Raw genomic sequence first — 57,671 nt, 5'->3', positions numbered from 1 at the left:
CTATTTACGACCTGCAAAATATCATCAATTATAATTCAGACCCTGCAACAGCAGCAATAGCGGCAGCGAACGGTTCCAACAAGAATCAGATTGCTATTGCGCGCATCCTGAAAGCTTACTATTTCTGGACCATTACCGATACCTGGGGTGATATTCCTTACAGCAAGGCATTGAAAGGAGTAGGCGCAATCCCTTATGATGGGCAAGATGCAATCTATAAGGACCTGTTGAAGGAGTTGAAGGAAGCAGTAGCCCAGTTTGAAAATTCTACTATACCTTTTAAAGGTGATATCCTTTATGGTGGTAATACTGCCGGCTGGAAAAAATTTGCCAACTCACTTCGTTTATTCATTGCGTTGCGTATGTCAAAAGCCGATCCGACAACAGGTAAAACGGAGTTTGCAGCTGCCCTGGCAGATCCTGCTGGTGTAATAGATGCAGCATCTGATAACGCCAAGCTGACTGCCCCCGGTGGTACTTACACGAACCCATTTTATGACTATTATGTAGTGGTACAGCGGAAAGACTATGCCGTGAGCAAAACCATAATGGATATTCTTTCATCTAACAACGATGAGCGCATTAATGCTTTCGCTTCATCCACTGTTGGGTTCCCTTATGGGCTGACAAGAGCCGATGCGGTTACTTTTGCCAACGCCAATGTGAACTATGCAAGGATTCTTGAACCTACACGCAGGAAAGAAACTACCCCCACTGTACTGGTTGCATCTGAACAGGTGAAACTGGCGAGGGCAGAAGCTGCTGCTCTGGGATGGACTGTCGAGGACATGATTACATTATACAATGGCGGTATTCAGGATAGCTGGACAAGATGGGGTGTGTATGATGCTACTAAATTTGCGGCATACATAGCGCAACCCAATATTTTACTGGGTGTAAACAACATACAGAAAATTGCTCTGCAAAAATGGCTGGCCTATTATCCTGATGGAACACAAGGCTTTGCAGAATGGCGCAGGAATGGTGTGCCGGCTTTAGTACCTGCACCCGGACTGACAAGCATTCCCAGAAGGACACCTTATGGTCCGAATGAACCACAACTAAACCCTGTGAATTATGCAGCAGCAGCTGCTAAGTATACTGATGCATCGGGCCCCGATTCTCAGTACGGTAAGGTTTGGTGGGATAAATAAGCATGTTCTATGGGGATAACTACATCCCCATCCATCAATAAAAGAGGCTACTCGAAAGAGTAGCCTCTTTTATTGATACGACAACATCAGCGAATTGAGGTATTGGATATTTGAAATACTTTTGTGGCTTCAATCATCAAGCATGGACCAACAACCACCCAACCAATTGAATATCGAGATCAGTGAAGAAACGGCAGAAGGTTCTTATGCCAACCTGGCCATCATCACCCACAGCAATGCAGAATTTGTGATCGATTTTGTGAACGTAATGCCGGGTACTCCCAAAAGCCGGGTGAAATCCAGGATCATTTTTACGCCCATGCATGCCAAACGCTTTATGAAAGCGCTGGAGGAAAATATCGAAAGGTTCGAAGCGGCCAATGGCCCCATTAAAGACCTGGAACATATTGAAATTCCCATGAACTTCGGTGGTCCCAACGCGCAGGCTTAACGCAGCAACCCCTCATCGGCAAAACTGAAATACCCCTCATTGCTTACAATGATGTGATCCAGCAATCGTATGTCGAGGCAAGCGGCCGCAGCTTTTATTTTCTGTGTGAGCATTTCGTCGGCCGTACTGGGACGAAGGTTGCCACTGGGATGATTGTGGCAAAGAATGATACTGGTAGCGTCGTATTCCAGGGCTTTTTTTAAAACAACCCGTGGATCGGCAACGGTTCCGGTGACGCCCCCCTCACTAACAATCTCAAAACGCAATATTTTATTGCTGTTGTTGAGGCACACTACAGCAAAGGCTTCTTTTTTACGGTGTTCCAGCCTGGCCCGCAGGTAATGGGCTATATCGGCGCTCTGTTTCACCCGGGGCCTGAAGCTGGCGGCCATATTGCGCCGGATACCCAATTCCAAAGCCGCTGCCAGTGCAATGGCTTTGGCTTCACCCAAGCCCTTAATGTGTAGTTTTTGGAGATCCTTTACAGACAGGCTGGCCAGTAAAGAAAGATCATGGTGCACATGGGACAATAATTCCCGGCAAAGCTCCATCACATTTTTTCCGGGTGCACCATTGTTGATCAGGATGGCCAGTAATTCCGTATCTGTAAGGGCTTCGGCACCCTTCAGGAGCAGCTTCTGCCGCGGTTGTTCGGCAGGCGCCCAATCCTTAATTTTTAATTTCGCCATAATAAAAATTACTAAAAAATCAAATCATAATTTCTTAACCTAATCTATATCTTCGCCGCATATTCCCGCTATATATGAACCCTTCCGTTAAGATTTTTTCCGGCACCGGGTCGCAGCAACTGGCAGAAAAAATTGCCCAGCGCTTTGGCGCCCCCATTGGCAAAATCAATATCCAGAAATTCAGCGACGGTGAGTTTCAACCCATTTTCCTCGAAAGCATCCGAGGCGATTATGTGTTCCTTGTGCAGAGTACTTTTGCGCCCACCGATAACCTCATGGAACTGCTGCTGATGATCGATGCGGCTAAAAGAGCCAGCGCTTATAAGATCATTGCAGTCATTCCTTATTACGGTTTCGCGCGGCAGGACCGGAAAGATAAGCCACGTGTGGCAATCGGATCGAAATTAATCGCAACACTTTTACAGGCAGCCGGGGCCGACAGGATCATTACCATGGACCTGCACGCACCCCAGATACAGGCTTTCTTTGATGTGCCGGTTGACCACCTCGACAGTTCTGCCATCTTCATCCCGTATATCGAACAATTGAAACTTACCAACCTCACGTTCGCAGCGCCGGACGTAGGCAGTACCAACCGGGTACGTGAAGTGGCCAGCTATTTCAACGCGGAAATGGTCATCTGCGATAAACACCGCAAAAGGGCCAACGAGATCGCCAGCATGGTGGTTATCGGTGATGTATCGGATAGAGATATTGTACTCATTGACGATATCTGCGACACAGGTGGTACACTGGCCAAAGCCGCCGGATTGCTGAAAGAAAAAGGAGCCCGCAGCGTAAGGGCCCTGATCACCCACCCGGTACTCAGCGGAAAAGCCTACGAGAACATCGAAAACAGTGTACTCGAAGAACTGGTGGTTTGCGACACCATTCCGCTGAAACAGGAATCCAGGAAGATCAAGGTGGTTTCGGTAGCGGATTTATTTGCGATCGCTATACGTAATGCCTATGAAAATAAGAGTATTACGAGCCTTTTTATACATTCCCAACTCAGGGGGAGGGACAAATAGAAAATTTCCTTACCTTCGCCGTCCAAAATTTTATTTTAATGAAAACGATTACAATCGAAGGACAACTGAGGACCGATTATGGCAAAAAAGCCGCCCGCCAGATTCGCTCTCAGGAAAACGTGCCAGGTGTAATTTACGGGGGTGCGCAGGAGATCAATTTTTATGCTTCTGCTAAGGCTTTCAAGCCTTTGGTATACACCGGTGAATTCCAATTGGCCGAAGTAAAAGTAGACGGCAAAGCGTACAAATGTATCCTGAAAGACCTGCAGTTCGACAAAGTAGATGATTCCCTGACACATGTTGACCTGCTGGAACTGGTAGATAACAAGAAAGTGGTTGCCACACTGCCGCTGAAATTTGTAGGTACTTCTGCAGGCGTGAAAGCCGGTGGTAAACTGGTAACCAAAATGAAGTCTTTGAAAGTAAAAGCTTTACCCAAAGACCTGAAAGAAACCATCAATGTAGACATTACCAACCTCGAACTGAATGGTAACATCCGCGTTGAAGACGTAAAAGCAGCGAATATGGAAATACTGAACTCACCCCGTATTCCCATCGCTTCTGTAGTAATGACCCGTCAACTGAAACAGGAAGAAGCTACAGCAGTAAAAGAAGAAAAGAAGAAATAATCTAATTTTTTTAAGTAGCGGTTATACTTGAAAAAGCCCGGCAATACTGATTTGCCGGGCTTTTGTATTGAGTGATATATTGTATTTTTACCCGTAGTATGAATCAATTTCTGATTGTTGGACTGGGAAATATTGGTGCTGAGTATCATCATACCCGGCATAATATAGGATTCGATGTGGTCTCGGCCTTCGTGCTGAAACACGGTGGCCTTTTTCAGACCGGCCGGTTGGCAGAAGTGGCTGAAGTCAAATGGAAGGGACGGCAGTTCACCTGCATCAAACCCACCACCTACATGAACCTGAGTGGCAAGGCATTTAAATATTGGCTTGATAAAGAAAAGATAACATTGGACGCCACCCTGACCATTGTAGACGACCTGGCCCTGCCATTGAGCAGGCTGCGACTGAGGGGCAGCGGCTCTGATGCAGGGCATAACGGGCTCAGGGATATCCAGCTCACACTTGGCACCGACCAATACCCTAAACTGCGGTTTGGAATAGGGAATGACTTTCCCAGGGGCAGGCAGGTAGATTTCGTTTTGGGTAGGTGGGATCCCGTGGAAATACCTATCGTAGAGCAGAAAATTGCCAAGTGTGTAGAGGCCATCGAACTGTTCGCAACAGTGGGTTTGGAAAAGACCATGAATCTGTTAAATAATTTGGCATTCAAGTAAAAAAGCACGTATTTCACAATTATATTGGAAGGAAGTATAATACAACCGATGGGAACTCGATCGAGGATGCTTTACCCTGTATCACTTGATAGTATTCTAAACGAAACGACTTATGAAGATTTTTTGCGTAGGCAGGAATTATGCCGAGCATGCAAAAGAACTGAACAATTCCATTCCGGATGAACCAGTTCTTTTTATGAAACCCAAAACAGCACTGCTACAACCTAATATCCCTTTTTATTACCCTGAGTTTTCAAATGAGCTTCATTACGAAGCAGAGCTGGTATTGCGTATCTCGAAGAATGGCAGGTATGTACCTGAGAAACATGCCGCGCGTTATTATGATGCCATAACGGTTGGTATTGATTTTACTGCCCGCGATATACAAAATGAACTGAAGAAAAAAGGCCTGCCCTGGGAAAAAGCCAAGTCCTGGGACCATTCTGCCGTGATTGGAACCTGGCTACCGCTGCAACCCGAAATACTCAAAAAACCCTTGCTCTTCTCACTGAAAAAGAACAAAGAAATTGTACAGTCCGGCTCCTCGGCCGATATGTTGTTTTCATTTGAACAGATCGTAGCCAATATCTCTCATTACTTCTCACTCAACATAGGCGATCTGGTTTTTACAGGCACCCCCGCAGGAGTAGGTGAATGCGTGGTAGGAGACCTGCTGGAAGGATACCTGGGCGAACAGCAAATGTTCACGCTCGAGGTAAAATAACTTAATATTGCCAGCCAAGATACGCACTTCAACATGTTAAAACCCGCGATACTATTGCAGGCTTATGAGCTCATGGCTACCGCAAGGGCTATGAGTGATCTATACGATACCAACCGCGCTGTTTGCCGCTATGTTCACTCCACTTCGCGCGGGCATGAAGCCATCCAACTGGCAACAGGCATGCAATTGCAGGCTTGTGACTGGATGAGTCCGTATTACCGCGATGACAGCCTCTTACTGGCAACAGGTTTCACGTCTTATGAATTGATGCTGCAACTATTGGCTAAAAAGGACGACCCTTTCTCTGGCGGCCGGTCCTATTATTGCCATCCCAGCAGCAAAGCCCCGGATAAACCATCGATCATACACCAGAGCAGCGCTACGGGCATGCAAACCATTCCTACTACCGGACTGGCGCAAGGCATACAGTTCCTGGAAAAAACCTTTCCTGAAAAATTGGGCAGAACCACCGAAGGATATTTACCTATTGCACTTTGTTCTTTTGGTGATGGCAGCGCAACAGAAGGAGAGGTGAGTGAAGCCCTTCAATTCGCCACTTTGAAACAGTTGCCCATTGTATACCTGGTGCAAGACAATCAATGGAGCATCAGCGCTTCGGTGGATGAAGTAAGGGCCATGAATGTATTTGATTACGCAGCGGGCTTCAAAGGACTGAAGCGCCTGCAATGTGATGGCAGCGACTTTGAACAGGCTTATGTAACCATGCAGGAAGCGATTGATTATGCCCGTACAGAACGGAAGCCGGTATTGGTTCACGCAACCGTTCCTTTGCTGGGACATCATACCAGCGGCGTAAGAAAAGAATTTTATCGCAGCAAGGATGACCTTGCTGTACACGCATTGGATGATCCCTTTCCCAAACTCAGGCATATATTACTTGCCAACGGTTTCACGGAACAGGAACTGGAGCTGATAGAAACAGAAGCCATTTCCAAAGCGGCACAGGATTTTGACAAGGCGATGCAGGCAGCAGAGCCTTTGCCTGGTACCGTTACAGATCATGTATTCGCGCCAACGATGGTAACTAAAGAGAGTGGTGAGAGAACACCTGCATGCGGAGAAAAAGTGATGATGGTTGATGCGGCGCTGCATGCGGTAGAAGAGATCATGGAAAAATACCCCGAAGCGATTTTGTATGGGCAGGATGTGGGCGCCCGCCTCGGAGGCGTTTTCAGAGAAGCAGCTACACTGGGAGAAAAGTTCGGCGCGCACCGGGTATTCAATACAGCTATACAGGAAGCTTATATCGCAGGCTCTACTGCCGGGCTATCGGCTCTTGGCCTGAAACCCATAGTAGAAGTACAGTTTGCCGATTATATCTATCCTGCTTTGAACCAACTGGTGACTGAATTGTCGAAATCCTGTTACCTCACCAATGGCAAGTTCCCAGTACAAATGGTTTTGCGTGTACCCATAGGTGCTTATGGAGGCGGCGGACCGTATCATAGCGGCAGCATTGAGAGTACCCTGCTTAGCATCAAGGGAATCAAAGTAGCTTATCCGTCGAACGCTGCCGATATGAAAGGATTGATGAAAGCAGCCTTTCTTGATCCCAATCCCGTTGTTATGCTTGAGCACAAAGGTTTGTATTGGAGTAAAGTACCCGGCACAGAAGAGGCCCGTACCATTGAACCGGATAAGGATTATATTTTACCATTGGGCCAGGCGAGCCTGGTGGTACAAGCCAATGCAGATAAGATACAGAAAGGAGAAACGGTTTGTATCATCACTTATGGCATGGGTGTTTACTGGGCAAAGGCAGCCGCAGAAAAATACCCCGGACAGGTAGAAGTGATGGACCTGCGTACACTGTATCCACTGGATGAAAAAGCAGTGTATGAACTGGTACAAAAACATGGTAAAGTATTGGTATTAACCGAAGAACAACAGTCTCATTCATTTGCCGAATCACTGGCTCTGCGGATTTATAATCATTGCTACCATTTCCTGGATACCAGGATTGAAGTACTGGGGGCGCTGGATTTGCCGGCAGTACCCATCAACCTTGCATTGGAAGCGGAAATGTTGCCCAGCCCGGCCAAAGTGGCGGAAAGAATTGCCAAACTTTTGCAGTCTTAGGCTTTTTTTAGCCCCCAAACACCCCTATATTTGCACCCCGTTAACGAGCGCGGAATAAGGCGGGGTAGCTCAGGTGGTTAGAGCGTTGGATTCATAACCCAAAGGTCTCGGGTTCAACTCCCGATCCCGCTACTACTCGGGAATTTTCAATAAAAAATTGAGAATTCCCGTTTTTGTTTTGAGGTATTGCGGCGGTTGGTACGAAGCACTAATTCAGCATTGATTTCCATGATATATTTACAGTCTATGAGTTATTCAAGACATGTTGCATTTATTATTATGGGTGTTTCAGGCGTAGGCAAAACAACCATTGGTAAGTTGTTATCTCAAAAAACGCATATCCCTTTTTTTGATGCAGATGATTTTCACAGCGAGGAAAATATCGCAAAAATGAGATCAGGGGAAGCGCTTACCGATGAGGATCGCAGCGACTGGTTGCATAAGTTGAATACTATGTTGGTGAAACAATTGCAACAAGACTCCTGCATATTGGCTTGCTCTGCGTTGAAACAATCATACAGGGATACTTTATCTGCTAATTGTACAAGCCAAATAAAATTCATTCATTTGTTTGGTTCATTTGAAAAAATTTCGGCACAAATGAAGTCAAGGAAAGATCATTTTATTTCCCCTTCTTTACTTCAGTCGCAGTTTGATGCGTTAGAGAACCCGGTTAACGCAATTCATATTTCAATCGATCAAAATACAGCGGTTATGGTAGAAGCCATTCATCATCAATTATTCAACAAATCTGAAATAGGTATCATTGGTTTGGGAGTGATGGGTAAAAGTTTGTGCCGGAATTTTGCCGGGCATGGATTCAATATTTCCATGTACAACCGCCACCTGCAAGGTGTTGAAGAAAATGTGGCGGTTCATTTTCAACAGCAATATCCTGAATTAAATAAGGCTTTGCCTTTCGATAACATCGAATCATTCATCAACTCGCTTCAAACACCAAGGAAAATCATCATCATGGTGAATGCAGGCGCTGCAACAGATGATGTGATCCAAAAAATCACACCTTATCTTTCCGCAGGCGATGTGGTAGTGGATGGGGGAAATACATATTTTGAAGATACAGAAAGGCGACAGGCCGCTTTCAGCTTGCAAGATGTTTTCTTCATCGGCTGTGGCATATCGGGTGGAGAAGAAGGCGCTTTAATGGGGCCATCCCTGATGCCCGGCGGTAATAAAGCCGGATATGAAATGGTGCAGCCTTATTTGGAAGCCATTGCTGCAAAGGATCACCAGCAAAATCCCTGCTGCACCTATATTAGCGAAGGAGGCAGCGGTCATTTTGTAAAAATGATCCATAATGGGATCGAGTACGTGGAAATGCAATTGCTGTCTGAAGTGTACCAGGTATTGAGACAGAATGGAAAGAACCCCGATGCCATCGCTGCTGTTTTTGAAGCATGGAAAAAAGAAGGGGTGGACAGTTATTTATTGGACATCACCATTGATATTTTAAAAGAAAAAGAAGGGGATAAATGGCTGCTCGATCAAATCGTCGACGAAGCCCAAAGTAAGGGAACCGGTAATTGGGCTGCCATTGAAATAACCAAACAACATGTTCCTGCTACATTAATTGCAACATCGCTTTATGCGAGGTATGAATCGGCATACAAAGACCTCAGGGTAGCATTGAATGCATTGTACCCGGTTCTTCACAATGCTGAAAGTCCCATTGCTGTTGAGCTGTTGAGAGAAGCATACGAACTGGCAAGGATCATTAATCATTTCCAGGGTTTCTGGGTCATTACCGAAGCCTTCAAAAACCACGGCTGGCAAACCAATATGAGTGAGATCGCCCGGATATGGACAAATGGGTGCATTATCCGGTCGGATTTGATGCAGGAATTGATAACAGTCTTCAACACTACAGATAATATGCTGTTATCAGACCTGTTGCATCAAAGGATCGGGCAGTTAAAACCTTCCTTAAGTAAAGCGGTGAGCTATGCAATAGAAAATGAAATAGCTGTTCCCTGTCTCAGTGAAGCCATCAATGCGTTCAACGCAATTACAACGGCCCAATCACCGGCCAATTTATTGCAGGCACAGCGGGATTATTTCGGGGCGCATACATTTCAGCGTTACGATACTCCCGGCGGAAAGTTTTTTCATCACCAATGGAAAAAATCATAAGAAAGCATTCAATAACATCACGCCTACTAACCCCACTACCGATACAATGGTTTCCATTAAAGACCAGGAGCGGAAGGTATCTTTCAGAGAGAGATTGAAGTATTCTTTGAACATCCAGAATCCAGGGTCGTTGACATGAGAAAACATCAGGCTCCCCGAGCCGATGGATAATACCATGAGACTGGGGTTGATAGTCGAGTGGCTCATCAACGGCAAAATGATGCCCGCAGCAGTGAGTCCGGCTGCAGTAGCCGAACCGATACAAACCCTCAATGTGGCGGCAATGATCCAGCCAAGTAAAAGCGGATTCACCTGTGATTGTTTAAAGAACTCAGCGATCTGGTTGCCGGCTCCGCTATCGGTGATCACCTGTTTCAAAGCACCGGAACAAGCAATGATTAAAATAAGTACAGCTATTTCTTTAATGGCTTCTTCAAATAAACCCATTACCTGCTTCATGGTTTTACCCAAAAAAACGCCTAAAGAGAGACTGCAAAACAAAACCGACAATATCATCAAAACAGAAGGCTCACTGATAAAGGAAGCGGCCTGTCCGGCTAGTGACTGATCTGGCACCAGGTATTTGATAAAAGAAGTGAATATCAATAAAAAAACAGGCAGTAAGGCCGAAAAAAAACTGTTGAATACAGAAGGAAGCTGATCAGGTTTTTTTAAATGAGTTATCAGCGGTGGTTCACCAACCGGTTGAATGTTTTTGATCATAGAAGAAAAAACAGGCCCGGCCAGAACCAGGGTAGGAAAAGCAACAATCAGTCCCCATAGCAAGGTTTTTCCCAAATCAGCGTGAAATATAGAAACCAGCGCAGAAGGCGAGGGGTGAGGCGGTAAAAAACCATGTGCTACCGATAAGGAGGCAAGCATTGGTAAGCCAACAAAAACAATGGGTAATTTATATTGATGTGCCAATGTAAATATGATGGGCACCACTAAAACAAATCCTACATTATAAAAGATAGGAATGCCAATGATGAAACCGGTAAACAGCATGCCCCACTGGATATAACGTTCTCCAAAAATACGCATCATCCTGCTTGCGATGACTTCCGCAGCACCGCTGACAGCCACCAGTTTGCCGATCATGGCGCCCGAACACAATACGATCAATGTAGAACCGGCCATGTCGCCAATCCCTTTCTGAACAGAGGAAGCGAGTTGCTGAAAAGGTATTCCCAACAAACGGCCGGCTATAAAAGCAACGATCAAAAATGAAATGAAAGGGTTGATCTTACAAAAACTAATAAGCAATACCAATAGTAAAATCGTGGCAAGGAGGATGGCAAGAAAAGACATAATGAATGTTATTCAGACTTTTGGTGAAATTGAATTTTATAAATATTGTGTTGCAGTATTGAATGAAATGCCTGCTGACAGTGTTTTCAATACATCCGATTCACTGCCTGTAAAAGGCCCCGATGTTTCAATGTTCAAAGTAGCTATTGCAGCGGCAAACTTACCTGCATTTTCCAGGGTTGCTCCTTTTGTACGCATGTACAGATAGCCTGCCATGTAAGTGTCTCCGCATCCGGTGGCGTCTACAACAGCGCTTGGCTTGTATGCCGGAATAGCAATGAATGCTCCATCTTTACAAATAACCGATCCGTTGCTCCCCAGTGTGATCACTATTTCATTAGCACCCCAATTCCATAATGCCTGTGCCGCAGATGCTATATGGGTGTGACCGGTAATGGCTTCCATTTCGGTTTCATTCAGTTTCAGAATGCTTATATAAGGGAGGACAGTTTTTTTATCACTCCAATCTACAGGATACACTTTTTCATCTTTTACATTTCGCAGGTAACCTTGTGCGTCAAGAGAAACGATTCCTTTTTCGGACAAAGTTTTGATCACCGAAGCGGGTATATCGCCGGATAATAATGGGCCAAGATGGTATATGCGGGCGTTGAGACCTGTTATTTGTTCAACAGAGAAAGCATCGGCCTGCTGGGCTACTTTTTGTTCCCGATGGTCCTGGTTACTTGTATAAATATTCTCGAAATAAACGGTATTCCTGCTGGAGCAAGCCGTAATGGAGATTCCCCTTTCATGCAGTGAAGAAAGAAGTGCTGCTTCTTTTTCCGCCAGCGCGGTAACCAGGTGATAACGGACAGGCAGGTTTCCAATGGCGTGGGAGAAATAAAAAGCAGTGCCGCCAGGCAAATGGGCTACATGGTGTGGTGTTACAATTTTATCGAGTGTAATATGTCCAATGCAGCAGATATCGTACATGATGAATAAACAAGTGTTTTTACTTTGAACTGGTAAGTTAACGAGTTATATCGTTTTAGGCATCAATTCGACAGGATTTGTGTGTGATGGAACCACTCATTATAATGTATCTGTACGAATGCTCCAAGAGCGGCAGAATGAACGGTTATTGGGGGCAGTCAAGCCGGGAAACCACTTTCTTTTTGCTGAAAGGGTGGATGCTGAGCATCAGGTATCCGCCTCCATTCAGGGAAGGGTCTTTTTTCAATAACCCAAAGTTGTGAATACCCAATAGAAGCGGACCCAGTTTGACTGCCGCTCCTATCCAAAGTTGCCCCTGTGTATTGTATTGTATGGGCAGGTATGCGCCCCAGGCCAATGTTTCCCATCGTGGTGTGATCGTAAGCAGGTTCAATTCCCTTGTGCGCAGTTTGTTGTAGCTGGAAGTAGAATAGAAATTCAGGCTAAGGTCGGCATTGACATAAAAATTGTTACCCAGCTTCCGGTCAACATTGATCACCAGCCTGGTTGGATTACTGATGATGAAGTTTTCGCCAATGGATGATGCAGTACTGAAAATGGTAGCCAGTGTATCGTGTAATCCGTTGATGGATTGAACACCGCGCATCTTAACGGCGATCACAGTATCGGTGATATTGGGATTGACATTGCTGAACTCACCGGAATAAGTACTGGCCTTATATGCATTGGATCCGAGATCCATGATGGAAGCGCCGATCTTCCAGGTATAATTCAGGTTTTTATTGATGTCGGGATCATCGTTTTCTGTATCGTAAACCAAGTATTCCACACCAAAGCTGAGTCCTAAATGGGTAGATGTATTCCGCAGAAAATCTTTTATTGTAGGATTATTGGAAGTCGTATTATCGTAATTGGCCGAATAGCCGTAAATGGCATAAGCATTGGTAAGCTTGTAGGCGGTATCTGTACCCTTGGTCAGCTCCTGGTAAGTAAAACGCCTTACTTTTCCGAATCCCCCCGATAACCCGCGCATGATCTGTAATGTAATGCCCCCGCTTAATTTTCCACTGGGTGTTTCGCTCAACACCTGCGAGTAATTAAGATTGCCTTCCAGCCAGCCGGTATGGATAGCGAAACCTTCCAGGTAAGGGGTGGTGCGGTTCATTTTAAAAAACTCATTGAAACTATACACATTGTCGGACGACCAAAGTGGTTGTGTTTTGATGTGGTTGTAGGTTCGGGCACGCAGTCCAACCGCCAGGGCTTTTGTGTCGGACAACTTATAATGGAATTGAAGCAGGTCAACATCTGCATTGGTATGGATAAACCTGCTGGAATATTTATTCCCGAATTGCAGAAAAGTACTGTCTTGCGAAGAGAGCGAAAAATTACCCAATGCCAGGGTGTTGGTACTTTGGGTAACCTGTAAAGAGAACAGGTTAAGATCCCACCGGTAAACCGAATTGACCGGCGACGCAGGATTATTGCGGATGCCGGCGCTGCCTGCAAAAGGCGATCCATTGATGGCATGGTAGCTCTGTGCCTTTGCGCTATAGGAAAACAGGATGAACAGGAGCCATAAAATAATACCGCGTACTGGTTTCATTGAAGCAAAGAGTCGGTTGGTTTGGTATTAGTTGCCTGGAGATACAGTTTTGATTATCCGATGGAAAGATAGGGGGAAAACTCAAAAGACTATATAAAAAAAGCCCCCTGTAGAAACAGGGGGCGTCTTCGATTGCTTGCCATATGAAAAAAGATAAAAATCACTTAACAGCCACTTCAAATCTGGCATAAAGTATGCGCTTATGTTTGAAGCCAAAACGAAGATAAGGGAAAAATTGAAACAAAGTATTTTTTTGTGTAATTAATTTAATATTTCCAAAAAATTAATAAAAAGATAAAATTTTTGATAAAAAATAAAACATGTAAAAATATATAATTTGATTATTTTGCCTAATTTTTCCTCTTCTAATACATGCTTAAGACCGCAGTTTAACAATTAAATTATTTATAATCAATTATTTAGGTTGATTATATACCTTTAACGCCTGCTCCAGGCAGTCCATCGCCAAATTAATATTATTTATATTTAATACGTATGCCAAACGCACTTCGCGCTTGCCTAAGCCGGGTGTTCCATAAAATCCACTGGCGGGCGCCAGCATCACAGTCTGGTTATTATAGCTGAATTTTTCCAGCAACCACTGGCAAAATACATCGGCATCATCTACTGGTAATTGAGCCATGGCATAGAATGCACCTCCCGGGGTGGGACAAACAACGCCTTCCATAGCATTGAGGCGCCGTACCAGCAAGTTGCGCCTTTCCCTGTACTCCTCACGGGTGTGATTAAAGTAATCAGCCGGGAGGTCGAGCGCAGCTTCGGCGGCGATCTGCGCAAAACTAGGGGGGCTGAGCCTGGCTTGTGCAAATTTCATCACAGTTTCCAGTACGGCCACATTTTTTGTTACCAGTGCACCGAGCCGCGCGCCGCAGGCGCTGTACCTTTTACTGATGGTATCCATCAGCACCACATGATTTTCCACACCTTTTAAATGCATGGCACTTACCTGGTGTCCTTCATAACAGAATTCCCGGTAGGCTTCATCGGAGAACAGGTAAAGATTGTATTGCAGGATGATCTCTTTCAACTGCTGCATTTCCGCTTCGCTGTACAAATAACCGGTAGGGTTATTCGGACTACAGATAACGATGGCCCTGGTACGAGGGGTGATCTTTTCGACAAAGGCCGAAATCGGCGGAAGCGCAAAACCGGTGTCGATGCTGGATGTTACGGGAACCACTTTCACGCCCGCTGCTACCGCAAAACCGTTATAGTTGGCATAGAAGGGCTCGGGAATGATCACTTCATCGCCCGCATCCAGGCAGGCCATAAAGCCGAAGAGGATGGCTTCGCTGCCGCCGGTGGTTACAATGATCTGGTTGTAGTTCACATCAATACCCACACTTTTATAATAACCCGTGAGCTTGCGCCGGTAACTTTCATTGCCCGCACTGTGGCTGTACTCGAGTACTTTCAAATGACTTTCCCTTACCGCTTCCAGCATCAAAGCAGGGGTTTCAATATCGGGCTGACCTATGTTGAGGTGGTAAACAGTAGTGCCTTTTTTCTTGGCAGCTTCTGCGAAGGGCACCAATTTTCGTATGGGAGAGGCCGGCATGACCTGTCCGCGTTGACTGACTTTAAGCATGGCACAAAGATAACATGCCCGAAGCTACACCAACAAAAAAGCAGCCCGGAGGCTGCTTTTCAGCGAAAATGAATAATGTAATTATTTAGATGATTTGGTAGTAACGGCGTCTACTACTTCTCCTTCAATACTCAATACCACCGGCTGTTGCGCGCTGGCAAACTTAACGGTTACATCTTTTTTGAAAGCTCCCATGTTGGCAGCATTGTAAGTTACTTTGATGGTCGCAGTTTTGCCCTTAAGGATCGGATCTTTTGAATACTCAGGCGTGGTGCATCCGCAGGAAGCACTCGCGAATTCAATGATCAGGGGTTTGTCGCCCGTATTGGTAACAGTGAAAATATGTGTGGCCGGAACATTGTGCTTGATCTTACCGAACTTGTAAACAGATTCGCTGAACTTAGCGTCTTTCACTTCATTCTGCGCAAAGACAGCAATAGTAGTCAGCATAAGAACAAATGTGAGCACTTTTTTCATAGTATGATTTTATTTGTGTTGAAGAATGAATCTTCCGTAAAACTAACCCCTTTCACCCAACTAGCGGAAAAATAATGTTGGAAGGCTGAAGAGGCCATTATTTATGGCATACAATTAGTGCTATTTCCAAGTCATTTTGTATTTTAAAGCCATTTTAATGCCGGGCGGGACAGGCCAAAACTAATTTCTGTTAGCCTTTCATCTTGTAGTATTATTTTTGTTTTATGGAATCGACGACCACAGTTGAACAAAGAACAGATATGCTTTCTTTCGATGGCTTCAGAAATGCAGTAATGCAAGATTACCGCATTGCTGTGGTAAGCAGGGAAGTAAGTCTTTTAGGAAGAAGGGAAGTGCTTACCGGCAAAGCCAAGTTCGGCATTTTTGGCGATGGCAAAGAAGTGGCGCAGGTAGCCATGGCCAAGTTTTTTCAGAAGGGCGATTTCAGAAGCGGGTATTACCGCGACCAGACTTTCATGTTCGCAACAGGACTGGCAACGGTTGAACAATATTTTGCACAATTGTATGCCGATCCGGATATTGAACACGATCCGTTCAGTGCAGGCAGGCAGATGAATGCGCATTTTGCAACACCTTTTGTGGATGAAGCGGGCAATTGGTTAGACCTGGCCAATCGAAAAAATATTTCATCAGATATTGCACCAACAGCCGGACAAATGCCGCGCTCATTGGGATTGGCATTCGCTTCCAAATGTTTCCGCAGTTCTACGCATAAAAAAGAACTGGAGCACCTGAGTAACAATGGTAATGAAATTTGTTTCTGTACCATTGGCGATGCCAGTACTACTGAAGGTCATTTCTGGGAAACCATGAATGCTGCAGGCGTACTGCAAGTGCCGCTCGCTGTTTTTGTGTGGGATGATGGTTATGGTATTTCCGTTCCCAAGAATATACAAACCACCAAAGGTTCCATTTCCACTGCGTTGAGAGGATTTCAGAAAGGAGAAGATACCAATGGTATCAACATATACAAAGTGAAGGCCTGGGATTATGCCGGCATGTGTGAAGTGTTTGAAGAAGCATTGCATCAATTGAGAGATACTCATGTACCCGTTTTATTTCACGTAGAAGAAGTAACACAACCGCAAGGGCATTCAACCAGCGGAAGTCACGAAAGATACAAATCGCCCGAGCGGTTGGAATGGGAAAAGGAATGGGATTGTTTAAAGAAGATGAAAGAGTGGATGATTGAAAACGAACTGGCAACGGCAGATGAATTGGCCGAACTGGAAGCCGAAGCCAAAACACATGTGCGCGAAAGCAGGAACCTGGCCTGGGAAAAATACTTAGCGCCCATCAAAGCACAGGCAGCCCAAGCTGCTGAGCTCATCAGGGGCACCATGGTCAATGATATCGATCTCTATGGCAAGCTGCAACAACAAGCAAAAGATTTGCAGAACAATAAAGAGCCGTTGCGCAGGGATGTGCTTCGCACACTCGCACTGGCCATGGAGTTGGCGCCGCAATCGCCTTCTGTTGCTGAGTTGAAAGCGCATAGCCAGTCGTTATGGGAAGAAAGCAAAGCGTTATACAACAGCCACCTGTACAACGAAGGGCCCAAGAGCGCCATGAACGTGCAGGAAGTAAAACCACTTATTCCATCAGACGCTCCGTTGGTGAACGGTTACGAAGTGCTCAATAAATATTTCGATGCTTTGTTTACATCCAATCCCAAAGTCTATGCTTTTGGTGAAGACGTTGGACATATCGGTGATGTGAACCAGGGTTTTGCTGGATTGCAGGATAAACACGGGAAAGACAGGATACTGGATACCGGTATCCGCGAACTAACTATTGTTGGACAGGGTATTGGTATGGCGTTGCGCGGTTTGAGGCCGATTGCAGAAATACAGTACCTCGACTATCTCCTGTACGGATTGCAGCCATTGAGTGATGATGTAGCAACTACGCATTTCCGAACGAAAGGACAGCATAGTTGTCCGCTCATCATACGTACCCGCGGTCACAGGCTCGAAGGCATCTGGCACAGCGGTTCGCCGTTGGGCATGATGATCAATGCACTGCGTGGTCTCTATATCTGTGTTCCCCGGAACATGGTGCAGGCCGCCGGTTTCTATAATACTTTATTGCAATCGAACGATCCGGCCATTGTGGTGGAATGCCTGAACGGGTATCGTTTAAAAGAAAAATTACCTTCCAATCTGCTTGAGTTTACTGTTCCGCTGGGAATACCCGAAGTGATCAGGGAAGGAACAGACATCACAATAGTATCTTATGGTTCCACACTGCGCATCATACAGGATGCGACAGACAGGCTTGCAAAAGAAGGCATCAGCTGTGAAGTGATCGACGTGCAAACCTTGCTGCCTTTCGATATCCATCACCAGATCGTTGAATCTTTGAAAAAAACAAGTCGCATTGTTTTCATTGACGAAGACGTACCTGGCGGCGCTTCAGCCTATATGTACAACAAAGTGATGGAGGAACAGAAAGGATACCAGTGGCTCGATGCGGCGCCGCGTACCATCACCGCCAAAGCACACAGGACGGGTTATGGAAGCGATGGTGATTATTTTGGTAAACCCAATGCCGAAGAGATCATCAATGTTATCCGTGAAGTGATGGCGGAATAGCCTCAATCAAAAAAAAGATCATTTAATTCTGGTGTGGGAACCCAACAGGCGTTTCTTTTTCCAAACCAACGGTAGCGGTTACGTGCAACAAGATTATATATCCCATTACGTAAAAAGCGGGGAATGACGATCAATGCATATAAGACCGGCCATCCCCCGTTTAGTTTTTTTATTACGCGCAGCGCTGCGGTGGAACGGGTAAATACGCTGCCGTTTTCAAATAAAATAAAACTGTTGTAATCGTTTTCAGGCAAATGATGTGTTGACAGGAACCTTTTGCCGAATTCACTTTGCAGAGAGGCAAAACGAAACCGCCTCCCGGGGTCCCTGCGGATCACGAACTGCACACTGTTATTACATAGGTTGCATAGTCCGTCAAAGAGAATCACATCATTCATGGCTTATGCCATATTATGGAACACTTTGTTCACGTCTTCATCCTGTTCCAGGCGTTCAATCAGTTTACTCACATCTTCTGCCTGCGCATCACTTACGGGTACGGTAGTAGTAGGGATCCATTCCAGCTCAGCACTGATAGGCGTAATGCCTTTATCTTCCAGCGCTTTCTGCAATTTGCCGAAGTCAACAAAAGCACAACGGAGTACCAATATTGCATTGCCATTATCGTCGGTACTTTCACCAAGCTCTTCCAGGCCATGATCAATCAGTTCCAGTTCGAGCTCGTCGGAATCCAATCCTTCGGGCTTCAATTTGAATACGCCCATCTTTTTAAACTGAAAACTTACGCTGCCGGTATTACCCATGGCTCCGTTTCCTTTGTTAAAATGACTCTTCACGTTGGCTACGGTACGTACATGGTTATCGGTAGCGGTCTCCACCAATAAAGCCACTCCGTGAGGGGCATAACCCTCATATAAAATTTCTTCGTAGTTGCTGGTATCTTTTCCCTGCGCTCTTTTGATGGCTGCTTCCACGCGGTCTTTAGGCATGCCCACGCTTCTGGCGTTCTGGAAACAACGGCGAAGGGCGGGGTTGGTGGCAGGGTCGGGGCCACCGGCTTTAACAGCTATCACGATCTCTTTGCCAACACGGGTAAACTGCTTGGCCATCCGGTCCCAACGGGCAAACATGGTGGCTTTACGAACTTCAAAAATCCTTCCCATAATTAAATGATGATCTTGTTATCTGGTGATAATGTCTGGAAACGTGCAAAATTAACGCTTACAAGCCCATCCAACAAAAAACAGCCCGCCGTAGCTTTAGCGAAGGCGGGCAGGCTGTTTTTTGTTGAATAAGATTGACAGGAGAGAATGGTTATTGTCCCAGCAGTTTACTGTTTTTCTTACTGTATCCGAAATAAACCACCAGGCCAATGATCATCCACAGGAATGCACTGAGCAAAGTCTGGTTGGGCAAAGAAATGATCATCGCTGTGCACACGAGCATACCCAAGATGGGTACCAGCGGCACCAACGGGGTTGTGAAAGGTCGTACCCTGTCAGGATCATTTTTACGCATGATCCATACACCTGCACACACCAACACAAACGCAAAGAGTGTACCAATGCTGGTCAGGTCGCCCGCCACACTACCCGGAACAAATGCAGAGAAAGCGCCAACAAAAACAAAAAGAATGAGATTGGATTTATAAGGCGTTCTGAATTTCGGATGCAGGTCTGAGAATACTTTGGGGAGCAATCCATCGGTAGACATGGTATAGAATACGCGGCTTTGTCCCATCAGCATCACCAATATCACCGAAGAAAAACCGGCCAGGATTGCAATGGTTACTGCCTTGGCCAGCCAGCCGTAATTGTGCATATAGGTCTCGATAGCATAAGCAACAGATGCTTCCTTACCAGATTTTACGAAATCGGTATAAGGAGCCACGCCGGTGAGCACCCAGGAGAACAGTACATATAATAAGGTACAGATCACCAGCGAACCCAATATACCAATAGGCATGTCTTTCTTGGGGTTCTTGGCTTCCTGGGCAGCAGTAGATACCGCGTCGAATCCAATGAATGCAAAGAATACGATTGCGGCACCGGTGAGTACACCACCCCATCCGTGTTTGAAGAAGCCGGAATAGGAATACATGGTCCCGTCAGGTTTCATAGCAGGTGGTGCATCGGCAGGGATCAGGTAAGGCGTATGGTTGGCGCCTTTTACAAAATGCCATCCTACAAAAATGAATACCAGTACGATCGTAACCTTGATGAATACAATGATGCCGTTAACGATAGCCGATTCCTGGGTGCCCTTAATAAGCAGGAGAGACAACAACAAGAGAATGAACAGAGCAGGTATGTTCATAATGCCCTGGTGCATGACGTTAGCGGCATCCAGCGCCTTTTCAAAAGGAGAATGACACCACTCGTATGGTATCGAGCCAATGTTGAACTGCTCTAATAACTTATTCAGGAATTCACTCCAGGCAATGGAAACGGTGGCAGCGCCCAAGGCATATTCCAATATGAGCGCCCAGCCGATGACCCAGGCAACCAGTTCGCCCATGGTAGTGTATGCATAGGTATAAGCACTACCGGCAATAGGGATCATGGATGCAAATTCTGCATAACAAAGCCCGGCAAAAGCACATCCGATGGCTGCAACGAGGAAGGAGAAAGTGACGGCCGGGCCGGCATGCTCACCTGCAGCAGCAGCGGTCCTCACGAAGAGACCAGCGCCAATGATGGCCCCAATACCCAGCGCTACCAGGCTACCGGGACCCAGCGTTCGCTTCAGTCCTTTTTCCGAATCAGCAGCCTGGGCCATTAAAGCGTCCAAAGACTTCTTTCTGAATAAACTCATAGTAATAGTTAGTTGATTTTTAATAAAAAGTTTCGGAAAAGTAATGATTTCTTTATTTCGCCTCTATTTCGCTATGGAAAACTTTTGCAAATACTGCCGGCAGCTACATAAATGAGGCTGTTTCAACATAAGTCTTATATTGCGACCCTAATCAAGGGTGCCCCCTATGAAGCAATCTAACAAGCTTACCATATATATTATTATTTCCATGTTAGCCGGTATCGCACTTGGGTACCTTGTTCACCTCAATGCTTCCTCAGATACCATCCAGGTTTTTTCAAAAAATATCAAATTACTCACCACCATTTTCCTCCGGCTGGTGCAGATGATCATTGCCCCACTGGTATTTTCCACCCTGGTGGTGGGGATTGCCAAACTGGGCGACCTTAAAACCGTAGGCCGGGTAGGAGGTAAGGCATTGCTGTGGTTCGTATCGGCATCGCTGATCAGTCTTTTACTGGGGATGCTGTTGGTGAACCTGTTTAAACCGGGTGCGGGCATCGATCTGAGTAATGCAGACGTGAGTGGCGCAAAAGACTTGGTGGGCAAAACACAGGAATTCAGCCTGGCCAAATTTGTGGAGCACGTTTTTCCCAAGAGCGTGATAGAAGCCATGGCCACCAATGAAATACTGCAACTGGTGATCTTCAGTATTTTCTTTGGCATTGCAACGGCGGCTTTAGGAGAAAAAGCCAAAATAGTGGTGAAGGGCTTGGATGCCGTGGCCCATGTGATATTGAAAATGGTAGGCTATGTGATGAACTTTGCACCCATTGGCGTTTTCGGCGCCATCGCCGCAGTGATTGCTACCAAAGGACTCGAAGTGTTCTGGTTCTATGGAAAATATCTTTTGTTCTTTTTGATGGGCATTGCCTCACTCTGGTTGGTGTTGCTGCTCGCCGGGTTCCTCATCCTTAAGAACAGATTGCCTGCGCTGCTTAAAAGAATCGTTTCACCTCTGATCGTGGCGTTCAGCACCACCAGCAGCGAAGCGGTATTCCCCAAACTCACCGAAGAACTCGAGGGCTTTGGCTGTAAAGACAAGATCGTATCCTTCATATTGCCGTTGGGTTATTCTTTTAACCTCGACGGCAGCATGATGTACATGACTTTTGCCAGCCTGGCCATTGCACAAGCTTATGGCGTTCACATTGACCTGGGCACGCAGCTGACCATGCTGATTGTACTGATGCTGACCAGCAAAGGCATTGCAGGTGTTCCCCGCGCTTCACTGGTAGTGGTAACCGCTACCTGTGCCATGTTCAATATCCCGCCGGAAGGAATTGCACTCATACTCCCGATCGATCATTTTTGCGATATGTTCCGTACAGCTACCAATGTGCTGGGGAACGCACTGGCTACCACCGTTGTAAGCAAATGGGAAGGAGCGCTTGAACATTCTGTTACCAACCAATAATACCATTTTATGTTAGAGACGATGTTAGCGGCGGGATTTCACTGGAGCCAGTTATTGCAACCACAATTCTATATAGAACATGGCGGACTATGGCTCCTGTTGTTTGTGGTGTTTGCAGAAACCGGACTTTTCGCAGGTTTTTTCCTGCCGGGCGACAGCCTGCTTTTTGTAGCAGGTATCTACAGTTCCAATCTCGCCAATGAAATATTTCCAACCGGAAACGAATACCTCGACCTGGTGGTGTTATTGGTACTGATTGCTGCAGCCGGTATCATTGGTAATGCTACAGGATATTGGGTTGGTAAAAAAGTAGGTCCAGCCATGTACGGATGGAAAGAGAACCTGTTGTTCAAACAACGCTACCTCACGCAGGCGCATGATTTTTATGAAAAATATGGCGGAAGGGCCATCATCATCGCACGATTCATTCCCATCATCCGAACTTTCGCACCCATCATTGCAGGGATCGTTGGAATGGATGGAAAAAAATTCACTTTTTTTAATATCATAGGATGCGTGTCATGGGTGTTCAGCATGTTGTTCGCCGGCCATTTCCTGCAGAAATGGATACTGACACAATTCGGTTTCGATTTGAAACAACACCTGGAAGTGATTGTATTGGGTATTGTACTGGTGACCACAGCGCCGGTATTGATCAAGTTGTTCTCAGTCAGGAAAACAAAAGTTTAATACCAATCACAATATGACAGAAAAAAAATACGGCGTTTTCTCACTCCCGGTGATCGTTGCTGCACTGGGTTATTTTGTAGATATCTACGACCTGCTGTTGTTTACGATTGTCAAGAAACCCAGTATGCTGGCAGTAGGTGCCACTGATGCTACCATGCTGTCTGACAGTACGAGGGTGATCAACTGGCAAATGGTGGGACTGTTGCTGGGCGGTATTTTGTGGGGCGTATTGGGCGATAAAAAAGGCCGGTTGAAAGTATTGTTCGGTTCTATCATACTTTATTCAATGGCTAATTTCGCTACAGGATTTGTGCAAACGGTGAACCAATATGCGATCTGCCGTTTTATTGGTGGATTAGGACTGGCAGGCGAATTGGGCGCTGGTATTACTTTGGTAAGTGAATTGCTGCCTAAAAATAAAAGAGGTCTCGGTACTTCAATGGTAGCGGGCATAGGATTGAGCGGAGCCATATTTGCCTACCTGACATTCCAGTACACCAACGACTGGCGGCTTTGTTATAAGATAGGCGGCGGCCTGGGTATTGCACTGCTGCTGTTGCGTGTAAGTGTTGCCGAGTCGGGTATGTTCAAAGAAGTAAAAGCGCAGGAAGTAACACGCGGTAATTTCTTTATGCTCTTCAACAACGGACCAAGATTGAAAAAATATGTATGCGCCATATTGATAGGTTTACCCACCTGGTATGTGATTGGCATATTGGTGAACCAGAGCGATCGATTTGGTAAAGCCATGTTTGGCAGCACCACCATCGATTCGGGCCGCGCCATCATGTTTGCTTATGCAGCGATTGCGGTGGGCGATATGTTTGTGGGGCTCGTGAGCCAGTATTTCAAAAGCCGGAAGAAAGCGTTGTTGTTATATTATTTGCTGTGCATTGTATCGCTGATCTTATTTTTCAGCGGTTATAATCGTTCAGATGCTTCCATGTACACCATCTCGGCACTGCTGGGATTCAGTACGGGCTTCTGGGCCATCTTCATTACCATGGGCGCCGAACAGTTCGGCACCAACCTGCGTGCTACTGCTGCCACCACCATTCCGAATATGGTGCGCGGTGCATTGCCATTGACCAACATCCTGTTTCTCGATGTTTTCCAGAAAAGTTGGGGCTGGCCGTTGGTGAAAAGTGGTATTGTAACGGGTGTGGTGGTGATGGGTATTGCATTGGTCGCTTATTATTTTACAGAGGATACTTATCATAAAGACCTCAATTACGTGGAAAGCTAACCGCAGTTGTTGAATGTTATGAAGTTTCTAGTTATCCGCTTTTCATCTATTGGTGATATTATACTCACCACCCCCGCCATCCGCTGTCTCAAACAGCAGGTGCCGGGTGCGGAAGTGCATTTTCTTACCAAACGATCATTCAAAGCCGTAACAGAAACCAATCCATATATCGATCGTTTTTTTTATTACCAGGATAACCTGGGCGAATTGATCCATCAACTTAAACAAGAACGGTACGATTATATTATAGACCTGCACAAAAATTTCAGAACCTATCGTATCCGCTGGTCACTGAGAACAAAAACACTGGCTTATCACAAAGAGAGCATCCGGAAATTTTTACTCACCAAGCTTCACATCAATTGGATGACGGGCAGGCATATCGTTGACCGCTGCCTGGATGCATTGCAACCGCTGGGAGTAAAAGATGATGGGAAAGGAATGGACTATTTCATCCCGGAAGAACAGCATACTTCTGCGAAAGATATACCAACTGCACATTCCGCAGGATTTGTAGCTATTGTGATCGGTGCTTCTTACTATACAAAGAAATTGCCAGTTACCAAATTGCAACAGCTTTGCCTGGAATTAAAGTACCCTGTTATACTGGTCGGTGGAAAAGAGGATGTGTTGGAAGGAGAGCAGATAGCGAGCGTAGATCCGGTGAGTATTTACAACGCCTGTGGCAAATTCAGCCTGCACGAATCGGCCGACCTGGTAGACAAAGCGAAGTTGGTGATCTCGCACGATACCGGCTTGCAATACATTGCCTGCGCATTGAGTAAGCCGGTGCTGGCCATCTGGGGTGGTACATCTCCCTTGCTCGATGTAGAACCGTATTATGGTACGAACCAATTACAACCTGGCTATACCAATTTCATCGTACCTGGTTTGCGCTGTCAGCCCTGTTCCAATTTCGGAACCAATACCTGTCCGAAGGGGCATTTCAAATGTATGCAGCAGCAAGACATCAGCGCTATTGCAAAAAAGGCTCATCAATACCTGCTTTTGCCCCAGGCTTAAGCCCGGGGCAAAAGAGGCAATTACACAATCAACTGTTATCCTTTGATACGTTTCGATTCGCTCTCGAGACCGGTCTGGCGCTGCCTTGCATCTTTTACCTGGCTGCTGCCAAAACGGTAAGTGAAATTCACACGGAATGTCTGGCTTTCCCAACTGCCGCTGCCATTGATGTTCAGGCCACCGAACACACTGTGCGCCCTCCAGGGACTGGCCGTATGGAAGATATCGGTAGCGCTGAGTTTGATGGTGGCTTTTTTCTGCAGGAACATTTTCTGTATGCCCAGGTCAAGCGCCCCTTGTGCATTGGTTTTCCAGGTAGCGCCCCAGATAGAAGGGCCATTGAACCAACCACTTGCTTCAGCCGTATAATCATTACCCAGTGTAAAACTGTGCTGCATATAAGCTCCGAACAATGGAATACTTGTTTTCAGTTCATTGTTTCCGATCATACCTTTGAACATTTGATAGTTGTACCAGAAATTGGCATAACCGTTCCACCATTTTTTAATAGGCAGCGGAGATCCGATGCTGAAGGTCAGTATCTGTTGTGTAGCCAGGTTTTTTTGTTGTACAAACGTGGCGTTCTTGACGGTATCAGTGGTCATGGTAGAATAATCTTTCACATGGCTATAACCAACCGAAGTAGTGATCATATACATGAATGTGTGTGATAGCTCTACATTATCAGTATACTGCGGCCTCAGGAAAGCATTGCCTTTTTCATAGGTCAGTTCATCGAGTTTGTTCTCAAATGGATTCAGATCCTGGTAAGTAGGTCTGTCGATCCTGCGGCTATAGGTAAGGTTAAGGGTATTCTTTTTATCTACTGTCCAGGTCAATGCAGCGCTGGGGAAAAGATCGAAATAATTACGCTTTACATTGTTATCATCCTGCACAAGGCCATCTGCCCTGGTGAGTATGCCCTCACTGTTGGTTTGTTCTGCACGAAGACCTGCCTGCAAGCTCCATTTCGGATTGAACTGCCTTTGGTAATTAACATAAGCTGCATTCACATTCTCTTTATAAGAAAAGCTGTTGCTGCGGCTCAACACTTTAACAGGCGAACCATTGGCATCTGTAAAGAAATCAAAAGTGTTGTCTGTCTTTACATAAGAGAACTTGGCGCCAAATCCGAGTTTACCCTTCCACTTAGGCATCTCTATATCCACTTTAGCTGTATAAATATCAATGTTGGTAGGTGTGTAATTTCGGTTGATCACCTGTGAAAGAATGTTGCCATTCATATCCTGGTAATAGTTGGGCTGATAACTGTTACCCCTGCCGCGGAACTGGCCATAGTCTCCATCGAAATTGATCTCTTTGCCACTGGTATCGGCATAACGATAGTTCAGGTTGGCATCTATATTGCTCCTGTTGCCGGGAATAGTATTGAATGCTTTCAGTGTTTTCTGGTAAGCGTTGGTAGGATAGTAGGAGATATCCGTATTGCTCGTACTGGTCCAGTCATTGGTACTGAAATTGGTAGTGATCAAACCGCCGATGGTATTCCGGCTATCCAGGAAAAAATCGGCGCCGGTCTTGATGTTGATGCTCTTATTGTTGTTGTAGTTAACGGCGTGCTGATCATATAACGTATCTCGCTGGATACGATAGAGGTTCATATCGTTCTCATAACGGCCAATATTGCCGCTGACATTACTGAACAGGTTCACTTTCTTATCGCGGTAGTTGAGGTTCACCGAACCATTGCCTTTGGGCGTTACGCCCTGCTCGAAACCAGCGGTCATACTTCCGTTGGTGCCGAATTTTTTATTTTTCTTCAGGCGGATGTTGATGATACCTGCGTTACCACTGGCATCGTACTTGGCGCTGGGGTTACTGATCATTTCAATGGCTTCAATATCATTGCTGTTGATGCTGCGGAGATAAGCAGCCAGGTCTTTCGAATTCAATTGCATCATCTTGCCATCAACATACACTTTAACACCGGTTTTTCCTTTCATGCTGATGTTATCGTTGTTATCGACTTGCATACCCGGACTCTTCTGCAACAGTTCGAGTGCGTTGCTGCCGGTAGCATTGATACTGTTCTCAACATTGAAAATGGTTTTATCTGCCTTCACTTCAATCATAGGCTTGCGTGAAGTGACCGTTACATCCTGTAATTTTTTAGGAGCAGCGTTGAGGCTTACTGCACCGGCGTGAAAGCTTTGTCCTGCCTGCAATTCAAAATGGTCGGAAAATTTTTTATCGTATCCAACGATGGTGTAACTGAGTAAAAATTTTCCGCCTGCAGATGCAGACAATTCAAATTGGCCGTTGGCATCGGTGATATCTGTCTTTACAAGGGTGCTGTCTTTTGCTTTTAAGAGGGATACAGTTACTGATTCTAATGCCTTGCCATTATTGTCTTTTACGTTTCCGTCCACTGTAGATTTGTTCTGTGCAGAAATTTGGGTAGTAGTCATTAACAATCCCCATACTGTCATACTAATAAGCCGTCTCATGGTAGTAGTTTTATATTCTATCAGACGCAAAGCACTTACAATTGTTACAAATCGGAAAAGTAAATCAGGACGAAATGCTGGAATCACAGGACGAGCGGTAACTGCTACGGATATAAAAATCCCCGGCATTATCAAAAAACACCGGGGATTTATTTTTACTGCAAAGCTGCAGAATACTTGTGTTTACAGGGTTTTCAGCACATCATTCATGCTGCGAACGGCATCGGCGCTTTTGTTGAAAGCGGCCTGCTCTTCTGCGTTGAGGTTGAAATCAACGATCTTCTCCCATCCGTTCTTACCAATCACTACAGGAACACCGAGACAAATATCTTTTTGTCCGTATTCGCCATCGAGACTTACACAACAAGTGAACAATTTCTTTTCATCGCGGAGAATGCTTTCTACCAGTGCAGCACCGGCAGCACCGGGTGCATACCATGCAGAAGTACCGATCAGCTTGGTCAGTGTTGCACCACCTACCATGGTATCGGCTACGATTTGTTTTTGTTGTTCTTCGCTCAGGAACTTGGTAACAGGTACACTGTTCCAGGTTGCCATGCGAATGAGGGGGATCATGGTAGTATCACCGTGACCGCCTACCACTACTGCATTGAGATCAGCGGGGCTGCAACCCAGGTGCTGACTCAGTTGATATTTGAAGCGGGCGCTGTCGAGCGTACCACCCATACCAATGATGCGGTTCTTGGGTAAACCGGTAGATTGCAACGCCAGGTAAGTCATTGTATCCATCGGGTTGCTGATTACAATGATGATGGCATTGGGAGAATATTTGAGGATGTTCTCACAAACACTTTTCACAATACCGGCGTTGGTGCCAATCAGTTCTTCCCTGGTCATGCCCGGTTTACGGGGTAAGCCCGATGTGATCACCACTACATCAGAACCGGCAGTTTTAGCATAGTCATTGGTGCTTCCGCTGATACGGGTATCGAAACCCAGCAAGGCGGCAGTCTGCATCATGTCCTGTGCCTTGCCTTCGGCAACGCCTTCTTTGATATCCAGTAATACCAGCTCCTGGGCCAGCTCTTTCCGGGCAATATTGTCGGCACAGGTAGCGCCTACGGCTCCGGCACCTACTACGGTAACTTTCATGTGTCTAAATGATTTATTGGAAATGAAGATTTTTAACGGGGCAAAGGTAGTTATAAATAGTGCTGGGCCTCTATTTTTTCGATTCTCTTAAAAGCGCATTCAGTTCAGCCATTTCAACCCCTGTTTCATAAGCTTTCACGAACATGCCCTTCTTATCATATACGGCCACAAAAGGCGTGAAACGTACCTGGTAAAAGCTGGGCAGGGCGTAGAGGGGGTCCCGGCCAATACGTATATTCTTGTGTTGATCGAGCCCGTAGTGCTGGGCAAACTCGCGGATCTCTGTAATACTTTTATAGCTCACCCATACCATGAAGGTATTGCTGAGGCTGTCTATGTTTTTGATCACTTCTTTGGCCTCGTACTGGCAGTGGCCGCAATCGGGACTGAAATAAATGATGATAGTGAAATCGCGTTTTGGTAATTCGCTTTTGGTAAACCAAGTGGCGCTGTCGGTTTGAAGGATGCGGAAGGCGGGCAAGACGGGATCCTTTTTATAAGGCGCATTGTCCTCTGGGTTATTTGTTTGCGCCATAGCAAAAGCCGTGAAGATCAGGCATGCCAGGAATAACGAAAACTGCTTCATTTTTTTTTATTTGATTCCATCATTCGCATTTGTTTGGCGTCTTGCAGGAACTCAGATGCGAAAATGAATTTGTTCAGTAATTCATCCTTGCTGAATATGATATCCTTGTTAGATCCTTCCCATTGTTTATGTCCCTGGTGCAGGTAAACGATGTGATCGCCGATTTCCATTACACTGTTCATATCGTGCGTCACGACAATGGTAGTGATATTGTATTCGGTGGTGATCTCCTTGATGAGTTTATCGATCACGAGGGAAGTCTGGGGATCGAGGCCTGAATTCGGTTCGTCGCAAAAGAGGAAACGTGGGTTCAGTACGATAGAGCGCGCGAGACCCACTCTTTTTTTCATGCCACCGCTGATCTCGGAAGGATATTTTCTATTAACGCCTTCCAGGTTCACACGGTTCAATACTTCATCCACTCTTTTCTTTTTGTCGGAATAGGAGAGGCTGGTAAACATATCGAGCGGGAAAAGTACATTTTGCTCTACGGTCATGGAATCGAAAAGGGCATTACCCTGGAAAAGCATACCTATTTTCTGACGCAGCAGTGCCAGTTCTTCGGTCTGCATTTCTAACATATTCTCGCCATTATAAAGAATATCTCCTTTGTCGGGTTCAAAAAGACCTACTATGCATTTGGTGAGTACCGTTTTACCGCTACCACTGGTGCCAATGATGAGGTTGCACTTGCCCGATTCCATCACTGCAGAGATATCGCTCAGTATTATCCTGTCGCCAAATGATTTTTGTATGTTCCTTATCTCTATCATGCCAATGCAAACTACTGTTTTGTTCTATAAGACCTCCACCTGGTTTCTTAATAAATCATCAAAAACATCTCTCTTCCTGATCAGGTGATGGGCACCGTCTTTTACCAGTACCTGTGCAGGCAGGTAACGCGAATTGTAATTGCTTCCCATTTCAAACCCATAAGCGCCGGCATTGTGAAAGACCAGGAAATCACCTTCCCGCACTTCGTTCAGTTCCCTGTCCCACGCAAACGTATCGGTCTCACAAATATTTCCCACTACCGCATAATGCTTTTTATCTCCTTCAGGGTTACTGATATTGGTGATGCGGTGATACGATTCATAGAACATAGGACGGATAAGATGATTGAATCCGCTGTTGACACCGGCGAAAGCAGCGGTGGCGCTCTCTTTGAGCACATTCACCTGTGTGATGAAATAGCCCGCTTCGCTTACCAGGAATTTACCGGGTTCAAACCAGGCCTGTAAGCGGCGGCCATATACCTGCTGAAGTTTGTTCAACACTTCTGCTACTTTTTGTCCGAGTAGTTCAATATCTGTGCCGGTCTCATTTTCTTTATACGGTACTTTAAACCCACCGCCCAGATCAAGGTATACCAGGTCTTTGAAATGCGGCGCCAGCTCAAAGAAAATATCGGCCACTTTCATGAATACTTCCACATCCCTGATCTCGCTGCCGGTATGGATGTGCAGACCGGCAATGCGCAGGTCGTATTTTTCTACCAGCGCTAATATGGCATTGAGTTGTTCAACCGGAATACCGAATTTGCTTTTTTCGTGACCGGTAGAGATCTTGAGGTTGCCACCGGCCATGATATTGGGCCGCAGGCGAATGCCTACCGGGTAAGTGCCGCCGTAACGGCGACCAAATTTCTCCAGGTTGGAAAGACTGTCGATATTGATGTTCACGCCTTGCCCGGCTGCTTCTTCTATTTCCGAAAAAGCAATGCCATTACTGGTGTACAGGATGTTCTTCGGATCAAAGCCTGCTTTAACGGCCAGGTGCACTTCGTTCACAGAACTGCAATCCACATTGCAGCCCAGGGAGCGGATATGTTTTAAGATATTGATATTGGTCAGCGCCTTGCAGGCGTAAAAGAAGCGACTGTCGGATGATGCAAAAGCCTCGGTAAGCCTGGAAAATTGCTGGGTTATTTTTTCGGCATGATAAACATAAACAGGCGTGCCGTAATGATCTGCGATACGGTTTAATTGCTCGGTCGATAATGTTTGTGACATGCTGCGAAGATAATCATTGCGGCGTTTCTTCTCCCGGTTCGGCAGATTCGGTGGAAGGATTATCTTCATGCTCTTCCTTCTCCACCAGTTCCCCGTTTTCATTTACGGTCAGTGCATGCTCATCGGCAACGATGGCTGCGGCATGGTGGTCGGTAAAATCTTCGGGGTTGATAACAGTGCCTTCTACTGCCTGTTCTGCCAGCACTTCCTTGATGCGGGGAAGGTCATCGGCAGAATTGATGCCGAAATAATCCATGAAATTGCGGGAAGTGGCATATACCAGTGGTTTGCCGGGAAGGTTTTCATTCCGGCCACTGATCACAATGAGTTCTTTTTCGAGCAACTTCTGTATGCTGTAGTCGCTGTTAACACCCCTGATCGATTCGATCTCTCCTTTGGTGATGGGTTGTTTATAGGCAATGATGGCGAGGGTTTCCAAAGCAGCATTGGATAAACGCTTGAGGAACTTATCGCCATTCAGTTGTGCGATGGTCTTGTGGTAATCTTTTTTAGTGAGGAACTGCCATCCGCCGCCGCTCTCTTTCACTTCAAAAGGATAAAATTCGGAATTGTATTTCTCCCGGATACCATCCAGCGCTGCTTCTATCTGGTCGAGGGTAACTCTTTCCTCCAGGAACCCGAATGCATTATTGATGAGTTCCACAATATCCAGGGCCGTAAGGGGTTTCTCACTTGCAAAAATGAGTACTTCTATATGAGGGATGATTTCGCTGAGATCCATAAGAGCATTCAGAGTTAAAGTTGAAAGATAATAAACTTATCCTTGCAATGCAGCTGCTCCGCTCACAATCTCAGTCAACTCAGTGGTAATAGCCGCCTGCCTTGCACGGTTATAGCTGATCTTAAGCGATTTCAGCAACTCGTTGGCGTTTTCGCTGGCCTTGTCCATGGCAGTCATGCGTGCGCCATGTTCGCTGGCATTGCAATCCAGCACGGCTTTGTATAATTGGGTATTCAATATTTTAGGCATCAGCTCGGCAACCAGTTCTTCCTTCGCGGGTTCGAAGATGAAATCCGATTTGCGCGCACTGCCGGTAGCAGTTATTTTGGGAATGGGCAGGAACTGCTCTGCCTGGTAAACCTGTGAAGCGGCGTTTTTAAATTCGCTGTAGATGATCTCCACGGCATCGAACTCCCTGTTTTCAAATGCCTTCATGGCAGCCTGGGCAGCAGCCTGTACCTGTTCGAATTTCAGGTTCAGGAAAATATCTTTATAGGTAGCGTCGGTCTTATAGCCGGCTTTGGAAAGACTTTCAAAACCTTTCTTACCAATATTCCAGATCGTAACATTACCCTTTTGGTATTGCGCGCTGTATTTATCGGCAATGGTGGTCTTGGCCAGTTTGATCAGGTTGGCATTGTAGCCGCCACAAAGTCCGCGGTCGCTGGTGATCACAATTAACAATACTTTTTCAACCGTTCTTTCTTCGGCCAGTTTGATGCTCATATCACCTTCCGTACTGCTCACAATATTGCTCAACACTTCCTGCAACTTCTGGGCGTAAGGCCTCATTTGTATAATGGCATCCTGTGCGCGGCGCAGTTTGGCGGCACTCACCATTTTCATTGCTTTGGTGATTTGCTGGGTGCTCTGTACACTTTTGATACGGTTACGGACTTCTTTTAACTGACCTGCCATTGTTGGGTTGATTTCAAATTTGGCTGCAAAAGTAGCAGAAATGGCGCGTCTCCCCAAATTCTTTACCTTTGGCCGCTTTCAGTTGGGGTGTCAAAATGACCTGTAATTTTTTGAGCATCCTTTTTGACTGCATCATTGTTTTATAATAGACCAGATCCAACCATAATATGTTGAAATTCATTGCTAAATTATTCGGCGGCAGTAAGAGCGAAAAAGATGTACAGCAGATATTGCCCATCGTTGAGAAAGTGAACCAGTTTTACGAACAGTACCAGTCGCTCACGAACGACGAACTGCGCCATAAAACAGTGGAATTCAGGCAGCGCATCCGCGAATACCTCAGTGAGATCGATACCGAGATCGAAGCCAAAAGGCAATCTGCCGAAGCCCTTCCCGAGGGAGATATCCATGGCCGCGACGCCATTTACCAGGAGGTGGACAAACTGAAAAAAGACCGCGATAAAAAATTGGAAGAAATACTGTTGGAAATCCAGCCCGAAGCCTTTGCCGTGGTAAAGGAAACAGCCCGCCGGTTCACCTATAATACCGAAATAGCCGCTACGGCCAACGATTTCGACCGTGAACTGAGCGTGAAGAAGGATTATGTGCAGATCAGGGGCGACCAGTCGGTATTTAATAATACCTGGTTAGCAGCCGGTGGTAAAGTGACCTGGAACATGGTGCACTACGATGTACAGCTGATCGGTGGTAGCGTGCTGCACCAGGGCAAAATTGCCGAGATGGCCACCGGTGAGGGTAAAACATTGGTGTCTACCCTGCCTGCTTATCTGAATGCGCTTGCAGGAGAGGGGGTACATATTGTTACCGTGAACGATTACCTGGCCCGGAGGGACAGTGAGTGGAACGGCCCCATCTTCGAATGGCTGGGCCTGCGCGTGGATTGCATCGACAAACACGAACCCAACAGCGAAGCGCGGCGCAATGCTTACCTGGCAGATATCACGTATGGTACCAACAACGAATTTGGTTTCGACTACCTGCGCGATAACATGGTGCACACACCGGAAGAAATGGTGCAACGCAAACATCATTTTGCCATGGTGGATGAAGTGGACTCAGTATTGATTGATGATGCGAGGACGCCGTTGATCATATCGGGTCCCATTGGTCACAATACCGGCGAACAACAGTTCTTTGAACTGAAACCCCGGATCGAGAAGCTGGTGGAAGCACAGAAAAGAGCCACCAACCAGTTCCTGAATGAAGCCAAGAAAAAAATTGGAGAAGGCAACGACGACCCGAAAGACGGCGGATTGGCCCTTTTCCGCGCCCATCGTGGTCTGCCCAAGAATAATGCGCTGATCAAATTCCTCAGTGAGCCCGGCATGCGTGTGAAATTGCAGAAAGCAGAGAACCATTATCTCGCCGATCAGCAACGCGAAATGCACAAGGCCGATGAAGAACTCTTCTTCTACATCGACGAAAAAAATAATTCGGTTGAATTAACCGATAAGGGTATTCAACTGATCACCCGTTCAGGAGAAGATCCCAACTTCTTTATACTGCCCGATATCAGCTTATCGCTCGCGGCAATTGATAACAATGCGCAAGCTACTACAGAAGAGAAGCTGCACCAGAAAGAGCAGATCATCAGCGAATATGCCGTGAAGGCCGATCGTATCCACACGGTACAGCAATTATTGAAAGCGTATACGCTGTTCGATAAAGATGTAGAGTATGTAGTGATGGATGGTGCGGTAAAGATCGTGGATGAGCAGACCGGACGTATCCTCGATGGCCGCCGTTATTCAGACGGTTTGCACCAGGCCATTGAAGCGAAAGAAAATGTGAAGATAGAAGCGGCCACGCAAACCTATGCTACCGTTACCCTGCAAAATTATTTCCGTATGTACCACAAACTCGCGGGTATGACGGGTACGGCAGAAACAGAAGCGGCAGAGTTGTGGGATATCTATAAACTGGATGTGGTTTCCATCCCTACCAATATTCCTGCGATCCGTAAGGACGAGCACGACCTGGTATACAAGACCAAGCGCGAGAAATTCGGCGCTGTGATCGACGAGATCGCAAAACTGCGCGATGCTGGTCGTCCTATACTCGTGGGTACCACTTCAGTGGAAGTGAGTGAATTGCTCAGCCGTATGCTGCGACAGAAGCAGATCCCGCACAATGTACTCAACGCCAAACAGCACGCTCGCGAAGCACAGATCGTTGCAGAAGCAGGATTGGCCGGCGCTGTTACCATTGCAACCAACATGGCCGGACGTGGTACCGATATCAAACTCGGACCCGGTGTGAAAGAAGCAGGTGGATTGGCCATCCTGGGTACGGAAAGACACGAGTCGCGCAGGGTAGACAGACAGTTGCGCGGACGTGCCGGTCGCCAGGGAGACCCCGGTTCTTCTCAATTCTTTGTGTCATTGGAAGATGACCTCATGCGTATGTTCGGCAGCGAACGTATTGCCAAAGTGATGGATTTTGCAGGATACAAAGAAGGTGAAGTGATACAGCACAGCATGATCACCAAATCTATCGAACGTGCACAGAAGAAAGTGGAAGAGAACAATTTTGGTATCCGTAAGCGCCTGCTCGAATACGATGATGTGATGAACAAGCAGCGTACCGTGATCTATACCAAACGCAACCACGCGTTGTTCGGAGAAAGGCTGGCGCTTGATTTAGACAATGCATTTTATACCGTAGCAGAAGACCTGGTGATATCATTCAAAGAACAGAATGATCACGAAGGATTCCGCCTGGCAGCCATCGTGGATTTTGGTATCGATACAACTATTACCGCTGAAGAGTTGAACAAGTTCACCGATCAGCAACTGACCGAAAAATTATACGGCGAAGTGATTGCCAACTATGAGCGCAAAAAACGCGAACTGATGGTACAGGCTTTACCGGTATTCAAGAATATACGCCAGCAGCAGGGAGCGCATATCGAGAATGTCATCGTGCCCTTCACCGACGGAAGAAAAGGCATGCAGGTATTGGCTAATATGGAAAAGACCCTGCACACACAAGGCGCGGAACTGCTCAATGCATTGGAAAGGTCTGTTACATTGGGCCTTATCGACGATGCATGGAAAGAGCACCTGCGGGCGATGGACGACCTGAAGCAGAGTGTGCAGACAGCGACTTACGAACAAAAAGATCCGCTGGTGATCTATAAAATGGAAGCATTCGGACTGTTCAAGAAAATGGACAGCGAAGTGAACCGCGATATCGTTCAGTTCCTTTGTCACGCCGGCATTCCTTTGAATGAAGGCGATGAGTTGAAAGAAGGCCGTCAGCAAAAGACCGATATGAGCCGCATGAATGCCAATAAGGACAATGCAGATGGAGCTCCTTCAGAGAATGATTACTACGACCCTACACCTGTTAAACAACAGCCTGTTCATGTAGCGCCGAAGATCGGAAGGAACGATCCATGTCCTTGTGGAAGCGGTAAGAAGTACAAAGCATGTCATGGCAGAGAGGCATAACAGATAAGGATATGCATATCAACCGGTATATCGATCACACCATACTCAAGCCCACTACATTGATAGCCGATGTGGAGAAGCTTTGTGCGGAAGCCAGGCAATATGCTTTTGCCGCCGTATGCATCCCACCGAATTTTGTAAAGACTGCCAAGTCTTTGTTGCAGGAAAGCACAGTGAAAACAGCCACAGTGATCGGTTTCCCATTTGGTTATTCCGCAGTAGAAGCCAAGATCGCAGAAACGGTGCTGGCCATGGTAGACGGAGCGGATGAGCTGGACGTAGTGGCCAATATTTCAGCCATTAAAAACGGCGACTGGTTATACATTGCCAATGAGATCAATCACCTCATGCCGGTGATCAAAAGCAAACACAAGACCATCAAAGTGATCATTGAAAGCGGTGTGCTTACCAATGATGAGATCATCAAATGCTGCGATATTTATGGTGCAGCGGGTATCGACTACCTGAAAACTTCTACCGGTTATGCAGAAAAAGGCGCTACGGTAGAAGCCGTACAGCTTTTCAGGCGGTATCTGCCCGGGCAGGCACAGATCAAGGCATCGGGCGGGATACGCGATTATACCTTTGCCAAACAATTGATAGAAGCCGGCGCTACCCGCCTGGGTTGCAGCGCCAGCGTAGCCATTGTGCAGGGAGCGCCTGCAACAGAGGGCTATTGAAAATAAATGACAGATATCTACGGTGTAGAATTGGTATTTTTGGTGTATGGGCAGGATAAAACATACCATCATACTGTTGCTCCTGGCTGCATGCTGTGAACAGGCAATGGCAGATGGCCTGAAGGCCGACTCTGTTATCCTGAGCAAGGATCACCGGTTGGATATCCTCACAGCCAAACAGGTACAGATCAATAAGCGGACAGCCATGATGACCAGTTCCGGTTTATACAGAGGCTACCGGATACAGGTGATCAGCACCAATAAGCGCGACCTCGCATTCAAGATTAAAGCAGAGTTACTGGCAAGATTCCCCGATCAGAAAAGTTATGCCATGTTCCAATCGCCCTATTTTAAAGTACGCATTGGAAATTTCATCAGGAAAGAAGAGGCAGAGCGACTGAGAAAACAATTGATGAAGTTTTACCCCCAGGGCGTATATGTGGTGGAAGATGCCATAGAGTATACGCCTAAAGATGAAGAAGAGATCATTCCACAATAAAGCAAGCGCATGTTACAGCAAAAGATCAAAGACCTGGCAGGCAAATATGCAGAAGAGTTTATTTCGGTTCGAAAACATTTACATGCTCACCCGGAGCTGAGTTACCACGAATTTGAGACCAGTCAATTCGTACAATCAAAATTGAAAGATTTCGGAATACCCTTTACCGTAAAAGCAACAACAGGTGTGTTGGGTATCATCGAAGGAAAAAATCCAGGCAGCAGGGTAATTGCTTTGCGTGCCGATATGGATGCGCTTCCCATCCAGGAAGAAAATGAAACATCGTACAAATCACAAAACCCGGGCGTTATGCACGCTTGCGGTCACGATGTACATACGACCATATTATTGGGCGCTGCTAAAATATTGAATGCGTTGAAATCGGAATGGGAAGGAACCATCAAACTGATTTTTCAGCCCGGCGAAGAAAGAAACCCGGGAGGCGCCAGCTATATGATCAATGAAGGTGTGCTGGAAAATCCGCAGCCTGCCGGTATCATAGGATTGCACGTGCATCCGGGCCTGGATGAGGGTAAACTGAGTTTTCGCAAAGGCAGGGTAATGGCCAGCGCAGATGAAATTTATATTACCGTCAGGGGTAAGGGCGGACATGCAGCGGCGCCCAACCTTACAGCAGATACTATTTTAATTGCATCTCACTTGATCGTGGGCCTGCAACAGATCATTTCGAGGAACAGGAATCCGCTCACACCATCTGTACTGTCTATCTGTTCTATACAAGGCGGACATACCACCAATGTTATTCCCAGCGAAGTAAAACTGATGGGCACTTTCCGCGCCATGGATGAACAGTGGCGATTCAAAGCGCATGAGCTCATACGCAAGCAGGCCATAGGGTTGGTAGAATCGATGGGAGGAGAAATAGACCTGCATATCGATGTAGGATACCCTACCGTAGACAATGATCCTGTATTCACAGAAAAAGCCTGGCGCCTGGCAGAAGCTTATATGGGAAAAGAAAAGGTAGAAGAAACCGAAATGCGTATGGGCGCCGAGGATTTTGGGTATTATACGCAGAAGATACCGGGATGTTTTTATCGATTGGGCGTACGCAATGAAGCCAAGGACATCATTCACAACGTACATACACCCAAGTTCGATATCGATGAGCGTGCTATTGAAACAGGTATGGGAATGATGGCCTGGCTTGGGTCCAGCGTACAGTAATTGACAGCCGCCAATACGCATTAAATTGTATTTTTGCAGCCCCGGAGCATCTCTATAGCTGCATCTTTATAGCTGCCAGCATATCAGGATCGTTCCGCAGCGAATAAAACGCTGATGGGCAGTTGCACCACTGCAGTCGACCGTGGTGGTGTTGCTGATAACCAAAAAAGCAAATATGGCCAAACAGAACGACCTCAGGAGGGAGCAGGCATTGGAATATCATTCCAGCGGTCGCCCCGGGAAAATTGAAGTAATTCCTACCAAAGAATCTAAAACACAAAGAGACCTTTCACTTGCTTATAGTCCAGGCGTAGCAGAACCCTGCAAAGAGATCGCCAACAATCCCGAAGATGTTTATAAATACACTGCCAAAGGCAACCTCGTAGCAGTCATCAGTAATGGAACAGCTGTGCTCGGATTGGGCGATATTGGCCCCGAAGCCGGCAAACCCGTAATGGAAGGAAAGGGCGTATTGTTCAAAATATTCGCCGATATCGATGTATTCGATATCGAGATCAATGAAAAAGATCCTGAGAAATTTGTACAGATCGTTAAAGCGCTGGAACCAACATTTGGCGGCATCAACCTGGAAGACATCAAAGCGCCGGAATGCTTTTATATCGAGCGCGAGCTGAAAAAGCAAATGAAGATTCCGGTGATGCACGATGACCAGCACGGAACGGCTATCATCAGCGCCGCCGCCTTGCTGAATGCACTGGAACTGCAAAAGAAAAAAATTGAGAAAGCCCGGTTTGTGGTGAATGGTGCGGGCGCTGCAGCCATGGCTTGTATTGAGTTATATGTAGCACTCGGCGCTAAATACGAAAACTTCATCCTGTTCGATAAAAGCGGCGCTATTCACCAGGGAAGGAATGACCTGAGTGAAACAAAGAAAAAGTATGCAGTGAAGAAGAGCGACTGGACGCTGGAGACTGCGATGAAAGATGCGGATGTATTTGTGGGATTGAGCGTAGGCAATGTGATCACACAGGATATGATAAAAGCCATGGCCAAGAACCCCATCGTGTTTGCGATGGCCAACCCCGATCCAGAGATTGGTTATGAAGCGGCTACAGAAGCCCGCAAAGACATCATCATGGCTACTGGCCGTACCGATTATCCCAACCAGGTAAACAATGTACTCGGCTTCCCTTATATTTTCCGTGGTGCATTGGACGTACGTGCTACGCAGATCAATGAAGCCATGAAACTGGCTGCAGTAAAGGCATTGGCCGAGTTGGCGCGGAGGCCGGTACCCGATATGGTGAACCTGGCTTATAACCAGACACACATGTCATTCGGACCTGAATACATCATTCCCAAACCGGTAGACCCGCGCTTGTTATCCACCGTAGCGCCTGCCGTAGCGAAGGCGGCAGTAGAGAGTGGTGTGGCGCAGAAAAAGATCGCCAATTGGGAAGCGTATGAACTGGAACTGAACAAAAGGCTTGGCCTCGATAACCAGTTGGTAAGGGCCATTGGCAATAAAGCGAAGAAAGACCCGCGAAGACTGGTATTTGCCGAAGCAGATAACCATAAAATACTCAAAGCAGCCAGCATATTGTACGATGATGGTATTGCATACCCGATCTTGTTGGGTAACGGGGAGAAGATCAAAAAGATTGCAGAAGCACATGATATTGATTTGGCCGATATTCCCATCATCGATCCGCGGAGCGATGAGATGGAAAAGAAAAGAGAGGAATACGGCGAGATATTCTTCAACAAAAGACAACGCAAAGGATATAATAAGTACGAGAGTCTGAAAGTGATGAAAGACCGCAACCATTTCGGTTGTATGATGGTGGAAACAGGAGATGCAGACGCGATGTTGTCGGGTCTGACCAAAAACTATGCAGAAGCCATCCGCCCTGCATTGCATATCATCGGCACCGAAGAAGGAGTGAAGAAAATAGCGGGCATGTACCTGCTGCTCACCAAGAAAGGCCCTTTGTTCCTCGCAGATACTACGGTGAACTTCAATCCAACTGCAGAAGAGTTGGCAGATATTGCCCTGATGGTGGCCAAAGAAGTACGCAACTTTAATATCACGCCCCGTATTGCCATGCTCAGCTATAGCAATTTCGGTAGCAGCGATTCACCCGAAGCGCGGCTGGTGGCCGAGGCAACGCGCTTGTTGAAGCAACGCAATCCTTCCCTGATCGTAGATGGAGAAATGCAGGCAAGCCTCGCTTTCAATAAAGAAATACTGCGGGATAATTATCCGTTCAGCGAACTCGTGGATGAAGATGTTAATGTGCTGATATTTCCTAACTTAACGGCAGGGAACGTAACTTACAACCTGCTGAAAGAAGTAGGAGGTGCCGATGCGATCGGTCCGATTTTGCTGGGTATTAAAAAACCGGTACACGTATTGCAATTGGGCAGCGCCGTGAGAAGCATTGTGAATATGGCTACGGTAGCAGTGGTGGATGCGCAGATCAGGTGCCGCAATCATGTAGTAGCACCTGTAGAGCAAAGCAGCTGGTGGAAACGTTTAAAAAAGAAAAAGAAATAATCAGACATGTCTTTTTTCACTCATCTCGGTTCTTATCTTTTAATGTTGAAGGGCATGTTTACCAAGCCCGAGAACTGGCGCATGTACTGGAAGGAATTCATGACCCAATGTGTGGAGATTGGCGTTGGAGCTTTGCCTATCGTCATCATCATTTCATTGTTCCTGGGAGCGGTAACTACTGTGCAGACTGCATATCAATTGGTGAGTCCATTGGTGCCGCAGGCAACCATTGCCCAGATTGTGAGAGACAGTATGATACTGGAACTGGCGCCTACCGTTGTGAGTATTGTTCTGGCGGGTGTTATCGGTAGTAAAATTGCGAGTGAGTTGGGGAATATGCGTATCAGCGAGCAGATTGATGCGCTGGAGATTATGGGCATCAATACCAAGAGCTATCTTGTAATGCCGAAAATATTGGGCGCGCTTATTGTAATCCCCTGCCTCATCGTTATTTCGGCGGTCCTCGGTATCTGGGGCGGGCGTACAGCAGCCAGCATGGCTGGGATACTGGCTACAGATATCTTTGACATTGGTCTTCGCCAAAACCTCAATTTATATAATATCACTTTCGCTCTGTATAAATCCTACACTTTTGCATTTATTATCAGCAGCATTTCTGCTTATTACGGCTACCATGTGAAAGGAGGGGCGCTGGAAATAGGAAGGGCCAGTACCAGCGCCGTGGTGGTAAGTTGTATCCTGATTCTTCTTGCCGATTACGCACTGGCAGCGCTGTTGCTATAATGTTTTTTCATGTGCAGTACACTTACTACATTTAAGTACGAATCTGTTACACATGAAAATTGCTTTTCACGGAGCTGCGCGTACTGTTACCGGCTCCAAACATTTGCTTACCCTTAAGAACGGGAAAAAAATATTACTCGATTGCGGTCTTTTCCAGGGAATGGGAAAAGATACCGAGACACTGAATGGAAGTTTTGGTTTCGATCCGTCTTCTGTCGATTATCTTGTATTGTCGCATGCACATATAGACCATTCCGGGCTCATACCCAAGTTGGTGAAAGATGGGTTTGCAGGAAAAATATTTTCCACACCTGCTACAAAAGAACTGGCCATCATCTTACTGGAAGATTCGGCGCAGATACAAAGAGATGATACCAAGTTCATCAACAAGCGAAGGGCCAAACAAGGATTGCCTCCCTATCAGCCATTATACGATCTCGACGATGCAGCCAAAGCCGCCGACTTGTTCGAAATAGTTGAATACGGTAATTGGAAAAACATCACAGAAGAGGTGGAAGTGATGTTTACCGATGCAGGCCATATCATTGGAAGCGCTGCAGTACACCTGCGCATAAAGGAAGACGGAAAAGAAACGCACCTAACCTTCAGCGGTGATGTAGGACGTTATAACGATGCCATCCTGCGATCACCGCAGGATTTTCCGTACCAGGCAGATTATATCATACTGGAAAGCACTTATGGCAACAAGCTGCACGATGATGTAACCGGCACTTCAGATGCACTGCTGCAATGGATCGAAAAAACCTGTATCCAGAAAAAAGGAAAACTGATCATACCTGCCTTTAGTGTGGGACGCACACAGGAATTGCTTTATGCACTCAATCAATTGGAACTGGAACACCGCTTGCCGGCCATTCCATATTATGTGGATAGTCCGCTGAGCCGCGAAGCCACCGAAGTGCTGAAGTCATACCCCGAATATTTTAACAAGCGCATCAAAAAAGTAATGCAGGAAGACGATGATCCTTTCGATTTCAAAGGGCTGAAGTTCATCAAAACAGTGGATGAAAGCAAGGCCCTGAACGATCTTCCACAGCCCTGCGTGATCATGTCGGCCAGCGGCATGGCCGATGCAGGACGTGTGAAGCACCATATCATGAACAATATCAGCGATCAAAAGAATACCATTTTGCTGGTGGGTTACTGCGAGCCGCATTCGTTGGGCGGACGATTGGCCAGCGGCGCGAAAGAAGTTAAAATATTCGGTGAGATGTACAATGTAGTAGCTGAAGTGGGACAAATGCGCAGCATGAGTGCTCATGGCGATTACGATGATCTCAGCCAGTTCATCAGTAAACAAGATCCCGCTGCTGTTAAAACATTGTTCCTGGTACATGGAGAATACGATGTGCAGCAAGACTTTGCCAGTCGCCTCTTGCGCAAAGGCTTCAAAGAAGTGGTGATCCCCGAAATGCATTATGAAACGGCTTTAACCTGATTCTCTCCATTATATGCGAAATTATTTTTTGATCTTTTGTGTGTTATTATTATTGCCCGCTGCAATATGGGCACAGAAAAAAGAAACCGATCCGAATACATGGCATGGATTCAAACGGATCCATTTTACGATCGATAGCACGCCGGCTTATATTGTGGTACCTGCAAAAACATTGCCAGGCAATCCCTGGCTCTGGCGATCCTATTCGCCCGACTTTCACATAGAGATCGACAGCATACTGGTGGCCAAAGGCTTTTATATTGGTTTCCTGGATGTAAATAACAAACTGTTATACGGACAGCCGGCACTGATGCAACAGTGGGAAAGATTTTATGACTACCTCGTTAACGAAAAACATTTTGCTGCTACGCCGGCATTAGAGGGAGCCGTACGCGGCACTTTGTGTGAATTCGCCTGGGCCAAAAAACATCCCGATAAAGTAAGTTGCATTTATTCAGAGAACCCGGTGAGCGAGATCAAAAGCTGGCCTGGCGGTAAATTAAAAGACGCTGCCTTCAAAGGAAGCGGAGCGCCCGATAACTGGAACCAACTCAAGAGCGCTTATGGGTTTACAGAGGAAGAGGCCCTGCAATATCACGACAATCCCAAAGACAACCTCGAACAACTTGCCGATCACCAGGTGCCGCTTTATTTCAGCTTCGGCCTGCACGACCAACTGATACCCATGGATCAGAACGCATTGGTAATAGCCAATAATTACGTAAAACTGGGTGGTCCCGTTACGCTTCGCCCCATGACCAAAGGCAAGCAGGAAGCCAACGGACACCACGTAACCATTGAAAACCCCGAAGCCATTGCGGATTTTATTATCCGGGCTTCTATGACTAAAATTGTAGAAAATAAGCATTGATGAGCCTTATGAAAGAAAGAGTAGCGGAATTGTTCCGCGCACAGTTCGGAGAACCCGCTGTTATTGTAAGATCACCCGGAAGGATCAATTTGATAGGAGAACATACCGATTACAACCTTGGATTCGTATTACCCGCCGCAGTTGATAAAGCCATATACATAGCCATCGGCCCACGCAATGATGAAGCCATTCATTTATATGCCGGCGATTTGGAAGAATCGTTCACTTCATCCCTGCATGACCTGAAGCCCACTGCAAAGCAATGGCCCAATTATTTATTGGGTGTGGCAGACCAATTGGAAAAGAACGGACACAGATTGGCCGGATTCAACGCAGTAGTGATAGGCGATGTGCCGCTGGGAGCCGGACTGTCTTCTTCCGCTGCAGTGGAATGCGCTACGATTTTTGCGATGAATGAAATGTGGTCGCTCAAACTGGACCGTCTTTCTATGGTTAAGATGGCACAGAAAGCGGAGCATGAATTCGCAGGTGTAAAATGCGGTATCATGGACCAGTTTGCCAGTATGTTTGGACAAACCGGTAAAGTGATCCAACTCGATTGCCGTTCTCTTGAATACACATATATTCCTTTCAATATGGAGGGGATCCGGATCATACTTTTTGATACAGGCGTAAAGCATTCGCTGGCATCATCGGCTTATAACAAACGAAGGGAAGAATGCGAGGCAGGAGTTGCATTGATACAGCAAAAATTCCCTGAAGTAAAAAGTCTCCGCGATGCTAGTATTGAAATGGTGGAGACCTGTCTTGCCGGTAAAGAGGTGGCGGTATATCATCGCTGCAAATACATGGTGGAAGAAATAGACCGGCTGCAAAAAGCCTGCACCCGGCTGGAGCAGGGCGATATGGCAGGTTTTGGCGAATACATGTTTGAAACACATGAGGGATTGAGTAAATTGTATGAAGTGAGCTGTAAGGAGTTAGATGTGCTGGCTTCACTGGCGAGAGACTGCAAAGGAGTACTCGGCGCCCGCATGATGGGAGGCGGTTTCGGCGGTTGTACCATCAATCTGGTAAAAGAAGATCAGGTGGATGAAACCATTGCATTTATAGCTGAACAATATGCCAAAATATTTGAAAAATGGCCACAGCACTATATTGTAGCCATTGATAATGGGACCTCGTTGCTGTAAACAGACAGGACAAGATTGTTCCTAACGGTTGTTAGCGCATATTTTTTTCGGGAAAACGAATGAATAACGAATATTGTGCCCGCTTATTAAAATGAATAGCTGCCGATGAAAAAGTCGAATAATTACCTCCTTCCGTTTGTGCTTGTCACGAGCCTTTTTTTCTTATGGGCTTTTTTGCACAACATCAATCCCATATTGATTCCGCACCTGAAAAAGGCATGTCGCTTAACGGATACCGAATCGGCGCTGATCGACTCGGCAGTTTACCTGGGTTATTTTACCATTGCTCTCCCCGCCGGATGGTTCATGCACCATTATGGGTACAAAAAGGGAATCCTGTTCGGACTACTGTTATATGGCATTGGCACCATATTGTTTGTGCCAGCTGCCAGCGCCCGCAGTTATGAATTTTTTCTTGTAGCGCTTTTTATCATAGCAAGCGGCGCAACATTCCTCGAAACAGTAGCCAACCCTTATATTACTAAGTTGGGCGATAAAGCTACCGCAGAACAACGACTCAACTTTGCGCAATCGTTCAATGGTGTGGGCGCATTCCTTGCACCGATCATTGGCGGTAAATTCATTTTGTCGGGTATAGAGCATACACCGCAGGAACTGGCTGCCATGACACCGCAGGCCCTGAGCGATTACCTCAGTTTCGAAGCAGGGATGGTGAAAATACCCTATATCGTTATAGCGGCAATTGTATTTGTGGTATTGGCCCTGTTCTTTGTAACACATATACCGGAGATTAAAGAAGCCGATGAAAAAAGTGAAAGCAGTTTTTCATGGAAAGTCTTCCGGCACAAACACCTGCGAGGCGCTGTGATAGCAGAGTTTTTTTATGTGGGCTCACAGGTAGGGGTAGGAAGTTTTTTCATCCGCTTCTCTAAATATGTCATGAATATGCCCGAAAAAGACGCAGCTTTCCGTTGGGGCTCTATTGCCATGGTAGGATTCATGGTGGGACGGTTTACCGGAACTTTCTTCATGAAATACATCCGCCCGGCCAGGCTGCTTTCGTTGTATGCCTGCATCAACATCATTTTGTTGCTCGTGTCAATTTTTGCGCATGGAGCAACAGCTGCTTATGCACTGATGGCGGTTCCTTTCTTTATGTCCATCATGTTCCCCACCATCTTTGCACTGGGCATCAAAGACCTGGGAGAAGAAACCAAGATCGCATCTTCTTTCCTGGTGATGTCGATCGTTGGGGGCGCTTTTGTGCCGCTCGTTATGGGCAAGATTTCAGACCTTACCGGTGGTAATATCCAATTGGCATACCTGGTACCTGCCATATGCTTTGCGGTGATCCTGTTTTTTGCCAGGAGCCAGGATACGAAAGGAAACAATGTTCAAGTAAAGAATACACATTAATCATCACGCATGAAGAGATATTGTCTGGCGCTGGACCTGGTAGATGATCCGGCATTGATTGCCGAATACGAAGCTTACCATCAGTCGGTTTGGCCTGAGATCAAAGCAAGCATCCTTGATTCGGGGATTACCAATATGGAAATATATCGCCTGGGAAACCGGCTTTTCATGATCATGGATACCACAGATCTTTTTAGCTTTGATGCCAAATCGGAGATGGACAGGAACAACCCCAAAGTACAGGAATGGGAACAACTCATGTGGAAATACCAGCAGGCATTGCCACAGGCAAAGCCCGGGGAGAAATGGTTGCTGATGAACAAAATATTCCAATTGTAATTTGTAACTGATATGTTAAGTCTGAAAGGAAAAAAAGCCGTGGTAACCGGCGGTGGGAGCGGCATAGGCAAAGCCGTGTCGGTGGTATTTGCCAAGCAGGGCGCAGAAGTATGCATACTGGAACTGAATGCCGATCATGCCGCAACTATAGTGGAGGAGATCAAAGCACAAGGCGGAAAAGCCACGGTGTACGCCTGTGATGTGAGCAATCAACAGCAGGTGATGGAAATTTTTGGACAGATAGGCCGGCACGATATACTGGTGAACAATGCAGGGATATCGCATATCGGAAATGTGGAGACCACTTCCGAAGCAGATTTTGAGAAGCTGTTCAATGTAAATGTCAAAGGCGTGTATAACTGCCTGCACGCTGCAGTTCCGCTGATGAAACAGCATGGCGGAGGAGTTATCCTGAATATGTCATCGATCGCTGCTGTAACGGGACTGAACGACCGTTTCGCTTATTCCATGACGAAAGGAGCGGTATATGCCATGACGCTTTCTGTTGCGAAAGATTATCTGAAACACGGAATCCGGTGCAACTGTGTTTCCCCGGCACGTGTGCATACTCCTTTTGTAGATGGGTTCCTCGCAAAGAATTACCCGGGCAAAGAAGCGGAGATGTTCGAGAAACTTTCACAGTCGCAACCGATCGGCAGGATGGGCAAACCCGAAGAAATAGCCAACCTGATCTTGTACCTGTGTTCGGATGAAGCTTCATTTATCACAGGTTCGGATTACCCGATCGATGGAGGGTTTATCAAACTCAACGGGTAACGCGAATGAAAATTTTAAAGTAAAAAATAAAGTGAGATAGTATATGAAACTGATACGTTTTGGTGAAGCAGGAAAAGAGAAACCCGGTGTTTGTGTAGATGGACGTTATTACGATGCATCAGGATGGGTGCGCGATTACGATGAAGATTTTTTTGCCAACGGAGAATTGGCCGCTTTACAAAAGAAACTGAACGAAGGAATAACAGCTTTGCAGGAATTGCCCGCCGGTACCCGCCTGGGATGCCCGGTAGCAAAGCCTTCTAAGATTGTTTGTATCGGATTGAATTATGCCGATCATGCAAAAGAAACCGGAGCCGCCACACCAAGCGAACCAATCATTTTCATGAAGTCAACCACAGCTATTGTTGGCCCGAACGACGCGATCATGATCCCCAAAGGATCGGAAAAAACAGACTGGGAAGTGGAGCTGGCAGTAGTAATCGGAAAGAAAGCAAGCTATGTTTCGAAGGAAGCGGCTTTGGATTATGTAGCGGGCTATGCATTACACAACGATGTATCGGAACGCGCTTTCCAGTTGGAGCGGAACGGTACCTGGGATAAAGGAAAAGGATGCGACACTTTTGCACCGATCGGACCCTGGATGGCAACACAGGATGAAATAGCTGATGTGAATAATTTGCGTTTGTGGTTATCTGTGAACGGTAAAAAAATGCAGGATGGCACCACTGCCAACCTCATTTTTGATGTGCCGTTCCTGGTTTCCTATATCAGTCAGTTCATGACCTTATTACCCGGCGATATCATTTCTACCGGAACACCCGCAGGTGTGGGATTGGGGTTCAATCCTGCCATTTACCTCCAGCCAGGCGATGTGGTGGAATTGGGTATCGACAGTTTGGGAACATCAACACAAAAGGTAGTAGCGTATGCTGCGCATTGATGCACACCAGCATTTCTGGCAATACGATCCGGTGCGTGATGCCTGGATCGACAATACCATGACGGCGATCCGCAGAGACTTTCTGCCGGAAGACCTCCTGCCTTTATTGAATAAGAACCAGGTAGATGGTTGCGTAGCGGTGCAGGCCGATCAGTCGGAAACGGAAACGGATTTTTTGCTGCAACTGGCTGCTCAACATCCTTTTATCAAAGGAGTGGTAGGGTGGGTGGACCTGCGTTCACCTGCTTTAGAAGAAAGACTCGCACATTATAGCCAGTTCAATTTGCTCAAAGGTTTCCGGCATATCCTGCAGGCAGAAGATCCGCAGTTCATGCTGGAAGATGCTTTCATTAAAGGCATCAACCGCCTTCGGCAATTTGGTTATACTTATGATGTGCTGATCTATGCGCATCAATTAAAGCATGCTGCACAGTTCGTAGCTGCTTTTCCCGATCAGCCCTTTGTGATAGATCATATTGCGAAGCCTGCGATCAAACAGGGAGAAATAACAGAATGGGCCAGGGATATTCGAAAGGTAGCCGGGCTCCCCAATGTATATTGTAAGGTATCTGGCATGGTGACAGAAACCCATTGGCAACAATGGAATGAAGCAACTTTCCGGCCTTACCTCAACGTAGTAGTAGAGGCCTTCGGTATGAACCGGTTGATGTACGGGTCGGACTGGCCGGTTTGTTTGCTGGCAGCCGATTACGAGGCAAATATGAACATTGTAAAACATTATTTTTCGTCATTCAGCGCCGAAGAACAAAACCGTTTTTTCGGAGGCAATGCGATTCAATTTTATCAGCTTAGTTAAACAGCATTGAATATGGACCTTCAGTTAAAAGACAAAATCATCATTGTATCCGGCGGAGCCAAAGGAATAGGCGAGGGGATTTCACGTGTGCTGGCAAAAGAGGGAGCCATTCCCGTGATCATTGGCCGGAGCGAAGCCGATAACACAGCAACGGTTAATGCCATCATTGCCGAAGGAGGAAAAGCTTCCCATGTGGTGGCCGAGCTTACCCAGCCAGAGGCCTGTGAGCATGCGGTAAAAGAGGTATTGAGCAAGTATGGAAAGATCGACGGACTTGTGAACAATGCCGGTGTGAACGACGGTGTGGGACTGGAGAAAGGTAATTATGAGGCTTTTATAGAATCCCTCCACAGAAACCTGGTACATTATTACCTGCTGGCGCATTATGCTTTACCAGCCTTGAAATCATCGAAAGGGTCTATTGTAAATATCAGTTCCAAAACAGCGGAAACAGGCCAGGGCGGCACTTCTGCTTATGCTGCTTCCAATGGCGGCCGTAATGCACTGACAAGGGAGTGGGCCGTTGAATTATTACCCTACAGTATTCGTGTCAATGCCATCATTGTAGCAGAAAGCTGGACGCCGCTATACGCAAAATGGATCAACAGCCTGCCCAATCCGGAAGAAAAGCTGGCATCTATTACAGCAAAAATCCCACTGGAAAAAAGAATGACCACTACCGAAGAGATCGCCAATATGACCGCTTTTCTTTTGTCGGCCCGCTCCAGCCATACCACCGGCCAACTGATCCATGTAGACGGTGGTTATGTTCACCTCGACCGCGCCCTATAACCTGCATCCGAAACATGCACCAAATCTTTGCCCCGCCCTTCAGGGTGGGGTTTCTTTATAAAAAATTTACAAAATCGATTTAGCTATGTAAATTGGCAGGGAATTTTATAAGCGATCGCTACCAATAAAGAAAGTATGAAAAGAAAAACGCTCTTCCTGCTGGCCCTGCTGATCAACAGCCTGGCTTCATTTGCACAGATGGTTAATAAAGTAACAGACCCTGCCGACTGGGTGAACCCGCTCATGGGAACGGATTCAAGACCAGCCTTATCCAACGGAAATACCTATCCCGCCATTGCAGTGCCCTGGGGAATGAATTTCTGGACACCACAAACTGGCCCCATGGGCAGCGGATGGCAATACACCTATAATCCTGAAGCATCGCCCAAATCAAACGGCAGCTATAAGATCAGGGGATTCAAGCAAACGCACCAGCCATCGCCCTGGATGAATGATTACGGGCAATTTTCCATCATGCCGGTGACGGGCAAACTGAAATTCAACCAGGATGACAGGGCCAGTTGGTTCTCGCATAAAGCAGAAACAGCCAAGCCTTATTATTACAGCGTTTACCTGGCCGATGCCGATATTACAACAGAGATCACACCCACAGAACGTGCGGCGCAGTTCCGTATTACGTATCCGGCGGCAGACAGTTCCTTTATTGTGATAGATGCTTTTGATAAAGGAAGCTATGTCAAGATCTTTCCCGCAGAACATAAGATCATCGGTTATACTACCCGCACCAGCAGGAGCGTGCCTAAAAACTTCAAAAATTATTTTGTCATCTATATCGACAAAGCTTTCGACGTGCAGTATGTATGGCGCGGCAATGAGTTGGTGAAAGATGCACTTGAAATGAATGACAATCACGCAGGAGCAGTAGTGGGCTTTAAAACCGCCCGTGGCGAAAAAGTGCACCTGAAAGTGGCATCTTCTTTCATCAGCTTTGAACAGGCCGAACTGAACCTGAAAAGAGAACTGGCGAATGATGCTTTTGATGCTACTTTGGCAAAAGCAAAACAAGCCTGGAACAATACATTAGGACGTGTTGCCGTTGAAGGCGGAACCGTTGACCAGATACGTACTTTTTATTCCTGCTTTTACCGCGCTGTTTGCTTTCCGCAAAAAATGTATGAGATCAACAGCGAGAATAAGGTTGTGCATTACAGTCCGTATACAGGACAGACCTACCCAGGCTACCTGTATGCAGGCACTGGTTTTTGGGATACTTTCCGCGCGCTGTATCCCTTCCTGAATCTGGTATATCCTTCCATCAACAAAGAAATGCAGGAGGGGCTCCTGAACGATTACAAAGAAGGAGGCTGGTTGCCGGAATGGTCCAGTCCGGGTTATGCCGATGTAATGGTGGGTAACAACTCCGCCTCAGTGGTATCGGAAGCATGGCTCAAAGGATTGAGGGGATACGACATCCACACGCTTTACCAGGCACTGCTGCACGGAGCCAATAATGAAGGACCGCTCACCGCAGTGGGCCGCGCAGGAGTAAAATACTACAATGAACTGGGCTATGTGCCTTACGATGTAAAGCTCAATGAAAATGCCGCACGCACACTGGAATATGCGTATGACGACTACGCCATTTACAAACTCGGAAAAGCATTGGGCAGGCCGAAAGAAGAAACAGACCTGTATGCAAAAAGAAGCCTGAATTACCGGAACCTTTTTGATCCGGAAACCAAACTCATGCGGGGTAAAAACAAAGACGGCAACTTTCAAAAACCTTTCAACCCGTTCAAATGGGGAGATGCTTTCACAGAAGGAAACAGCTGGCATTATTCTTGGTCGGTCTTTCACGATATACAGGGATTGATCAACCTGATGGGAGGCAGGCAAACATTTGTGAAGATGCTGGATTCGGTATTCATCATGCCACCGGTATTTGATGAAAGCTATTATGGTGGCGTGATACACGAGATCAGGGAAATGCAATTGGTGAACATGGGACAGTACGCACATGGCAACCAACCTATACAGCACATGCTCTATTTGTATAACTATGCTGGCGAACCCTGGAAAACACAATACTGGGTGCGGGAAGCCATGAACCGTTTGTACCTGGCCACACCCGATGGTTATTGTGGCGATGAAGACAATGGCCAGACCTCTGCCTGGTACCTGTTTTCAGCATTGGGTTTCTATCCTGTTACGCCTGCATCCGACCAATATGTATTGGGTGCTCCTTTGTTCAGGAAAGCGACCATCAAACTGGAAAATGGCAAACAGGTTGTGATCGATGCGCCGGCGAACAGCAAGGAAAATCTTTATGTACAGCAACTTCAATGGAATAATACTTCGTATAATAAAAACTGGCTTGGCCACAGCGTCCTGGAACAGGGAGCAATATTGAAATTCACCATGGGTAACCAGCCGAATAAGCAAAGAGGTATATCGGAAACGTCCTTCCCTTATTCTTTTTCAACAGATAAAGAGAATCCTTTCCTGAAGAAGTAAATAATTATCTTCATGTTTGTAAAAAACAAAACTGCACAACCTGCATGAAGAAAATATCCCTGAAGGATATAGCGAAAATGGCCGGGGTATCTACCTCTACGGTTTCTTTTGTACTCAACGGAAAGGCTGAACAGATGCGCATCAGCAAGCCGATAGTAGAAAAGGTGCACCAGATTGTTAAGAAATCAGGTTATCAGCCAAACCGGGTAGCGGTGAGTTTGCGAACAGGAAAGTCAAAGATCATTGGATTATTGGTAGACGATATTTCCAACCAGTTTTTTGCATCCTGCGCAAAATTCATCGAAGATGAAGCTAATGAATACGGATACAAAGTGATCTTTTGTTGTACGGAAAATGATGCCCATCGCGCAAGGACCCTGCTCAATATCCTCAACTACCAGCAAGTGGATGGATTTATTATCACGCCTACGGTAAAGATGAATAAAGACATCGAACAACTGGTGCAGTATAAGAAACCTTTTGTTTTGATGGACCGTTATTTTCCGGAGATCAATACGCCGTATGTGTTAGTGAATAATTATTCTGGAATTGAGAAAGGAATGACACACCTCATCAGGAAAGGATATAAGCGAATCGGTTTCGTAACCGTTGATCTGAAGATGATACAGATGGACATGCGGGAACAGGCTTATAAAGATGCCCAGAAAAAAGAACAACCGGCTTCGAAACAAAAACTCCTGCTAAAGTTACCCATCAATTGTACAGATGATAGAGAAGCAACTATGCAGATGATCATTTCTTTTATCAGGGATACTGAGCTGGACGCTGTATTTTTTGCTACGAATTACCTGGGTATCCTGGGACTGGAAAGCATACAACAGATTGGACTTGAGATCCCCAGGGACATTGCCGTGATTTGTTTTGATGATAATGATATTTTCAGGCTGCATACACCTGCCATTACAGTGATCAGGCAGCCAATAGATAAAATTGCAAAATCTTCCGTGGCCATACTGATGGATCAGCTGGGTGCGGGGAAGCATAAAGTGCAACGTATACAAGTTGAGATCGACCCGGAATTTGTGGTGCGCAAATCAACCTGACCTGTTCGTATTTGCATGGGAGAAGATATTTTTGTGAGACCAAACACATATTCAACCATGACAATTGCGAAAAAACTATTCATCATTGCAGCATTGCTTTACCTGCCTTTTGAATCGAATGCCTGGGGCATGCTCGGACACCGGATCGTAGGGGAAATTGCTGAAACATATCTCACCGCCCAGGCACGCAAAGAAGTAAGGGCTATTTTAGGCAACGAATCGCTGGCCATGACTGCTAACTGGCCCGATTTCATCAAGTCAGACCCTTCTTTCAACTACCTCGGCCCCTGGCATTATATCAATTTTGATGATGGGTATACCTTGGACATGATGAAAGAATATCTTGCCAAGGACACAGCTGTAGACGCCTATACCAAATTAAATTTCCTGATCAGGGAACTGAAGAAAAAAGGACTGGACCAGGAAAAGAAAAAATTGTACCTGCGCTTACTGGTGCACATTGTGGGAGACGTGCACCAACCGATGCACACGGGCAGGCAGTCAGACCTGGGCGGCAACCGCATTCGATTACAATGGTTCGGCGAACCCACTAACCTGCATGCGGTATGGGATGAAAAGTTGATCGACTACCAGCAACTGAGTTATACCGAATATGTGAAAGCCATTAATTTCACCACACTGCAGGAGCGGAAACGATGGCAGTCGGCGCCCATTGCCAACTGGCTTTTCGAATCTTACGAGATCAGCCGGAAACTGTACGACGAAGCCGGCCGCTCACCTGAACTGAAATTAAGTTACCGTTATAATTTCGATCACATTAATACCCTCAATGAACGTTTGCTGAAAGGAGGAGTAAGACTGGCCGGGGTTTTGAATGAGATTTTCTCGCAGACAGCTTAAAAACGGCAAAAAAAGTGGAATGGGCCTGAATTTGGCATGTTTTTTTATTAGATTTATTTTCAAATTCAAATTCCATAACATGAAAAAGATCTTCACGCTCTCACTTGCCTTCGCGCTTTTATTAGGTGGCGTACAGGTATTCGCCCAAACAAAAGAAACAGCCAAGGAAAAGGCTAAAAAAGAAGCAGCTGATAAGAAAAAAGCAGCTGCCGACAAAGCAAAAGCGGAGGCAGATAAAGCCCAGCAAGCTGCTGCTGTAAAAAAGATGGCGCCTGTTGCAGCCAAGCCTATAACCCCGGCTCCAGCTACTGCCAAGCCAGCTGTCCCTGCCCCGGCACCCAAAGTTGCTGCCCCTGCACCCACTGCAAAAACAGCCGATAAAGTAGTAGGAACCGATGCAAAAGGACGCACCATTTACGAAGGACCCCGCGGCGGACATTATTACATCAACAAGAACGGAAACAAAGAATACGTTAAAAAACAATAAGTGCAACAACGCACTATTCCTACCTGATCATCATCCAATAAACTGCTGCGCATGCTATAACATTGGTACACTATTATTTTACTAAAACCAATCATCATGTCAGACTTGAAAGATCAACTGGCCGCCAAGGCCAATGAGTTCAAAAACCAGGCGGCTGAAAAACTGGAAGAACTGAAAAACAAATCGGGCGAATTAGGAGAGGAACTAAAACAAAAGGCAGGAGAGATAATGGACCATATCAAATCGGGAGAGATCAAAGACAATTTGTCGCACCTGAAAGACGAAGCAGGCGAGAAAATGAATGAACTGAAAGACAAGGCTAAAGGTTTCTGGGATAAACTGACTGGCAAATAACCCCCGGCAAAATAGCATTGGCATACCCGAAAAGAAGGCATATCCTGGATGTGCCTTCTTTTATTTGATGCATATATAAGTTAAGACTTAGCTTGACAATTAAGATTCCCTTAATGCGGGAATGGTCTATTTTTAATGCTCCTATTCAATTAAACCAACGCATCATGTCATCAAATTCTTCACGCCGGGCATTCCTTTACCAAAGTTCGCTTGCATCTTTGGGCATATTGGTTACCGGAAAATCTGCCTTTGCGCGTAATTTCTTCCTGTCCAAACCCAACTCATTGATCCGGGGAGTTCAGATCGGGGTAACTACTTATTCATTCAGAAGCATGCCGGGACATCCGGATAAACTGTTGCAATATTGCATCGAAAGCAATATCAATGCAGTTGAATTAAAGGGTGATGAAGTGGAAGACTATTTAGGCAAACCCGTTAACCCGGTAAAAATGCAGCCACGCGTACCCGGACAACCAAAGCAGGAATTGAGTGAAGAGGTCAAAGCCCAACTGAAACAATATAAGGAACAAGTAGCTGCCTGGCGGGAATCTGTATCAATGGATGGATTCACTGAACTCCGCAAAAAATTTAATGCAGCCGGTGTTTACATTTTTGCGTATAAGCCAAACGCATTGGCGGCTGACAATACAGATGGCGAAGTAACTTATGCCATGCGTGCTGCAAAAGCGCTGGGCGCCACTTCGGTATCTGTTGAATTGCCCTCAGATCCCGCACAAACCAAAAGACTGGGCGAACTGGCCGAAAAAAATAAAGTATACGTTGGCTACCATGCCCACCTGCAGGCAACAGAAACTGCATGGGATACGGCTTTGGCCCAATCGCCTAATAATACCATCAATCTCGATTGCGGGCATTATATAGCTGCGGGTAATACCAAAGAGAGCTTGCTGTCTTTTATCGAGGCTAAACACAAAAAAATTACCAGTATGCACCTCAAAGACCGTAAAAGCAAAGCCAACGGCGGCAAGAACACACCATGGGGTGAAGGTGATACGCCTTTGAAAGACATACTGACCTTGCTGAAAACAAAGAAATATAAAATGCCCGCTACCATCGAACTGGAATATGATATCCCGGCAGGTTCCGATGCAGTAAAAGAAACGAAGAAGTGCAGGGACTACGCACAGCAGTTACTGGATGCATAACATAAAAAGCCCCGTTAGGAATGAACTAGCAGGGCTTTTTATCTCTCTTTAACACCACTTGCATGGTATTAAAATCGATTGGAGAAGAAGTGTGCTGGTGAATGATTTTCCAGGTCAGCCCTTTCTTTACAGCTACCCATGTAAGACGGTTCTCCAGGTAGCGAAGCGCTTCTCCCTGTTCCGAAGTTGCAGTAAATTTTGCTATTGCAGTAATAAGCGCCAATTCCCCCTTTTCTGTAATTTCAATATCGCTGAAAGTTACCACATCTTTATCCGCACCTAGCGCGTCAAACCAATCCTTTGCCACTTCACGCCAGGCCGTAATGCCGTCGTATCGCCATTCCTGCCACATATCAAAGACGCGTATGTTCTCGTCGAAAATGGAAGTGTAAGCAGCTGCATCTTTATGTAAAACTGCTGTTGCATAAGCTTCCAGCAAATATTCCGGCCTCATCGTTTTTTACTAAATATATAACGTGTTGTGCTATTGAAAACTCAGGGCATGTTTAATCTGAGCTAGTTTTTTTCCGTTTAAATGATTAATCCAGTGTAAGATTGACATTGAAG

At 46.2% G+C, this 57,671-nt stretch carries 51 protein-coding genes and 1 tRNA gene (1 of these 52 running past the window's edge); 35 read left to right on the top strand and 17 right to left on the bottom strand.

Translation table 11 applies throughout. From position 1 onward, the window contains the following. Positions 1 to 1,154, top strand: the 3' portion of a protein-coding gene (locus BLU98_RS08070; protein WP_257574817.1) for a SusD/RagB family nutrient-binding outer membrane lipoprotein. 307 nt of this gene lie to the left of the window's left edge; 1,154 of the gene's 1,461 nt are visible here — the last part of the coding sequence; the start codon falls outside the window, past its left edge; the stop codon is at positions 1,152 to 1,154. A gap of 142 nt (positions 1,155 to 1,296) precedes the next feature. Then, a complete protein-coding gene (locus BLU98_RS08065) occupies positions 1,297 to 1,605 on the top strand; it encodes a DUF3467 domain-containing protein (RefSeq protein ID WP_026767928.1) in 309 nt (102 codons plus the stop codon). Here BLU98_RS08065 and radC read toward each other — a convergent pair. Then, positions 1,602 to 2,294: a RadC family protein gene (gene radC, locus BLU98_RS08060; protein ID WP_092723527.1), complete on the bottom strand. Its 693-nt coding sequence runs from the start codon at positions 2,292 to 2,294 to the stop codon at positions 1,602 to 1,604. The genes BLU98_RS08065 and radC overlap by 4 nt on opposite strands. 74 nt (positions 2,295 to 2,368) lie before the next feature. On the opposite strand from radC, the gene BLU98_RS08055 reads away from it, so the two are divergent. From BLU98_RS08055 to gnd, 7 genes are all read left to right on the top strand, one after another. Further along, positions 2,369 to 3,325, top strand: a complete 957-nt coding sequence (locus BLU98_RS08055) for a ribose-phosphate pyrophosphokinase (RefSeq protein ID WP_092723526.1) — start codon at positions 2,369 to 2,371, stop codon at positions 3,323 to 3,325. Positions 3,326 to 3,363: 38 nt separating this feature from the next. Beyond that, positions 3,364 to 3,954 carry a 50S ribosomal protein L25 gene (locus BLU98_RS08050; RefSeq protein ID WP_092723525.1) on the top strand — a complete coding sequence of 197 codons (591 nt, stop codon included), beginning with the start codon at positions 3,364 to 3,366 and terminating at the stop codon, positions 3,952 to 3,954. Between the two features lie 98 nt (positions 3,955 to 4,052). Continuing rightward, positions 4,053 to 4,628, top strand: coding sequence for an aminoacyl-tRNA hydrolase (pth, locus tag BLU98_RS08045; protein ID WP_092723524.1), 576 nt, complete (start codon positions 4,053 to 4,055; stop codon positions 4,626 to 4,628). Positions 4,629 to 4,740: 112 nt separating this feature from the next. After that, on the top strand, positions 4,741 to 5,352 hold the full coding sequence (locus BLU98_RS08040) for a fumarylacetoacetate hydrolase family protein (protein ID WP_092723523.1): 612 nt from the start codon (positions 4,741 to 4,743) through the stop codon (positions 5,350 to 5,352). 33 nt (positions 5,353 to 5,385) lie between these two features. Next, positions 5,386 to 7,452, top strand: a complete 2,067-nt coding sequence (locus BLU98_RS08035; protein ID WP_092723522.1) for an alpha-ketoacid dehydrogenase subunit alpha/beta — start codon at positions 5,386 to 5,388, stop codon at positions 7,450 to 7,452. A gap of 58 nt (positions 7,453 to 7,510) precedes the next feature. After that, positions 7,511 to 7,584: transfer RNA gene (locus BLU98_RS08030), tRNA-Met, on the top strand. Between the two features lie 114 nt (positions 7,585 to 7,698). Further along, positions 7,699 to 9,603 (top strand): NADP-dependent phosphogluconate dehydrogenase, encoded by a 1,905-nt coding sequence (gnd, locus tag BLU98_RS08025; RefSeq protein WP_092723521.1) that lies wholly within the window; start codon positions 7,699 to 7,701, stop codon positions 9,601 to 9,603. On the opposite strand, the gene BLU98_RS08020 is transcribed toward gnd, so the two are convergent. From BLU98_RS08020 to BLU98_RS08000, 5 genes are all read right to left on the bottom strand, one after another. Beyond that, positions 9,598 to 10,914: a GntT/GntP/DsdX family permease gene (locus BLU98_RS08020; RefSeq protein ID WP_092723520.1), complete on the bottom strand. Its 1,317-nt coding sequence runs from the start codon at positions 10,912 to 10,914 to the stop codon at positions 9,598 to 9,600. The genes gnd and BLU98_RS08020 overlap by 6 nt on opposite strands. A 36-nt stretch (positions 10,915 to 10,950) precedes the next feature. Continuing rightward, positions 10,951 to 11,850, bottom strand: coding sequence for a PfkB family carbohydrate kinase (locus tag BLU98_RS08015; protein ID WP_092723519.1), 900 nt, complete (start codon positions 11,848 to 11,850; stop codon positions 10,951 to 10,953). A gap of 145 nt (positions 11,851 to 11,995) precedes the next feature. Then, a complete protein-coding gene (locus BLU98_RS08010; RefSeq protein ID WP_092723518.1) occupies positions 11,996 to 13,417 on the bottom strand; it encodes a hypothetical protein in 1,422 nt (473 codons plus the stop codon). A 415-nt stretch (positions 13,418 to 13,832) separates the two neighbouring features. Further along, a complete protein-coding gene (locus BLU98_RS08005) occupies positions 13,833 to 15,026 on the bottom strand; it encodes a pyridoxal phosphate-dependent aminotransferase (protein ID WP_092723517.1) in 1,194 nt (397 codons plus the stop codon). An 81-nt stretch (positions 15,027 to 15,107) separates the two neighbouring features. Then, the gene (locus tag BLU98_RS08000) at positions 15,108 to 15,503 is read right to left on the bottom strand and encodes a DUF1573 domain-containing protein (protein WP_092723516.1); all 396 of its coding nucleotides are present in this window, start codon (positions 15,501 to 15,503) and stop codon (positions 15,108 to 15,110) included. A 224-nt stretch (positions 15,504 to 15,727) separates the two neighbouring features. Between BLU98_RS08000 and BLU98_RS07995 the strand changes: the two genes are divergently transcribed. Then, positions 15,728 to 18,118, top strand: a complete 2,391-nt coding sequence (locus BLU98_RS07995) for an alpha-ketoacid dehydrogenase subunit alpha/beta (protein ID WP_092723515.1) — start codon at positions 15,728 to 15,730, stop codon at positions 18,116 to 18,118. A 2-nt stretch (positions 18,119 to 18,120) separates the two neighbouring features. On the opposite strand, the gene BLU98_RS07990 is transcribed toward BLU98_RS07995, so the two are convergent. The 3 genes from BLU98_RS07990 to BLU98_RS07980 all read right to left on the bottom strand — a co-directional run bounded on the left by BLU98_RS07990 (position 18,121) and on the right by BLU98_RS07980 (position 20,893). Next, entirely contained in the window at positions 18,121 to 18,516 is a 396-nt protein-coding gene (locus BLU98_RS07990) for a thiol-disulfide oxidoreductase DCC family protein (protein ID WP_092723514.1), read from the bottom strand. 3 nt (positions 18,517 to 18,519) lie between these two features. Next, entirely contained in the window at positions 18,520 to 19,242 is a 723-nt protein-coding gene (locus tag BLU98_RS07985; protein WP_026767915.1) for a YebC/PmpR family DNA-binding transcriptional regulator, read from the bottom strand. 151 nt (positions 19,243 to 19,393) lie between these two features. Then, complete coding sequence (locus BLU98_RS07980) at positions 19,394 to 20,893, bottom strand: amino acid permease (protein ID WP_092723513.1); 1,500 nt, start codon at positions 20,891 to 20,893, stop codon at positions 19,394 to 19,396. Positions 20,894 to 21,059: 166 nt separating this feature from the next. Here BLU98_RS07980 and BLU98_RS07975 point away from each other — a divergent pair, with 166 nt between their 5' ends. Genes BLU98_RS07975 through BLU98_RS07960 form a run of 4 tightly spaced genes read left to right on the top strand, consistent with a single transcriptional unit; the run spans position 21,060 to position 25,269 of the window. Then, entirely contained in the window at positions 21,060 to 22,310 is a 1,251-nt protein-coding gene (locus BLU98_RS07975; RefSeq protein WP_092723512.1) for a dicarboxylate/amino acid:cation symporter, read from the top strand. Positions 22,311 to 22,319: 9 nt separating this feature from the next. Then, complete coding sequence (locus tag BLU98_RS07970) at positions 22,320 to 23,000, top strand: DedA family protein (RefSeq protein ID WP_092723511.1); 681 nt, start codon at positions 22,320 to 22,322, stop codon at positions 22,998 to 23,000. A 13-nt stretch (positions 23,001 to 23,013) separates the two neighbouring features. After that, positions 23,014 to 24,246: an MFS transporter gene (locus BLU98_RS07965; protein ID WP_092723510.1), complete on the top strand. Its 1,233-nt coding sequence runs from the start codon at positions 23,014 to 23,016 to the stop codon at positions 24,244 to 24,246. An 18-nt stretch (positions 24,247 to 24,264) separates the two neighbouring features. Further along, the gene (locus BLU98_RS07960) at positions 24,265 to 25,269 is read left to right on the top strand and encodes a glycosyltransferase family 9 protein (protein WP_092723509.1); all 1,005 of its coding nucleotides are present in this window, start codon (positions 24,265 to 24,267) and stop codon (positions 25,267 to 25,269) included. Between the two features lie 35 nt (positions 25,270 to 25,304). Here the strand turns inward: BLU98_RS07960 and BLU98_RS07955 are convergent, their stop codons facing one another. The 7 genes from BLU98_RS07955 to atpG all read right to left on the bottom strand — a co-directional run bounded on the left by BLU98_RS07955 (position 25,305) and on the right by atpG (position 33,108). After that, positions 25,305 to 27,737 carry a TonB-dependent receptor gene (locus tag BLU98_RS07955; RefSeq protein ID WP_257574815.1) on the bottom strand — a complete coding sequence of 811 codons (2,433 nt, stop codon included), beginning with the start codon at positions 27,735 to 27,737 and terminating at the stop codon, positions 25,305 to 25,307. A 183-nt stretch (positions 27,738 to 27,920) separates the two neighbouring features. Further along, positions 27,921 to 28,850 carry a malate dehydrogenase gene (gene mdh, locus BLU98_RS07950; RefSeq protein ID WP_092723507.1) on the bottom strand — a complete coding sequence of 310 codons (930 nt, stop codon included), beginning with the start codon at positions 28,848 to 28,850 and terminating at the stop codon, positions 27,921 to 27,923. A 70-nt stretch (positions 28,851 to 28,920) separates the two neighbouring features. Then, entirely contained in the window at positions 28,921 to 29,436 is a 516-nt protein-coding gene (locus BLU98_RS07945) for a TlpA family protein disulfide reductase (RefSeq protein WP_092723506.1), read from the bottom strand. Continuing rightward, positions 29,433 to 30,209: an ABC transporter ATP-binding protein gene (locus BLU98_RS07940; protein WP_092723505.1), complete on the bottom strand. Its 777-nt coding sequence runs from the start codon at positions 30,207 to 30,209 to the stop codon at positions 29,433 to 29,435. The genes BLU98_RS07945 and BLU98_RS07940 overlap by 4 nt, the downstream gene beginning before the upstream one ends. A 24-nt stretch (positions 30,210 to 30,233) precedes the next feature. After that, positions 30,234 to 31,448, bottom strand: coding sequence for a diaminopimelate decarboxylase (gene lysA, locus BLU98_RS07935; RefSeq protein WP_092723504.1), 1,215 nt, complete (start codon positions 31,446 to 31,448; stop codon positions 30,234 to 30,236). Between the two features lie 13 nt (positions 31,449 to 31,461). Further along, a complete protein-coding gene (scpB, locus tag BLU98_RS07930) occupies positions 31,462 to 32,190 on the bottom strand; it encodes an SMC-Scp complex subunit ScpB (RefSeq protein WP_092723503.1) in 729 nt (242 codons plus the stop codon). 36 nt (positions 32,191 to 32,226) lie between these two features. Beyond that, positions 32,227 to 33,108, bottom strand: coding sequence for an ATP synthase F1 subunit gamma (gene atpG / locus BLU98_RS07925; protein WP_092723502.1), 882 nt, complete (start codon positions 33,106 to 33,108; stop codon positions 32,227 to 32,229). Between the two features lie 167 nt (positions 33,109 to 33,275). On the opposite strand from atpG, the gene secA reads away from it, so the two are divergent. The 21 genes from secA (at position 33,276) to BLU98_RS07820 (ending at position 57,104) form a co-directional block, all read left to right on the top strand. Then, positions 33,276 to 36,581: a preprotein translocase subunit SecA gene (gene secA / locus BLU98_RS07920; RefSeq protein WP_092723501.1), complete on the top strand. Its 3,306-nt coding sequence runs from the start codon at positions 33,276 to 33,278 to the stop codon at positions 36,579 to 36,581. Continuing rightward, positions 36,560 to 37,261 (top strand): deoxyribose-phosphate aldolase, encoded by a 702-nt coding sequence (deoC, locus tag BLU98_RS07915; protein WP_257574814.1) that lies wholly within the window; start codon positions 36,560 to 36,562, stop codon positions 37,259 to 37,261. The genes secA and deoC overlap by 22 nt, the downstream gene beginning before the upstream one ends. A 46-nt stretch (positions 37,262 to 37,307) precedes the next feature. After that, on the top strand, positions 37,308 to 37,760 hold the full coding sequence (locus BLU98_RS07910) for an SPOR domain-containing protein (RefSeq protein WP_092723500.1): 453 nt from the start codon (positions 37,308 to 37,310) through the stop codon (positions 37,758 to 37,760). Between the two features lie 9 nt (positions 37,761 to 37,769). Further along, positions 37,770 to 38,948 (top strand): M20 metallopeptidase family protein, encoded by a 1,179-nt coding sequence (locus BLU98_RS07905; protein WP_092723499.1) that lies wholly within the window; start codon positions 37,770 to 37,772, stop codon positions 38,946 to 38,948. A 175-nt stretch (positions 38,949 to 39,123) separates the two neighbouring features. Continuing rightward, complete coding sequence (locus tag BLU98_RS07900; RefSeq protein WP_092723657.1) at positions 39,124 to 41,466, top strand: NADP-dependent malic enzyme; 2,343 nt, start codon at positions 39,124 to 39,126, stop codon at positions 41,464 to 41,466. 6 nt (positions 41,467 to 41,472) lie between these two features. Then, positions 41,473 to 42,210 (top strand): MlaE family ABC transporter permease, encoded by a 738-nt coding sequence (locus BLU98_RS07895; protein WP_092723498.1) that lies wholly within the window; start codon positions 41,473 to 41,475, stop codon positions 42,208 to 42,210. Positions 42,211 to 42,262: 52 nt separating this feature from the next. After that, entirely contained in the window at positions 42,263 to 43,669 is a 1,407-nt protein-coding gene (locus BLU98_RS07890) for an MBL fold metallo-hydrolase RNA specificity domain-containing protein (protein WP_092723497.1), read from the top strand. Positions 43,670 to 43,682: 13 nt separating this feature from the next. Further along, on the top strand, positions 43,683 to 44,540 hold the full coding sequence (locus BLU98_RS07885) for a hypothetical protein (protein ID WP_092723496.1): 858 nt from the start codon (positions 43,683 to 43,685) through the stop codon (positions 44,538 to 44,540). Beyond that, on the top strand, positions 44,540 to 45,694 hold the full coding sequence (gene galK / locus BLU98_RS07880) for a galactokinase (RefSeq protein WP_257574813.1): 1,155 nt from the start codon (positions 44,540 to 44,542) through the stop codon (positions 45,692 to 45,694). The genes BLU98_RS07885 and galK overlap by 1 nt, the downstream gene beginning before the upstream one ends. 105 nt (positions 45,695 to 45,799) lie before the next feature. Then, complete coding sequence (gene fucP / locus BLU98_RS07875) at positions 45,800 to 47,071, top strand: L-fucose:H+ symporter permease (RefSeq protein WP_092723495.1); 1,272 nt, start codon at positions 45,800 to 45,802, stop codon at positions 47,069 to 47,071. Between the two features lie 9 nt (positions 47,072 to 47,080). After that, positions 47,081 to 47,410 (top strand): L-rhamnose mutarotase, encoded by a 330-nt coding sequence (locus BLU98_RS07870; RefSeq protein ID WP_092723494.1) that lies wholly within the window; start codon positions 47,081 to 47,083, stop codon positions 47,408 to 47,410. 12 nt (positions 47,411 to 47,422) lie between these two features. Beyond that, entirely contained in the window at positions 47,423 to 48,187 is a 765-nt protein-coding gene (locus tag BLU98_RS07865) for an SDR family NAD(P)-dependent oxidoreductase (protein ID WP_092723493.1), read from the top strand. Positions 48,188 to 48,230: 43 nt separating this feature from the next. Then, positions 48,231 to 49,088 (top strand): fumarylacetoacetate hydrolase family protein, encoded by an 858-nt coding sequence (locus BLU98_RS07860; protein WP_092723492.1) that lies wholly within the window; start codon positions 48,231 to 48,233, stop codon positions 49,086 to 49,088. Continuing rightward, complete coding sequence (locus BLU98_RS07855; RefSeq protein WP_257574811.1) at positions 49,075 to 49,905, top strand: amidohydrolase family protein; 831 nt, start codon at positions 49,075 to 49,077, stop codon at positions 49,903 to 49,905. The genes BLU98_RS07860 and BLU98_RS07855 overlap by 14 nt, the downstream gene beginning before the upstream one ends. Positions 49,906 to 49,917: 12 nt before the next feature. After that, positions 49,918 to 50,697: an L-fucose dehydrogenase gene (locus BLU98_RS07850; protein ID WP_092723491.1), complete on the top strand. Its 780-nt coding sequence runs from the start codon at positions 49,918 to 49,920 to the stop codon at positions 50,695 to 50,697. Positions 50,698 to 50,832: 135 nt separating this feature from the next. Then, entirely contained in the window at positions 50,833 to 53,172 is a 2,340-nt protein-coding gene (locus BLU98_RS07845; protein WP_092723490.1) for a GH92 family glycosyl hydrolase, read from the top strand. Between the two features lie 44 nt (positions 53,173 to 53,216). Then, positions 53,217 to 54,236 (top strand): LacI family DNA-binding transcriptional regulator, encoded by a 1,020-nt coding sequence (locus BLU98_RS07840; protein WP_092723489.1) that lies wholly within the window; start codon positions 53,217 to 53,219, stop codon positions 54,234 to 54,236. Positions 54,237 to 54,293: 57 nt separating this feature from the next. Next, positions 54,294 to 55,097 carry a S1/P1 nuclease gene (locus BLU98_RS07835; protein ID WP_092723488.1) on the top strand — a complete coding sequence of 268 codons (804 nt, stop codon included), beginning with the start codon at positions 54,294 to 54,296 and terminating at the stop codon, positions 55,095 to 55,097. 79 nt (positions 55,098 to 55,176) lie between these two features. Further along, positions 55,177 to 55,584 carry a hypothetical protein gene (locus BLU98_RS07830; protein WP_092723654.1) on the top strand — a complete coding sequence of 136 codons (408 nt, stop codon included), beginning with the start codon at positions 55,177 to 55,179 and terminating at the stop codon, positions 55,582 to 55,584. Positions 55,585 to 55,680: 96 nt separating this feature from the next. Beyond that, on the top strand, positions 55,681 to 55,938 hold the full coding sequence (locus BLU98_RS07825) for a hypothetical protein (RefSeq protein ID WP_092723487.1): 258 nt from the start codon (positions 55,681 to 55,683) through the stop codon (positions 55,936 to 55,938). A 164-nt stretch (positions 55,939 to 56,102) separates the two neighbouring features. Further along, on the top strand, positions 56,103 to 57,104 hold the full coding sequence (locus BLU98_RS07820; protein ID WP_092723486.1) for a sugar phosphate isomerase/epimerase family protein: 1,002 nt from the start codon (positions 56,103 to 56,105) through the stop codon (positions 57,102 to 57,104). 25 nt (positions 57,105 to 57,129) lie between these two features. Here BLU98_RS07820 and BLU98_RS07815 read toward each other — a convergent pair whose 3' ends face one another. Then, positions 57,130 to 57,558 (bottom strand): YybH family protein, encoded by a 429-nt coding sequence (locus tag BLU98_RS07815; RefSeq protein ID WP_092723485.1) that lies wholly within the window; start codon positions 57,556 to 57,558, stop codon positions 57,130 to 57,132. Positions 57,559 to 57,671 lie beyond the last annotated feature (113 nt).

The organism is Hydrobacter penzbergensis (assembly GCF_900106985.1).
Classification (GTDB): domain Bacteria; phylum Bacteroidota; class Bacteroidia; order Chitinophagales; family Chitinophagaceae; genus Sediminibacterium; species Sediminibacterium magnilacihabitans.
This window is presented reverse-complemented; position numbering and strand designations above follow the sequence as displayed.

Excerpts from the sequence above, each read along its gene's own strand:
- BLU98_RS08065 (WP_026767928.1), top strand. The coding sequence starts at position 1,297 with ATGGACCAACAACCACCCAACCAATTGAATATCGAGATCAGTGAAGAA.
- radC (WP_092723527.1), bottom strand. The coding sequence starts at position 2,294 with ATGGCGAAATTAAAAATTAAGGATTGGGCGCCTGCCGAACAACCGCGG.
- BLU98_RS08055 (WP_092723526.1), top strand. The coding sequence starts at position 2,369 with ATGAACCCTTCCGTTAAGATTTTTTCCGGCACCGGGTCGCAGCAACTG.
- BLU98_RS08050 (WP_092723525.1), top strand. The coding sequence starts at position 3,364 with ATGAAAACGATTACAATCGAAGGACAACTGAGGACCGATTATGGCAAA.
- pth (WP_092723524.1), top strand. The coding sequence starts at position 4,053 with ATGAATCAATTTCTGATTGTTGGACTGGGAAATATTGGTGCTGAGTAT.
- BLU98_RS08040 (WP_092723523.1), top strand. The coding sequence starts at position 4,741 with ATGAAGATTTTTTGCGTAGGCAGGAATTATGCCGAGCATGCAAAAGAA.
- BLU98_RS08035 (WP_092723522.1), top strand. The coding sequence starts at position 5,386 with ATGTTAAAACCCGCGATACTATTGCAGGCTTATGAGCTCATGGCTACC.
- gnd (WP_092723521.1), top strand. The coding sequence starts at position 7,699 with ATGAGTTATTCAAGACATGTTGCATTTATTATTATGGGTGTTTCAGGC.
- BLU98_RS08020 (WP_092723520.1), bottom strand. The coding sequence starts at position 10,914 with ATGTCTTTTCTTGCCATCCTCCTTGCCACGATTTTACTATTGGTATTG.
- BLU98_RS08015 (WP_092723519.1), bottom strand. The coding sequence starts at position 11,850 with ATGTACGATATCTGCTGCATTGGACATATTACACTCGATAAAATTGTA.
- BLU98_RS08010 (WP_092723518.1), bottom strand. The coding sequence starts at position 13,417 with ATGAAACCAGTACGCGGTATTATTTTATGGCTCCTGTTCATCCTGTTT.
- BLU98_RS08005 (WP_092723517.1), bottom strand. The coding sequence starts at position 15,026 with ATGCTTAAAGTCAGTCAACGCGGACAGGTCATGCCGGCCTCTCCCATA.
- BLU98_RS08000 (WP_092723516.1), bottom strand. The coding sequence starts at position 15,503 with ATGAAAAAAGTGCTCACATTTGTTCTTATGCTGACTACTATTGCTGTC.
- BLU98_RS07995 (WP_092723515.1), top strand. The coding sequence starts at position 15,728 with ATGGAATCGACGACCACAGTTGAACAAAGAACAGATATGCTTTCTTTC.
- BLU98_RS07990 (WP_092723514.1), bottom strand. The coding sequence starts at position 18,516 with ATGAATGATGTGATTCTCTTTGACGGACTATGCAACCTATGTAATAAC.
- BLU98_RS07985 (WP_026767915.1), bottom strand. The coding sequence starts at position 19,242 with ATGGGAAGGATTTTTGAAGTTCGTAAAGCCACCATGTTTGCCCGTTGG.
- BLU98_RS07980 (WP_092723513.1), bottom strand. The coding sequence starts at position 20,893 with ATGAGTTTATTCAGAAAGAAGTCTTTGGACGCTTTAATGGCCCAGGCT.
- BLU98_RS07975 (WP_092723512.1), top strand. The coding sequence starts at position 21,060 with ATGAAGCAATCTAACAAGCTTACCATATATATTATTATTTCCATGTTA.
- BLU98_RS07970 (WP_092723511.1), top strand. The coding sequence starts at position 22,320 with ATGTTAGAGACGATGTTAGCGGCGGGATTTCACTGGAGCCAGTTATTG.
- BLU98_RS07965 (WP_092723510.1), top strand. The coding sequence starts at position 23,014 with ATGACAGAAAAAAAATACGGCGTTTTCTCACTCCCGGTGATCGTTGCT.
- BLU98_RS07960 (WP_092723509.1), top strand. The coding sequence starts at position 24,265 with ATGAAGTTTCTAGTTATCCGCTTTTCATCTATTGGTGATATTATACTC.
- BLU98_RS07955 (WP_257574815.1), bottom strand. The coding sequence starts at position 27,737 with ATGAGACGGCTTATTAGTATGACAGTATGGGGATTGTTAATGACTACT.
- mdh (WP_092723507.1), bottom strand. The coding sequence starts at position 28,850 with ATGAAAGTTACCGTAGTAGGTGCCGGAGCCGTAGGCGCTACCTGTGCC.
- BLU98_RS07945 (WP_092723506.1), bottom strand. The coding sequence starts at position 29,436 with ATGAAGCAGTTTTCGTTATTCCTGGCATGCCTGATCTTCACGGCTTTT.
- BLU98_RS07940 (WP_092723505.1), bottom strand. The coding sequence starts at position 30,209 with ATGATAGAGATAAGGAACATACAAAAATCATTTGGCGACAGGATAATA.
- lysA (WP_092723504.1), bottom strand. The coding sequence starts at position 31,448 with ATGTCACAAACATTATCGACCGAGCAATTAAACCGTATCGCAGATCAT.
- scpB (WP_092723503.1), bottom strand. The coding sequence starts at position 32,190 with ATGGATCTCAGCGAAATCATCCCTCATATAGAAGTACTCATTTTTGCA.
- atpG (WP_092723502.1), bottom strand. The coding sequence starts at position 33,108 with ATGGCAGGTCAGTTAAAAGAAGTCCGTAACCGTATCAAAAGTGTACAG.
- secA (WP_092723501.1), top strand. The coding sequence starts at position 33,276 with ATGTTGAAATTCATTGCTAAATTATTCGGCGGCAGTAAGAGCGAAAAA.
- deoC (WP_257574814.1), top strand. The coding sequence starts at position 36,560 with ATGTCATGGCAGAGAGGCATAACAGATAAGGATATGCATATCAACCGG.
- BLU98_RS07910 (WP_092723500.1), top strand. The coding sequence starts at position 37,308 with ATGGGCAGGATAAAACATACCATCATACTGTTGCTCCTGGCTGCATGC.
- BLU98_RS07905 (WP_092723499.1), top strand. The coding sequence starts at position 37,770 with ATGTTACAGCAAAAGATCAAAGACCTGGCAGGCAAATATGCAGAAGAG.
- BLU98_RS07900 (WP_092723657.1), top strand. The coding sequence starts at position 39,124 with ATGGCCAAACAGAACGACCTCAGGAGGGAGCAGGCATTGGAATATCAT.
- BLU98_RS07895 (WP_092723498.1), top strand. The coding sequence starts at position 41,473 with ATGTCTTTTTTCACTCATCTCGGTTCTTATCTTTTAATGTTGAAGGGC.
- BLU98_RS07890 (WP_092723497.1), top strand. The coding sequence starts at position 42,263 with ATGAAAATTGCTTTTCACGGAGCTGCGCGTACTGTTACCGGCTCCAAA.
- BLU98_RS07885 (WP_092723496.1), top strand. The coding sequence starts at position 43,683 with ATGCGAAATTATTTTTTGATCTTTTGTGTGTTATTATTATTGCCCGCT.
- galK (WP_257574813.1), top strand. The coding sequence starts at position 44,540 with ATGAGCCTTATGAAAGAAAGAGTAGCGGAATTGTTCCGCGCACAGTTC.
- fucP (WP_092723495.1), top strand. The coding sequence starts at position 45,800 with ATGAAAAAGTCGAATAATTACCTCCTTCCGTTTGTGCTTGTCACGAGC.
- BLU98_RS07870 (WP_092723494.1), top strand. The coding sequence starts at position 47,081 with ATGAAGAGATATTGTCTGGCGCTGGACCTGGTAGATGATCCGGCATTG.
- BLU98_RS07865 (WP_092723493.1), top strand. The coding sequence starts at position 47,423 with ATGTTAAGTCTGAAAGGAAAAAAAGCCGTGGTAACCGGCGGTGGGAGC.
- BLU98_RS07860 (WP_092723492.1), top strand. The coding sequence starts at position 48,231 with ATGAAACTGATACGTTTTGGTGAAGCAGGAAAAGAGAAACCCGGTGTT.
- BLU98_RS07855 (WP_257574811.1), top strand. The coding sequence starts at position 49,075 with ATGCTGCGCATTGATGCACACCAGCATTTCTGGCAATACGATCCGGTG.
- BLU98_RS07850 (WP_092723491.1), top strand. The coding sequence starts at position 49,918 with ATGGACCTTCAGTTAAAAGACAAAATCATCATTGTATCCGGCGGAGCC.
- BLU98_RS07845 (WP_092723490.1), top strand. The coding sequence starts at position 50,833 with ATGAAAAGAAAAACGCTCTTCCTGCTGGCCCTGCTGATCAACAGCCTG.
- BLU98_RS07840 (WP_092723489.1), top strand. The coding sequence starts at position 53,217 with ATGAAGAAAATATCCCTGAAGGATATAGCGAAAATGGCCGGGGTATCT.
- BLU98_RS07835 (WP_092723488.1), top strand. The coding sequence starts at position 54,294 with ATGACAATTGCGAAAAAACTATTCATCATTGCAGCATTGCTTTACCTG.
- BLU98_RS07830 (WP_092723654.1), top strand. The coding sequence starts at position 55,177 with ATGAAAAAGATCTTCACGCTCTCACTTGCCTTCGCGCTTTTATTAGGT.
- BLU98_RS07825 (WP_092723487.1), top strand. The coding sequence starts at position 55,681 with ATGTCAGACTTGAAAGATCAACTGGCCGCCAAGGCCAATGAGTTCAAA.
- BLU98_RS07820 (WP_092723486.1), top strand. The coding sequence starts at position 56,103 with ATGTCATCAAATTCTTCACGCCGGGCATTCCTTTACCAAAGTTCGCTT.
- BLU98_RS07815 (WP_092723485.1), bottom strand. The coding sequence starts at position 57,558 with ATGAGGCCGGAATATTTGCTGGAAGCTTATGCAACAGCAGTTTTACAT.